The sequence below is a fragment of the Burkholderia sp. MSMB1072 genome, assembly GCF_001524725.1.
GTDB lineage: Bacteria > Pseudomonadota > Gammaproteobacteria > Burkholderiales > Burkholderiaceae > Burkholderia.
Window position 1 is genome coordinate 1 of record NZ_LOYC01000016.1, and the last position, 55,302, is coordinate 55,302.

A 55,302-nucleotide genomic window follows, 5' to 3' on the forward strand; every position below is an offset into this window, starting at 1 on the left:
CTATCTGATCCGAGGATCAGCTCGCTTTCATCAAGCGCCCACACTTATCGGCTGTTAATTTTTAAAGAGCATTCTGCTAGGGATCCTGAACCCCTCAGCAGCGCTGCGTTTTCAGCAGCAGAGAAGCGAGATTATTAACCGTTTTTTGAAACTCGTCAACAACTTTTTTAACTACTTCGTTGCGACGACTGCGGTTTAATTTCGTATGCGCTGGAGTCGCTACAACCGACTTCAACAGCACCGCTTCCCTTCTTCCCCCGCGCCGCGTTTCCGTTAGCGCGAAAGAGGCGAGATTCTAAGCACCTGCCTCCGTCTCCGCAACCCCCTTCGTGAAATATTTTTGACATGCGGTGCCCGCGGCCGTCGAGCCTCTCGATTGGTCATATATATAAGCGAGCGCGGCAGCAGCAGCCGCGGTCGCCCGCGAACCGCCCCGCCGCATCGAACGCAACCTGCGTCGCTCACCGTCCCACCATCGCCCTCACCACGCCGTCGCGCCGAATCAGTCCGTGATACAGCGCAGCGGCAAAGTGCGCGAGAAACGTCAGGAAGAACAGATACGCCAGCACCCGATGCGCGACCCTGAGCCACGCGAACGCCACCGGATCAGCCGACACCAGCGCCGGGAGCTGTACTCCGCCGCCCAGCGTCACCGGATATCCGCCCGCCGACAGCATCGCCCAGCCGATCAACGGCATCGCGACCATCAGCGCATACAGCACGAGATGCGACCCGTGCGCGGCCACCTTCTGCCACCCCGGCAGATCGTCGGGCAACGCGGGCGGCTTCGACAGAATCCGCACGACGATCCGCACACACACCAGCACCAGCACCGCCACACCCAGCGGCTTGTGAATCGCCACCAGGACCTCGTGCCGCGCGGAAACCGACGCCACCATTCCCACCCCGATGAACAGCATCGCGAGGATCATCGCGGCCATCACCCAATGCAGCACCCGCGCCGGCCAGCTAAACGTCGTCGAAGCCTTCATCATCGTCCCTCCCCACTCAATCGCGCCACGCCTGCCACGCCGGTCTCTTCACTCGTGCGACGCAGATACGAATCCGCATACGCGGCCGAGCGCGCCGCCAGCAACGGATCGCCCGACACCTGGATCCCCTGCGGCAGCACCGTCGGGTCGTAATTCACGTCGCGGCACGGGCCGCTGTCCTGCGCCTCCACGCGATCGAGCACGAGCGTGCCGGCGTCGATCGTCGTGCGCTGCGCGGGCCAGATCTTCGTCGCGTCGTCCACCGGATCGCCGGGCTCGGCCAGCGTGACCAGCAGCTTCCACTTCTGCGCACCGGCCGCGATGCGCTGCGTCACGTCCTGTTGCAGCACGTTCGGATCGGCGGCCGTCGCGACGTCGCCGGCACCCGCCGTCTGCTCCGGCACGACGCGCCACCGCACCGCCTGGCGCTTGCCGGCCGCATCGACGAAGTAAAACGCGTTCAACCCGTAATAGCTTTCGGTGACGTAACTCGCGCTCGGTTTCGCACGCTTCACCCATTGCAGGAAGGCGCCCGCCTCCGGATGCGCGCCGAAAAACGCCTTCACCTTCGCCGGGTCCGGCTTGCCCGTCTTCGGATCGGGACGGGTCGCGAGCGTCTGCTCGTAGAACGCCTGCGGCGTCGCCACCGGAAACACCGGCATCGCGTTCATCCCGGTCCGCCATTGCTCGCCGTCCGGTGCGGTGAGCTTCAGCGCGAGGCTGCGGATCGGCACGCTGCTGTCGGGCGCGTACGGGTTGCCGCCCGGCAACGCGAAGCGCCCGACTACCGGCGTGCGCACCGCCTTGAAGAACGGCGCGACCGAATACGCGCTCGCGGCGCCGTTGCCTTCGAAGTAGCCGGTCACGCACACGCCCTTCGCGTGATTGCGCCGAAAGCCCGGGTGGACGCCGCTGTTGGTCTGCAGCGCGTCGACGAGCCGGTGCGGGGTCAGGCGCGCCGGCGCGAGCCACCCGCCGGCATACCCGAACGCCGCGGCCACGCCGGCCACCGCGCCGCCGATCACGGCCCAGCGCCACCACCCGCGCCCGGGCTCGCGCTGCGGCGAAGAAGACGAAGATTGCTTCATGAATGCACTCCCGATCGTCAGATCATTGTCGAACGCGCGTAGGACGCCGCCCGCGCCGCTTTATTCCACGAAAAGTTTTTTCGTATGCTGGAGGGAATAATCGGTGCCGACCGGCGTCCTACGCGGCATCCACGACCCTTTCGGCAACCGGCCCGGCCATGCCCTCCACCGCCCTCGACGACGACGCGTTGCGCGAACTCATCCCCCGGCTGCGGCGCTTCGCGCTGTGGCTGGCGCGCGACGTCCATGCGGCCGACGATCTCGTCCAGTCGACGCTCGAGCGCGCGCTGTCGCGCTGGACGAGCCGTCGCGACGACGCGTCGCTGCGCAGTTGGCTCTTCACGATCCTGTACCGGCAGTTTCTCGACGGCAAACGCAGCGCGAAGCGCTACGCGTGGCTGCTCGGCCGCATCCGCGACGACGACGAAGCGCACTGGCCGTCCGCCGAACGCGAATTCGCGGCGCGCGCGACGCTCGAGGCGTTCGGCCAGCTCTCCGACGAACAGCGCAGCCTGCTGCTGCTCGTCGCGGTCGAAGGTTTCACCTATCAGGAAGTCGCCGACCTGCTCGACGTGCCGATCGGCACCGTGATGTCGCGGCTCTCGCGCGCGCGCCAGGCGCTGCGCCAGCTCAGCGACGGCGAACTGCCTGCTCCCTCCTTGCGGTTGATGAAGAAATGAACACGCCTCCGAACGAACATGACCTTCAGGCCTATGTCGACGGCCAGCTCGACGACGATGCGCGCGCCGCGGTCGAACGCTATCTCGCGCTGCATCCGGAGCGCGCGGAACAAGTGAAGCAATGGCAGCAGGACGCGCAGCGGTTGCGGGCCGCGCTGGAGAGCGTGCGGATGCCGGCGGACAATCCCGCGCTCGATCCGGCGGCGATTCGCGGCCGGCGGGCGGAGCGCACGCGGATGCGGTTCGCGATGGCGGCTTCGTTCGTGTTTTGCGCCGGGCTCGGGACGTTCGGCGGATGGCAGGCGCGCGGCTGGAACGCGCCGCCGCCCATCGCGCCGATGAGCGATGCGGTCAAGGCTTACCGGATGATGGTCGTCGATCAGGCGGCGAAGGTCGATTACCGGCCGACCGGTGCGGGCGATTTGCAGAGGTGGCTCACCAGGCGCGTCGGTGCGTCGGCGAAGCTGCCGGATTTGAGCGCGGCGGGGTTCACACCAGTCGGCGGACGGTTGTTCACGACGGACAGCGGGGCCACGGCCGCGATGGTGCTCTATCAGGATGATGCGGGGCAAACGCTGAGCTTCTATCTCCGGCCGGCGGAATCGGAACATCGGCTGCTGCCGGCCGGGCAACGCGTGGATGGCGCACTGCTGGCGCGGTATGGATCGGTGAACGGCCTCAACTATGCGGTGGTTGGGCCGGCCGGAAGCGTCGGGGAGAAAGCGGTCGTGCGGGCGCTCGATCAGCAGACTTGAAGTGATACGATGCGCGCCCGGATGGCGGTCGGTGGTGGCTGCCGGCGCCTTTTCCGGTGCGGCTCGGCGGGCTTGAACCGGCTCACGCTCACCGCTCGAATGCACAGCGTTTCGACTGACTTTCATCGGCTGTTATTCACATCCAGTCCGCGCCGGCGCCCTCGCCTTTAAAATCACAGGGTTTCGAGTCGCCGCGGAACAGGATATCCACATCGATCATGACGGTGCCGCATGCCGACTTCGATGGGTTCGCTCACCTTTGGTATGCACAGCGTTTCGGGTTGTTTTGGGCGCCGATATCCACAACCCAGGTGTTTGACCAAGCGTCTTCGCCAGATTCGACTGCGCTCACCCGTTGAATGCACAGGATTTCGAGTGGCTTCGAGTCAACGATATCCACAAGACATTCGACTTCCGGAAGTCGCACGCGATTTGTTCGCTGCCCTCTTTCATTGTCGGCAAAGCCTTGTCGGGCAAGACATTCGGGCCAACGAGCCCATCGAAACCGGAATGCTCACCGGTCGGATGCACAGGGTTTCAACTGGATCGTGCGCCGGTTATCCACACACTGCCGCTCGCGCTTCGGGTCACTTCGTTTCGACTATCCCGAGAACCGCGCCGGTTTCCGGCGCGATGAGGTAGCGGATCGGCTCCGGATCGTCATCGAGCCACGTATTCGCCGCATGTCCATACGCGTTCGCAAATCGCGCGAACCCCTCGCGCTTGCGCGTCCAGTGCGACAAGCTCGTCACACGTTGAAGCAGCCAGAAAATCTTGCGCCGAGTGGCGTCGTCCGTCATGTCGTGCTGTTCGATCGTGTCCGCCACGATGGCTCTGCTACGCTCATGTCGGCGTGTCGTCGTTGCACAGGCCGCTACGTTCCAACACCGCCCGCAGGCATACCGGACACACGAGCTCACCGGCGTCCCACAGCTGCACGAACATTGCCCGATCGTCGATGCGGAACGTCGAATCGACGATGTCGATACCCGGCCCGAGCACCTTGCGCAGGAACGTTTCGTCGAACCAATGCGTGGCGCCATGCTTCACGCTGGCATCGGTTACCCGCACGACGGGACAATCGCGGATCACGTCGATCGACAAGATCGCGGCCTCGATATCCGGTGACGTCCGCGTCGGCCGGATCAAGCCGTGCAACTCGCAGCGCGCGACGCCGCGCGGCCAATTCGCATTCGCCGCGACGACGGACGTGTCGAACGCCTGTTCCTTCGTCGTCGGTTTATAGGGCACCTCGCCGGAGCGCACGAGCAGTTCGTCCAGGCATGCCGAACACAGATGCGCACGCAAACGCTCCAGCGCCGCAATCTTCGGAAACGCCTTCACGTGCGCAACGTTGTCGACGAAAGTTGCATCGACCTCGTGTTCTTCGAGTTCGGCACGCAGCATCCACATTTCGCGGCTGTACTTCGGCCGGTCGAGCGAAACCTTCACGAGTTCGCCGGACGAAAACTGTCCGCGCTGCCGAATGCACACGGCAACGCCCGTCGATGTCGCGATCCCGTTATCGCGTCCGTGCCGACGGCACATGATCGGTCCCATTACCGGCTCCGGTGGCGGGCAGTACTGGTATCGCCGCGGTCTTGCTTCGATTTCATCTTATCGCTCGTCGTCATCGATGCGTCGTCCGTCGCGACGAGAAATACTCGGTGATCGTCGCGATCACGACCTGGTGCGTGGTGGTATCGACCGCTTCGCCCGGTGTCGTCTGCCGTGATCACCCTGCCTCCTTCCCGAGCCATCCGACGATCGCCGCGATATCTGCGTCGGAAAGCTGCCCGACACGCTCGACGGAAACACCGTAGTCGAGATCGAACTTCACGTTGAATCGCTCGCCCTTGTAGCGGCAACACAGGAGCTTCCGGTATCGACACGCGTTGCTCGAACATGATGTCGCCCGGATGTCGCTGCATCCGGTGTACGACTGCGTCGATATCGAGCGCGTGGAGGCGGGTCATCGAAGAATCGGTCACGTGCCGTGAGCTTGTCCGTCGGGCTTTGCATCCTGGATGCCGGCGATTCTACAGACATGAAGGCTTACGCATCGATCGATGCGCTTCACAGCGTTCCGCTTCGTTCATCCAGTCGCTGCACTCAGTGCATATCCCGAGCGGATCACAGTCGACGGACTGTGCTTATCCAAAGGTGTTAACAGCATTCGTATATATACGTAGTGGTAGTTAACAAACCCTGTGCGTCACAGTGGATAACCACCGTAACGCACTGAATTCTCGGCGCGAAGCGAAATGCATAACCCTGGGTGCGCGACGTGAACAGCGCTCGGCAGCACAGAACAACTTTTCGTCGATTCACAACCGCGCCGACATATCCTCAATCGTTCCACTGTGAATCCAGAGGCTTGCCGAACGGTTATCCAAAGGGGAATGTGGATAACACCGTCGCATATCGAAGCGTTTTGCTGTGAGGCGACGGATGAAGCCAACGCTGCCGGCATCGCCAGCCGCGTAACATCGATCGTCAGCCCGCCGTGCGAGCGTTTCAAAAAATTTTCACGAAGGGGCTTGTGCTCCCCTAAAACCCTCTCTATAATTCGCGGCTTCTTAGGCTCGTAGCTCAGTTGGTTAGAGCACCACCTTGACATGGTGGGGGTCGTTGGTTCGAATCCAATCGAGCCTACCAACGAACAAAACGAAGGGGTCCGGCAGCACGACTTGCCTACAGGCAACACGGCTCGCCAAACATACGAACGCCACGCGGCAACTTCGCGTGGCGTTTTTCTTTTCCGGTCCGAAACGATGCGTGACGCCTCGATGCGTCATGTCGTGCGAACCGCGGCATCGCATCCTCCGTTCGACATCCCGACCTGCCACACAACGGCCGCTGCACGGCGCGTAGAATCGTCTGCGCATCGACGTGGCAGCTTCGCCCGTCGCCCGGTTTCCACCGCATCAAAACAACGACGCGCGCTTCGCGCGCCTGAGAGCACACGACATGTCCGAGGTCACGACCGCCGCACCGCGCGCAAGCCACGACGAAATCGCCGCTTACGTCGGCAAGAAGGCCGACTGGTACGAACGAAAGTGGGCGATCGCCGAATCGCGCAAGAGCCGGCAGTCGTGGAACTGGGCCGCGTGCTTCCTCGGCCCGGTCTGGATGGCGTATCGATGCATGTACTGGCAGGCGACCGCCGTGCTCGCCGGCACGCTGGGCATCACGCTGATCGAGTTGCTGTACTTCCCGGGATACTTCGAATCGAGCATGCTCGACCCGGCCACGATCGCGATCGCGGTGTCGCTCGGCTGGTACGGGAACGGCCTCTACAAGACGCACATCGCACGCAGGATCGAAAACCTGCGCCCGCACGCGACGTCCCGCGAATCGTTTCTCGCGCTGCTCGACGCGCAAGGCGGCACGAACTGGCTGGCGGCGGCCGGTTTCGCCGTCGCGACGCCGCTGCTCGGCGTACTGCTGTACATGGTCGGCAACGCCGGAGGCGGGATGTACTGATCGCGGCAGCCGGCGAACGGAACGCAGGGCGGAAAGAAGCGGGCGGGTGGCGCCGGCGGCATGCACGCGCATGACACACGGCGCATGCTCGCGCCACCATCCTCAATGCAGATGCTTCAATTTGTCAGGATTGCGCACGACATAGATCGCGACGATCTTCCCGTCGTCGATCTCGAGCGCAGTCGTCTGCAGCTCGCCATCGGCTTCCAGCGTGACGAAACCCGGCAGCCCGTTGATGAACCCGGCCCGGATGAGCTTCGACGCTTGCGTCGCGAACAGCTCGGCGAGGTACGCATGCACCCGCATCACGAGTTCGAAGCCGAACACCGGCTTGCCGGCCGCGGTACGCTTGCCGCCGCCGTCCGAATGCAGGCTCACGTCCTCGGCGAGCATCGCGCCGAGCGCGCGCATGTCGCCGCTGCGTGACGCCGCGAAGAATGCTTCGGCCAGTTCGATCCCGCGCTGCTTGTCGACATGAAAACGCGGCCGCGCCTCGCGCACGTGCGTGCGTGCCCGTGCGGCGAGCTGCCGGCACGCGGCCGGGTCGCGCTGGATCGTCGTGGCGACTTCGTCGAATTCGAGGCCGAACACGTCGTGCAGCAGGAACGCCGCGCGTTCGAGCGGCGAGAGCCGTTCGAGCGCGAGCAGCAGCGGCAGCGTGATGTCGTCCTGTTGATCTTCCTCGACGACCGGCTCGGGCAGCCACGGGCCGATATAGGTTTCGCGCTGGTGCCGCGCGGACTTCAACTGATCGAGGCACATGCGCATCACCATGCGGCGCAGGAACGCCTCCGGCACGCGTACGTCGGTGCGGTCGACGTCCATCCAGCGGATGAACGCCTCCTGCACCATGTCCTCGGCATCCGCAACGGAACCGAGCATCCGGTACGCGACGCGGATCAGCGTGCGGCGCAGCGGATCGAAGCTCGCCGCCGCGTCGGCCCGTTCGTCGGCGCCGCCGTTGGCCGGGTCGAGGTTCGGCATCAGGCCACCATCTTCGCGGCGGCGGCCTTCGCGTCGGCCGGGTCGACCCACAGCCCGAAGCCGACGGCGAGCCGGTTCCAGCCGTTGATCACGTTGATCATCACCGTGAGTTTCACCTGTTCCTCCTCGCTGAAATGGTCGTTCAGCGCCGCATAGGCCGCTTCGTGCGCAGCGTGGCCCTCCGACAGCCGCGTGAGCGCGTCGGTCCAGCCGAGCGCCGCGCGTTCGCGGTCGGTGTAGCAGGGCGCTTCGCGCCACGCGGACAGCAGGTAGATGCGCTGCTCGGTCTCGCCTTGTTCGCGGGCCTCGGCGGTGTGCATGTTAATGCAGTTCGCGCACGCGTTGATCTGCGACGCGCGGATCTTGACCAACTCGATCAGCGTCGGCTCGAGGCTGCCGGCGGCGGCGACCGACACGGTCATCCAGTGCTTCATCAGCGCGGGGGCGGCGGCAAACGGATTGAGTTTCGCAGTCATGGTGGCTTCTCCTTTCGTGTGGGTTCCGCCGATATGACGAGCGAGCCCCCCGCGGGTGTGACATCGATGCAAAAAATTTTCGGAACCGTCGAAGCGCGCAGCGGCAAGCGAAGGGCGAAGCCGTCGAGCAGGGCGCCACAGGACGCGATATCGACGGACGAATGGGGCGCATCGCGCCGTTCCGCCGACGAACGCGCGCCATCGACCTTTCATGCATGCCGTGCGGTTGTCACCGGACGTCAGCAGTGTGCAGTCGCGGGCACGTGCATTGCGTCCGTCGGCTCGAACCCGGCCGCGACGGCCACCGACGGTTCGTCACGCGTGCGACGCCCTCATCGAAAATGCTTTCATTTTTCTTTCTGCTTCGTTTCATCGGAAATCCGATTCGCGACGTTCACATTTCTGGACCATACTGTTCTGCACGGGCAGACGAAGTGACGCCGCATCCGCGGCCCGGCGCGCGCGCCGGCTGCCCGACGACGCAGCAGCAGGTTGCACGTCAGCCGCGCGCACGCCAGCGCAAGGCTTTCCCTTTTCCGGCAACGCAACGCAGCGAATCGCGACGTGGACGGTAAACCGATGAGCCTCCTTGCATCACAGCTTCAGCGCCGTTACCAGGACGTGCGCGCCCATAGCGTCGCGCTGACCGCGACGCTGTCCGCCGAAGACCAGGCCGTGCAGTCGATGCCCGACGCGAGCCCGACGAAATGGCACCTCGCGCATACGACCTGGTTCTTCGAAACCGTCGTGCTGATGCGCCGCGTGCCCGGCTACGCGCCGTTCGACGACGCATTCCAGTTCCTCTTCAATTCCTATTACGAAGCGCTCGGCCCGCGCCATCCGCGACCGCAGCGCGGGCTGCTCACGCGTCCGTCGCTGGACGACGTGCATGCGTACCGGCAATACGTCGACGACGCGATGCTGCGCGCGCTGGCCGACGCCGACGCGGCGCAGCTCGAGGCGATCGCGCCCGAGCTGGTGCTCGGCCTGCATCACGAGCAGCAGCATCAGGAACTGATCGTCACCGACATGCTGCATGCGTTCTCGTGCAACCCGTTGCGGCCGGCGTTCCGGCCGCGCACCGGCGCCGATGCGCAACGCGCGCTGGCCGCGGGCGACGCCGGCCCGTTGCGCTGGCTGCGTCAGCCGGGCGGGCTCGTCGAGATCGGCCACGATGGCGATGCGTTCTCGTTCGACAACGAGCGGCCGCGTCATACGGCGCTCGTGCGGCCGTACGAGATCGCGAATCGCCTCGTGACGAACGCGGAATTCGCGGCGTTCGTCGCGGACGGCGGCTATACGCGCCCCGAATTCTGGCTGTCCGACGGCTGGGCCACGGTGCAGCGGGAAGGGTGGCAAGGGCCCGCGTACTGGATGCCGGACGACGACGACGCGGCCGCCACGCGCGTGCGGCGCACCTTCGGCCTGCACGGCGTCGAACCGCTCGCGCCCGACGCGCCGGTGTGTCACGTGAGCTTCTACGAGGCGGCCGCGTATGCGGAATGGGCCGGCGCGCGGCTGCCGACCGAATTCGAATGGGAAACCGCGTTCGCGGCCGACGGCATCCGGCAGATGCTCGGGCATGTATGGCAGTGGACGCGTTCGTCCTACGAGCCGTATCCGGGCTTTCGGCCGCTCGCGGGTGTGGCGGCCGAATACAACGGCAAGTTCATGGTCGGCCAGCAGGTTCTGCGCGGCAGCAGCATCGCGACGCCGCCCGGGCACGAACGGCCGACGTACCGCAATTTCTTTCCGCCGGCGGCACGCTGGCAATTCACGGGAGTGCGACTTGCGCGAGACGTCTGACCTGACGGCCACGAGCGGTGGCCTGCAACCCGCCCGCGATGCGCGGCCGAGCGCGTTCGAGCGCGACCTGATCGACGGACTGTCGCGCACGCCGCGCAGCATTTCGCCGAAATACTTCTACGATGCGGCCGGCTCCGCGCTGTTCGACCGCATCTGCGAACTGCCGGAGTATTACCCGACGCGCACCGAGCTCGGCATACTGCGCGAGCGCGCGGCCGAGATCGCGCAGCGTGTCGGCCCGCATGCGGACATCGTCGAATTCGGCGCGGGCTCGCTCGAGAAGATCCGCATCCTGCTCGACGCGTTCGCGAACAACTACGCGAACGCGCCGGCGCGCTACGTGCCGATCGACATCTCGGCCGACCATCTGCACGGCGCGGCCACACGCCTGCGCGCCGCGTATCCGTGGCTCGACGTCGCGCCGCTCGCGGCCGACTACACGAAGGCCGAGCAACTGGCCGAGCTGACCGAAACGCCGCGGCGGCGCATCGGCTTCTTTCCCGGGTCGACGATCGGCAACTTCTCGCCGGAAGAGGCCGACACGTTCCTGCGCGATGCGGCGCGGCTGCTGCGCGGCGGCGGCCTGCTGGTCGGCGCGGATCTCGTGAAGGACGAGCGCACGCTGCACGACGCGTACAACGACGCGCAGGGCGTGACCGCGCAGTTCAACCTGAACCTCCTGGCGCGCGCGAACGCCGAACTCGGCGCGGATTTCGACGTCGATGCGTTCTCGCACTGCGCGTTCTACGACCGCGAGCGGCAACGCATCGAGATGCATCTCGTCAGCGACGTCGCGCAGACCGTACACGTGCGCGGCCACGCGTTCAGCTTCGAAGCCGGCGAGCGCATCCACACGGAGAACTCGCACAAGTTCACGATCGACGGCTTCCATGCGATCGCGCGCCGCGCCGGGTTCGAACCCGATACCGTGTGGACCGACGCGGACAAGCTGTTCAGCGTGCACTGGTTGCGCAGTGTCGACGATATCCGCGCGTAATGCGCGCTGCGGCGAACCGCTCGCGCCGCAAGGCCACGGCGGTTCGCTCCCCGTGCCCCGGCGTGTTCGATCCGATCGCCGGTTTCGTACCGAAAATTCCCTTTTTACCGACCCGATGCATCGCCGCAACGATGTCCGGCATGCCGCCTCCCCCATGCTCCATCAGGCTTTCCGGGCACCCGTAAACGTCCGTTACTGCTCTCGCAGACCCGTTTCACCTGTGTCGGCGTCCGGTGCCTAGACTCCGAACCGTAGTCACACGACGCACGACACGTGCAGGGAGTCGCGAAATGAGCAAGAAACTTATTCTCGGTGCAGTTCTCGGTGTAGCGGCGCTGGCAGCCTCGGGCGTCGCATCGGCCCACGTCGACCTGTCGGTCGGCATCGGCGTGCCGGGCGTCTATGCGGCGCCGGCGCCCGTCTACGTGGCGCCGCCTCCGCCCGTGATGTACGCGCCGGTCGGCTATCGCGACGACGGTTGGCGCGGCGACGGCTGGCGTCAGCGCGAATGGCGCGAACACGAGTGGCGCCGCCGGGAATGGCGCGAGCACGAGTGGCGCGAGCGCGGCGGCTGGCGTGGCGGCCGCTGGGACTAAGCGGCTCGATCGATCATTCGAGAGGAGAGTGAAAACACGATGCCCGTTCGATACATCGGACTACGTGCCGCCGCCGCTGTCGTTGCGCTCGCAACGATCGGCAGCGCGCACGCGGCGGGCTGCATGAAGGGTGCGGTGGTCGGCGGTGTGGCCGGTCACTATGCGGGGCACCACGCGGTGGTCGGCGCCGTGGGCGGCTGTATCGTCGGCCATCACATGGCGAAGCAGCACGCGCAAGAGCAGGCCGCGCAACACAAGGCCGCCGCGCAGGGCATGCAGCCGCCGCAGTAAGCACCTCGTCACCTGGGCGACGTCGCGGCATCGCCCAGGTGCTTCGCCCCCGCGTTCATGCGTGCCCGCAATTGATCCGACGAATGCGTGCCGCACGCGTCGTTACGATCATTTACAACGTCGTGCTGCGCGAATTTCTCGCATTCATAAAATGCAGTCACGCAAACGCGCTCAAGGGAGCACCAAATGAAACAGCAACGATATCTGTCCGTCCTGGCGGCCGCGCTGCTCGCGCTCGGCTCGGTGTCTGCCCATGCGGCGGCCGGCGGCAACGGCGGGGGCAATGGCGGCGGTCATGGCGCAGGCGGCTCGGGCGGCAACGCAGGCGGCATGTCGGGCGGCCACATGAGCGGCCAGGCGCTGAGCAACTCGAACGGCATGCACGCCGGCGACCGGGACAAGGGCCTGTCGCGCGCGGCCGACCGTTCCGACACGATCGCCGATCGCGCCGGCACGCAGCCGGGCCGCGGTCACTCGCACGCGCATGGCCATACCGCGCATGCGTCGACGTCCACGCATCATTCGCATCGCAACGCATTCGGCCGTACGCTGTAAGCGCAGCCTGCGGATGCACGGGAAGGGCGCTTCGGCGCCCTTTTTTCATGGCGAAAACGTAACGTGTCGGGCGAGCGAAAACATCGTGTCGACCCGATTTGCAACCAGCCGTAACGGCGTCGCCCGCACGCGAGTAATGCGATTGCTTTCATGCGGATGACGGAACGGGCGATGCGCGGGTACCCGGCACGATCGATAACGGCCGGGCCATGCCGATAAAAAGGGCGGCTCGTCGCCGCCCTTCGTGTCACCGTCCCGCGCCCGCCGGCGGCGCCGCAGGTTCGAACAGCGCATCCGGCTGCCCGACGCGCACGAAGCGCGCCGCGCCGTCGCCATCGGTCAGCGCACGGAAATGCGCTTCGCCGCACGCGAGCTTCGCGCGCTCGTGCTCGCTCGGCACGTGGCCGTCGGCATTCGGCGTATCGACGACGAAGTACAGCCGCTCGCCGCCGTCCTGTTCCGCGAGCACAGCCCAGTCCGGATGGTAGCTGCCGAGCGGCGTCTGCACACGGAACCACGCCGGCAGCTTCGCGTAGAGCTTCACGCCGTCGTGCGCTTCGAGCGCATCGGCGAACGCGCGCTCGGCGTCCGTCTCGCATACGACCGCTTCGTGGATCGACTTGCGCGCGTCCAGCCGCAGATTGCGCAGGTAACCGGTCAGCGCTTCGCTCTCGAACGATTCGAGCGCATGCACGTGGCGCTCGCCGAGCTTGCGGTACGCAATGCCCGCGACGAGCGCGAGCCGCTTGCAGCGGTTGATCGCGTCGGCCGCCACCGCAATGAACTGCTGCGGATTCACGCGGAAATCGTCGAGCCGGCCGCTGTCGGCGAGGATCGTCGCGAGCGAACGGCGCGTGAGCTGCGTCCGGTCCTGCAACTCGGTGAGCAGGTCGGGCAGCGGCAACTCGCCTTCGTCGAGCAGCACCGTGCCGGCGCCGGCCACCTCGATCGCCTCGATGCCGGCCTTGCCGATGTCGATCTCGGCCTTGCGCCACTGCAGCCGCGCCCGCGCGATGTCCGGCGCGGCGCGCAACGCGGCCGTGCAGTCGCGCACCAGCTTCGCGTTGTCGAACTCGACGCGGTACACGGTGCGATGGCGGATGCGATCCCACAGCGCACGGAAATCCGCGCCGAACACGACGGCCTTGCCCGACGCATCGCGCCGCAACGCGATCGCGCGGCGCTCGTCGGCGTTGCGCACCGCGAAGCGGCCCGACAGCTTGCGCAGCGTCGCGACGATCGGCGCACGCAGCCGCTCGAACGCGTCCGGCAGCACGAGCGCGCTCTGGCGCAGCGCATCCTTCAGCCGGTCGAGCACCTTGCCCTGCGCGTCGACGTAGCCCTGTTCGTGCAGATGGTTCCACAGCACGCGCGACAGCTCGACGCCGAGCGCATGCGCGGGGCCGCCGTCTTCCTGCACCGGCAGCGCCGCGAACTGGTGCTCCTCGACGATCCCGAAACGAATGCCGGTATCGGCCTCGATTTCCTTCTGCAGGTTCTCCGCGAACGACTCGTAGCGCTCGGTCGCGATCACGGTGAGCGTGTTCACGCCCGGGTCGCGCACGCGCTCGCCGTCCTGGTCGACGGCGAGGCGCAGCCCGCGGCCGAGCGTCTGGCGGCGTTCGCGCTCGGTCTGGATGTCGCGCAGCGTGCAGATCTGGAACACGTTCGGGTTGTCCCAGCCTTCCTTGAGCGCCGAGTGCGAGAAGATGAACTTCAGCGGCGTGTCGAACGACAGCAGCGCTTCCTTCTCGCGCATGATGAGGCCGTACGCGCGCTCCGCGTTCTCGCGGGCCGCCGCGCTGCTCTCGCTCGTGTCGGTCCAGCCGCCCTTGCGGTCGATCGAGAAGTAGCCGTTGTGCGCACGCTCGACTTCGACGGCCACGTCGACGCCGTCGAACAGCGCACGGTAAGCCGGCACGCGCGCCGCGCGCGCATATTCCTCTTCGAAGATCAGCGCGTAGTCGCCCTTCACGGGCATCCCGTTCTCGTCGTAGCGGCGATAGCGCTCGACCGAATCGACGAAGAACAGCGACAGCACCTTCACGCCGCGCTCGGCGAGGCGCAGCTCCTTGTCGAGATGCTCGCGGATCGTGCGGCGGATCATCTCGCGCTGCACGGCGAGCGTGTCGATGTCGCCGAACGCCTCGCCGAGCGACAGGAACGCCTCGCCTTCCGGATGACGCAGCTCGACGTACTCGGCGCCCTTGACCGCATGCACTTCGCCGATCCGCAGCCCCGCGTACAGCGCGCGCCTGGTCAGGCGCTCGAGATCGTCGCCATCGGTGGCCGACACGATCTGGCGTTTCACGCCGGCGGCCGTCGCGACGTCGAGCTCGAGGCGCGCGCTGATCGCGCCGCGCCGGTTCGACACGCCGACGAGCCGCACGTACGGCTTGTTGTGCGCATCCTCGACGATCGCCGACGCGATCTCGATCTGCTTGACGAGCTTGCGCTCGTACGCGTCGACCGCGTCGAGCCGGTACACCATGTGGTGGCGGTCGACGTGCGTGGCCGAATAGCGCAGCGTGCAGAGCGGCGCCATCGCGGCGAGCGCTTCGCGGCCGCGCCCCTCGAGGCCGCCGTCGACGCTTTGCGGTTCGTCGACGATCACGATCGGCCGCGTCGCGCGGATCAGGTCGATCGGTTTCTCGCCGCCGGTCTTCTCGCTGTCCTTGTAGAGGTTGTTGATCTCTTTCTTGTTGATCGCGGCGACCGTCATCACCATGATCTGGATCGCCGCGCTCGCCGCGAAGTGGCGCACCTGGCCGAGCTTCGCGGAGTCGTACAGGAAGTAGTCGTACGGCACGCCCGCGTACAGCGCGCGGAAGTGATCCTCGGTGATCGACAAAGTCTTGTGCACGCCTTCCTTGATCGCGATCGACGGCACGACGATCACGAATTTCGTGAAGCCGTAGCGGCGGTTCAGCTCGAAGATCGTGCGCAGGTACACGTAGGTCTTGCCGGTGCCCGTCTCCATCTCGACGGTGAAGTCGCGCGAGCCGGGCAGGCCGGACGGCGGCAGCCCGCCGCGCAACTGCACCTCGGCGAGATTGCGCGCGAGCGCGTCGTCGGTCAGCGACAGCCGGTTGCCGACGCCTTGCTCCGATACGGCGAAGCCGAGCGAACCTTGAGCTGCGGCCGTCGTGCCGGGCGCGGCGTTCGCGAGCACGCTGAAGTCGCCGCGATACGATTCCTGCCCGCGAAACAGGTCGCAGACGGCGTCGATCGCCTCGCGCTGGTAGTCGAGATCCGCCTCGAAATGCAGCCGCATCACAGGCTCCGCACGCGCTTCACGCCGTGCTGTTCGAGCAGCGCGGCGAGATTGAGCTTCGCGACGTCGTCGACGAAGCCGCTGTCGCGGAACAGGCACGTGACGTCGCGCGACGCGCCGGTCGCATCGAGCAGGTCGACGATGCCGTCGGCGAGCGGGCCTGCGTCGTCGCGCGAGATGCGCGCGTCGAAGCACGCGACGATCGCGCGGCCGATCAGGTGCACCGTCTTGCCGGCCACCGGGTGATGCTCGACCGGCGTGCACAGGTCGAGGCCGAGCTTCAGCGTCAGCTCGGCGAGCAGGTCGTCCTCGGTGCGGCCGGTCTTCACGTGCTCGACGGACGCGAACAGCGCATGGTCGAAGTCGTCGCGGCGCGGGTCCCACTCGATCACGTTGGTCGTGTCGAGCCGATACACGCGAAAGCCGAGGTCGCCATAGCTTTCCGGATAGTCGCGCGCGACCTGCTGCGCGGCGCGGCGCAGGCGTTCCTTCGTGATTTCCGCGAGCGTGAGCGGCTTCTTCAGCTTCGCGCAGAAATCGGCGGCCGCGGCTTGCGTCTTGTCGCGGCGGTCGAGCGCCTCGGGCAGTTGCACGAGGATGTAGCGGCGCGCGCCGCCGTCGGTCGCATTCACCTGCATCACCGCGTGGCCGGTCGAGCCGGAGCCGGCGAAACAGTCGAGCACGATGTCGTCGCCGCGCGTGCACCAGCCGATCACGGCCGCCGCGAAGTCGACCGGCTTCGGCAGGTCGAACGGGATGCCGAGCGACTTCAGCAGCGCGTCGTCGGAGCCCGCGAAAGGCAGCACCGACGGCACGTTCTCGTACATGTTCTCGTCGAGGTAGTAGATCCGCTGCGGCTGCGTGGTTTCATCCGGGCCGAATTCGATCTGGCCGCGCTCGAGCAACGCCTGCATCGTCGCGGGCGGGTTGCGCCAGCCGCGCGCCGGCATCGCGCACGGCTTGCCGGTGACCGGGTGGATCAGCGGCGTGAAATATTCGTCCGGTGCCTTCTTCTTGTTCGGCCACGCCATCGACACGAGGCGGTATACGCGGCCTTCCGCCGACAGCCGGTCGTACATCACCTCGCCGCCGGACAGGTTGGTCTGCGCCTTCAGCCACGCGCGGTATGCCTTCTGCGCGTCCTTCGGGTTGCCGCTTCGGTACACCGCGTCATGCGCGGCGTCGAGCATGCGCTGCGCGTTGCGCTTCGGGCGCTTGAGCGGCGCCCGTTCGAGCAGCGTCTCGGCGTTGCGCGCGAACAGCACCAGCGATTCGTGCTGGTACGCGATGCCGCGCGCGTCGCCCTTCGGGTTGCGCTTGTCCCACACGGCCACGCCGAGCTCGTTTTCCTCGCCGAAGATCTCGCGCAGCATCAGCACCAGCGCATGCACTTCGTGCTCGTCGATGTGCACGGCGATCAGCCCTTCGTCGGACAGCAGCGCATGCGCGAGCTTCAGGCGCGGATACATCATGTTCAGCCAGTCGGTGTGGAACCGGCCGTTCGCCTCGGTATTGGTGCTGCGCTTCACGCCGCCGTCGGTCTGGCCGGTCATCGCCAGGTAGTGGCGGATGCTGTCGCTGAAGTCGTCCGGATAGACGAAATCGCTGCCGGTGTTGTACGGCGGGTCGATGTAGACGAGCTTCACCTTGCCCGCGTAGCTCTTGTGCAGCAGCTTCATCACGTCGAGGTTGTCGCCCTCGATCACGAGATGGCGCGTGTCGTCCCATGCGACGCTGTCGTCGGGGCAGGGGCGCAGCGTGCCCGTCGACGGCGTGAGCGCGGCCTGGCGCGCGCTGCGCTTGCCGTGCCAGTGGAAGCCGTAGCGCTCGTCGGCGTCGCCGACCGTGCGTTCGCCGACCAGCGCCTTCAGCACGTCGACGTCGACCGACGCGCCCTCCGGGCCTTCGGTCACGAGTTCGGGGAACAGCGCCTTCAGGCGCGCGACGTTGTCCGCGGTGAAATCCGTCGACATCGCCTGCGGGCTGGCCGCATCGAGTTTCTGCATCGTCTTTTCCATCGGAGCCCGGCCGCGCGCGCCAGGACGTCGGGCGCGCTCACGGCACCGGCGGCAATGGCCGCCCGGGCAAACCCGAAACGCTAGCGAGTCGGTCGGCGCAGGTCAAGCGCCGATATGGGTCGAGCGTGCGCCCATCGGCCGCGATCGCCCGCCGGACGGGCCGCGGGCGGGTTCGGGCCGGTTGCCGCCCGGCCGGCCGACGGCCGTTGCGCAGGCGTCCGGCGGCCGTCCGGCAAGAAGGAAAAAAGGGCACGGTCGGCGCAAAGCGCCGGCGTGTTCGGTAGCCGGCCGGTTCTGGCGCTTGCCGCTTGCCGCTATCCCATTGGGTGCGCCGCCACCATTCCGGCCGAGTCGTCTCCCGGCGACTGAAGTCCGCGCAGCCCGTCAGCGCCAGCCGATCAGCACGCGCCCCATCGCATCGAGCCCCATGTCGAACAGGTGCGACACGAACGGCACGAGGTTGGGCACCATCAGTTGCACGAGCAACAGCCCGACGAGCATCGTCACCGGAAAGCCGACCTGGAACACGCCGATCTGCGGCGCCGCGCGGTTCAGGATGCCGAGCGCGAGGTTCGCGATCAGCAGCGCCGCGACCACCGGCAGCGCGAGCAGCAGCCCCATCTCGACCACGGTCGCGCCGAACGCGGCAAGCGTGCGCCAGCCCGGCGCGTGCAGCAGGTCGCCCGACACCGGCAGCGACTGGAACGACGCGGCGAGCGCGGCGAACACCTGCAGGTGGCCGTCCACCGCGAGGAACGCGAGCATCACGACCGCGTTCAGGAAGCGGCCCATCGCCGGTGTCGCGCCGCTCGTGTGCGGATCGAAGAAGGTCGCGAAGCCGAGGCCCATCGACAGCCCGATGAAGTCGCCGGCCGCCTCGACGGCCGCGAACACGAGCTGCATCGTGAAGCCCATCGCGACGCCGATCAGGAATTGCGTGACGAGGATCCAGATGCCCGGCGCGGAGAACACGGTGACGTCCGGCATCGCGCCGAGCGTCGGCGCGACGACCAGCGCCATGAACGCGGCCAGGCCGATCTTCGCGCGCACCGGCACCGCCGCGTGGCCGACGACGGGCGCCGTCGCGACGAGCGCGAGCATCCGCACGAACGGCCACAGGAACGCGGTGAGCCAGCCGTTGAGCTGCGCGTAGGTAACCGAGAACATCGCCGCCGGCGCTGTGCGCGGCTCAGCCGGCGCCGAGCGTCGCGACGTGCAGCAGCGTCTGCCGCAGGTAGTCGAGCATCGTCGTCAGCATCCACGGGCCGGCGATCACGAGTGTCGCGGCGACCGCGAGCAGCTTCGGGATGAACGACAGCGTCGCTTCGTTGATCTGCGTCGCGGCCTGGAACAGGCTCACGACGAGGCCGACCGCCAGCGCGACCAGCAGCAGCGGGGCCGCGAGCAGCAGGCCGACCATCATCGCCTGGTGCGCGAGCGTCATCACTTGTTCGGGTGTCATCGCGCGTGTTCCTCCGCTTAACTGAAGCTCTGCGCGAGCGAGCCGATCAGCAGTTGCCAGCCGTCGACCAGCACGAACAGCATCAGCTTGAACGGCAGCGACACGGTGGACGGCGACACCATCATCATCCCCATCGACATCAGCACGCTCGCGACGACCATGTCGATGATCAGGAACGGGATGAACACCGTGAAGCCGATCTGGAAGCCGGTCTTCAGCTCGCTCGTGACGAACGCGGGCACCAGCAGCGACAGCGGCACGTCCTCGGGGCCCTGCATCGGCGCGGCCTTCGAGATCTTCGCGAACAGCGCGAGATCGGTCTCGCGGGTCTGCTTCAGCATGAAGGTCTTGAACGGCGCGACGCCGCGCTGCACGGCCTGCTCCATCGGCATCGAGCCGTCGGAGAACGGCTTGTAGCCGTCGTTGTACGCCCGGTCGAGCACCGGCGACATCACGAAGAAGGTGAGGAACATCGCGAGGCCGACGAGCACCTGGTTCGGCGGCGTGGTCGCGGTGCCGAGCGCCTGGCGCAGCAGCGACAGCACGATGATGATGCGCGTGAAGCTCGTCATCATCAGCAGCATCGCCGGCAGGAACGACAGCATCGTGAGCAGCAGCATCGTCTGCACGCTCAGCGAATAGGTGGTGCCGCCGTGCGGGCCCGGGCTCGCGTTGAACGCGGGCAGGCCGTTCGCCTGCGCGCAGGCAAGCGCGGGCGCGAGACAGAGGATCAGCACGGGCGCGACGCGCGCCGCGCGCCGCAAGAATGCGTGTTTCATCGGAATGCGAGGTCGGAAAGAGGGCGCGGCGCCATGTCAGCGGTCCTTGCCGCGACCGAGGCGTTTCGCGGCTTCGCCCGCGAGCGCGTCGCGAAACCGCGAGCCGAACGTGCCGGGCAGGCCGGCGTCGGCCGCATCGCCGCCCGCGGCCGCGCCGGCCGGGGCCGAACCCGCGGTCGCGGCGGCCGCCGTCGAACCGGCCGGCAGCGTATGCAGCAGGCGCACGTTGCCCGGCGCGACGCCGAGCACGAGCCAGGTGTCGCCGATCTCGACGATCGTCGCGCTTTCCTTCGCGCCGAGCCCGACGCTCGACACGACCTTCAGCGGGCCGCCGCGCCGTGCGGGCTGGAAGCCGAAGCGGCGGGCAAGCCATGCGCACGCGAACACGAGGCCGATCACGACCGCGAGCCCGACGAGCGTCTGCAGCACCGCGCCGATGCCGAGCGACGGCGCGGCCGAACCGACCGTCACGCTCGACGCGATCGAACCGGCGTGGTTCACCGCGTTCATGTCGGCGGCGCCGGCCGGCGCGCACGCAAGCGCCGCGACGGCGGCCAGCGCCGGCGCCGCGATCGCGCCGCATGCGCGCTGGCCGGGCATCGCGACGTTCATCGATTCAGCTTCCGGATGCGTTCGGCCGGCGTGATGATGTCGGTCAGGCGGATGCCGAACTTGTCGTTGACGACCACGACCTCGCCCTGCGCGATCAGGCAGCCGTTCACGAGCACGTCCATCGGCTCGCCGGCCATGCCGTCGAGCTCGACGACCGAGCCCTGCGCGAGCTGCAGCAGGTTGCGGATCGCGATCTTCGTGCGGCCGAGCTCCACGGTCATCTTGACCGGGATGTCGAGGATCATCTCGATGTCGTTGTGCGTCGAGTTCGCCGCGGCCTTCGACAGCGGCTGGAACACGCCGGCGCCCGTCGCCCCCGCCTGCACCGGCTGCTGGTTCTGCTCGGCAAGCGCGGCCGCCCAGTCGTCCATGCCCGGATCCTCGTCGGCCGCGGCCGGCGCCTGCGCGTCGGCGGCCGACGCCGCGAGGGCCGCATCGGCCATCGCCTGCATGTCGTCGTCGGGCGTCTGGTTCAGCTCACTCATATCCACCTTCCTTCATCGAATCGCTCGCGCCGATCATCTTCTGCACGCGCAACGCATATTGACCATTGAAAATTCCGTAGCCGCATTCCATCACCGGCACGCCGTCGACCTTCGCGGTGATCGTGTCCTCGATCTCCAGCGGCAGCACGTCGCCCGCGCGCAGATTCAGGATCTTCTCGAACGTCGACGGGATCTCGGCCAGATTGGCGGTCAGCTCGACCTCGGCGGCCTGCACCTGCTGCGACAGCACGCGCACCCAGCGGCGGTCGACTTCGAGCGCCTCGCCCTGGATCGGCGAGCTGAGCACGTCGCGGATCGGCTCGATCATCGAGTACGGCATGCAGATGTGCAGCGTGCCGCCCGTCGGCCCGAATTCGATCGAGAACTGCGTGACGATCACGATCTCGTTCGGCGTCGCGACGTTCGCGAACTGCGTGTGCATTTCCGAGCGCACGAATTCGAACTGCAGCGGCCGCACGCTTTTCCATGCGGTCGTGTAGTGCTCGAACACGAGGTTCAGCAGCTTGCCGATGATCCGCTGCTCGGTGGCCGTGAAATCGCGGCCCTCGACGCGCGTGTGGAAGCGCCCGTCGCCGCCGAACAGGTTGTCGACGACGAAGAACACGAGGTTCGGGTCGAACACGAACAGCGACGTGCCGCGCAGCGGCTTCACGTGCACCAGGTTCAGGTTCGTCGGAATCGGCAGGTTGCGGGTGAATTCGCTGTACTTCTGCACCTTCACCTGGCTGACGGAGATTTCCGCCGTGCGCCGCATGAAGTTGAAGATGCCGATCCGCAACAGGCGCGCGAAACGGTCGTTGATGATCTCGAGGCCGGGCATCCGGCCGCGGACGATGCGCTCCTGCGTCGCGATGTTGTAGGGGCGGACGCCCGACGTGTCGCGCTGCTCGTCGACCGCATCGGTTTCGCCCGTGACGCCCTTGAGGAGGGCATCGACCTCCTCCTGGGACATGAACTCCTGGTGACCCATACGCGCTCCTTTCGCGGCCGCGTTACTGGACGACGAACTCGGTGAACAGGACGTCGTCGACCTTCGCGCGCTGGTTGCCCGGCTGCGTCGGCTGCTCGATCAGATCCCGCAGCTCGTTCGCGAGCGAACGTTTGCCGTCCGGCGTCGCGAGTTCCTCGGGATGCTTGTTCGACAGTGCGAGCAGGATCCGGCTGCGGATTTCCGGCATCCGCGCGGTCAGTTGTTCCTGCGCCTTCGGGTCGGTGAGCTTCAGCGACAGGCCGACGCGCAGGTAGTGCTGTGCGCCGTCGTCGGACTGCAGGTTCACGGTCAGCGGGTCGAGCGCGAAAAACGTCGGCGCGGCGAGCGGCGCCGGCTCGGCGGGCGCGCTCGCATGGCCGACGCCTGCCTTGCTCAGGAACACGTACATGCCGCCGGCGGCGGCGGCAGCCGCGCCCAGCGCGATGACGGCGATGAGCGCGATGCGCTTGATCTTGCCGGACGAAGCCGGCTTGTCGGCGGTCGGGGTTGCGGTCGTGGCCATGTGAATGCGTGCGTGATGTCTCGTAGCATGCATTGTTCGGCATCCGGGCCGAGGCCGATGGGCGGAAAAGAGGGGGGAATTGCGGCTATCTCAGCCGATTGTCCCGACGGTCGGCCGGGTGTCGGCTCGACGCCGGGCAGCAACGGCGGGAAAACGAGCAACGGGGCGAGGGTAGAGTGCGGCGGGCGGGAACCGGGCACGCCGGACGGAGCGAGCGGGCGCGACGGCAAGGCGGGCGGCGGCGCCCGCCCGTGCATCGTCAGATCGGCAGCAGCGTGAGCAGCGGCGCGATCAGCACCATCGCGACGCCCGCGATCATCATCGTCAGGCTCGACACGACGCCTTCCTCGCTGCCGATCTCGCGCGCCTTCGCGGTGCCCACGCCGTGGGCGGCCGCGCCGAACAGCGCGCCGCGCGCGAGCCGGGTGCGCATCGGCACGAGCGCCAGTACCAGTTCGCCGAGCAGCATCCCGCAGATGCCGGTCGCGATCACGAAGAGGGCGGTGAGATCCTTCGGCGCGTGGATCTTGTCCGACACGGCGAGCGCGAACGGCGTCGACACCGAGCGCGTCATCAGCGAGCGCTGCAGCTCGGGCGACAGGTGCAGCAGCTTCGCGAGCAGCAGCGACCCGCATACGCCCGCGGCGATCCCGACCGCGACGCCGACCGACAGCGACAGCCAGTGGCGGCGGATCAGCTCGCGATACTCGTAGATCGGCACCGCGAACGCGATCGTCGCCGGGCCGAGCAGCCACATCAGCCAGCGCGTGTCGCGAAAATAGACCGAATACGGGATGCCGGTCAGCAGCACGAGCAGCACCAGCACGCCCGGCACGAACACGAGCGGCGAGAACAGCAGCGTCTTCTTGTACGCATAGAGCCGCTTCGACGCGAAATACAGCACGACCGTCAGCACGAAGCAGCCGACGGAGATCGCGGTATTCACGCGATCGGCGGGCAGGTTCGACAGCGCGGCGAGCATGGGCGGCTCCGGCTCAGTGCGCGACGGCGCTCAGGCGCGTACGGCGGCGCTCGGCGAATACGCGCTGCGCGGCGAGCCGGCGTTCGAGCTTCGCGGCGAGATCGACCGCCACGGCCACCGCGACCATCACGAACGCGGTGCCGGCGAGCATCACCAGCGCGATGCGCCAGCCGTCCTCGCGGAACAGCCCGCCGTACTGCACCGCCGCGACGGCGGCCGGCACGAAGAACAGCAGCATGTCGGACAGCAGCCAGTTCGCGCCGTCCTTCACCCACGCCGGTGCGACGCGGCCCGAGAACAGCAGCACGAGCAGCACCGCGAGGCCGATCACGCCGGACGGAATCGGCAGCCCGACCTTGCGCACGGCCCAGTCGACCGCCATCCACAGCACGCCGAGCGCGGCGGCTTGCAGCACGATCCGGCCCGTGTGCGCGAGGCTGCCCGAAGCGGCGGGGCGGGCGGCAGCAGTGGCGGTCGGCTTGTTCATGACGGGCTCCATACGGATGTTTCTGTCGATGGCGTCAGTATAGGGTTTCCCCTAACCATAAATAAAATGACTTGTCTCTATCCTTATCATTCCAATTCGGAATTCGTTTTGATGTTGCCGCACCAATCTGGGGAGTGATCGATGGAATTGCGCGCGCTGCGGTACTTCGTCGAGGTGGTTCGCCAGCAGAGCTTCACCGCGGCGGCCGACAAGCTGTTCGTCACGCAGCCGACCATCAGCAAGATGGTGAAGGCGCTGGAAGACGAGATCGGTTCGCCGCTCCTGCTGCGCGACGGCCGGCAGATGGTGCTGACCGACGCCGGGCGGATCGTGTTCCAGCGCGGCCAGGACGTGCTCGCCGCGCAGGCGCAGCTGCAATCGGAGCTGAACGATCTCGGCACGCTCGGACGCGGCGAGCTGACCATCGGCATTCCGCCGCTCGGCGGTTCGCTGTTCACGCCGATCATCGCCGCATACAAGCAGCGCTATCCGAACATCGAGCTGAAGCTGTTCGAGCAAGGCGCGCGGATGATCGAAGCCGCGCTGACGTCGGGCGAGCTGGAACTCGGCGGGCTGCTCGAGCCGGTCGATCCCGGCACGTTCGAGCGGCTGCCGATGGTGCGCGCGCCGCTGTGGCTCGTCGCGCCGCGCGAATCGCGCTGGGAGGAGCACGCGGCCGTGCCGCTCGCCGATCTCGCACGCGAATCGTTCGTGTTCTATGCGGAAAGCCTCGCGCTGCACGATGCGGTGCTCGATGCGTGCCGGCAGGCCGGCTTCACGCCGTCGATCGTGAGCCGCAGCGGCCACTGGGATTTCATGGCCGCGCTCGTGCATGCGGGCGTCGGTATCGCGCTGCTGCCCGAGCCGTATTGCCGGCGGCTCGACGCGGGCCAGTTCACGTGCCGGCCGATCGTCGAGCCGGAAATCACGTGGGCGATCGCGCTCGGCTGGCTGAAGAAAGGCTACCTGTCGCACGCGGCGCGGGCATGGCTCGACGTCGCGCGGGCGACGCTGCCGCTCGCGGCGGGCGACGATCTGGCGTTCGGGGGGCTGCGGGCGAGGGATTGAGGGTCGCGCTCAGGCTCGGCGCGATCAGACGTGCCGAATCGGGCCCGGATACCGGGCAAGCGTATGGTCGTGCGTGAGCAACGTGACGCCTTCCGAAATCGCCTGAGCAATCAGGACCCGATCAAACGGATCACGATGCACTGCCGGCAGTTGTTCCACGGCGAGAACATGCTCGCTCGTGATCGGCAATTCGACGTAGCCGGCGTCGAGCAGATTGCGACGCAGCACGTGCGGATCGACTTGAAAATCATTGCGGTCGAGCCTGCGCTTGATCACGATCTCCCACAGACTTGCGACGCTGAACAACAGGGTATAGGCGGGATCCTCGATGAGCGTGCGGGCACGATCCGGCAATTCGGTCGCGTCCGCCGCCGCCCAAAGGATCAGGTGTGTATCGAGCAACAGTTTCACGCGTCGCCCTCGAACAGCTTCCGGATGGCCTCGTCGCCCATCGTGTCGAAGTCGGGCGGCACGACGATCTGCCCCTTCATGAAGCCGATCCGCGCCGGCTGGGGCGCCTCGGGCGCATCGATCGGCACGACCTTGACGAGCGGCTTGCCGGCCTTCGCGATCACGAATGGTTCACCCGCATGAACTGCCTCGTCAATCAGACGCGACAGGTTCGTCTTCGCGTCATGCATGTTGTAGGTCTGCATGGCATCCCTCAAATAAACTAAGTTCAATTGATATGTTAGCTTAGTTTATATGGAGTCTGCCCGCAAGACCGCGGTCGCCTGCATACAGGACTGGCCGTCAATGCCCCATCGCCGGCCCCGCGCCCTTCTTCGGCTTCGTGATCCACACGAGTGCCGCGAGCGCGATGAACATCACCGCCGACAGATGGAAGAAGTCGTTGGTCGCCATCATGAAGCCCTGCTGCGTGACGAGCTGGTTGAGCTGCGCATTGGCCGTCTGCCCGACGATGCCGAGCTGCGCGAGCGCGCCCTGGTAGTCGGTCGTGTTCTGCGCATAGACGCTCACCGATTCCGACAGCCGCGCATGATGGTAGATCGCGTCGTTCTCCCAGAACGTCGAGCTGGCCGCGGTGCCGATCGCGCCGGACAGCGTGCGCAGGAAGTTCGACAGCCCCGACGCGCTCGCGAGCCGTTCGTCGGAGATGCTCGACAGCGTGATCGTCGTCATCGGCACGAAGAAACACGCGACGCCGATACCCTGCACGAGCCGCGGCAGGATCACGTGGTTGAACGGCACGTCGAGCGTGAACGTCGCGTTCCACATCGACACGCCCGCGAACACGATGAACGCGAAGCTCGCGACCATCCGCAGGTCGAGCCGGTGCATGTTGCGGCCGATCAGCGGCGACAGCACGAGCGCGAGCAGCCCGACCGGCGCGGTCGCGAGGCCGGCCTTGCCGGCCGTGTAGCCCATCACCGTCTGCAGCCACAGCGGGAAGATCACGACCGAGCCGAAGAACGCCATGAAGCCGAACGAGATGATCAGCGCGCCGAGCGCGAAGTTGCGGTCCTTGAAGAGCGTGAGGTCGACCACCGGCTCCTTCTCGGTCGCCTCCCACACGAGCATGAACGCGAGCGACACGACCGCGATCAGCGCGAGCGCGACGATGAACGACGAGTTGAACCAGTCGCGGTCCTTGCCGAGGTCGAGCATCATCTGCAGGCACGACACGCCGATCACGAGCAGCGCGAGGCCGATCGCGTCGATCCGCTGCTTCGACGTCTTCGTTTCGCGGCCGCGCAGCAGGAAGTACGCGCAGGTCGCCGAGAACACGCCGATCGGCAGGTTGATGTAGAAGATCCACGGCCACGTGTAGTTGTCACTGATCCAGCCGCCCAACAACGGGCCGAAGATCGGCGCGACGATCACCGTCATCGCCCATAGCCCGAGCGCGAGCCCGCGTTTCGCGGGCGGGTAGCTGCGCATCAGGATCGTCTGCGACAGCGGCACCATCGGCCCCGACACGAGGCCCTGCACCAGCCGGAACGCGATCAGCGTCTCGAAGTTGGTCGCGAGGCCGCACAGCGCCGACGCGATCGTGAACGCGAGCACGGACAGCGTGAACAGCCGCACTTCGCCGACCCGCCGCGCGAGCCAGCCGGTGAGCGGCACCGCGATCGCGGACGCGACCGAGTACGACGAAATCACCCACGTGCCCTCGCTCGTCGCGACGCCGAGGCTGCCCGAGATGGTCGGCACCGCGACGTTCGCGATCGACGTGTCGAGCACTTCCATGAAGGTGCCGAGCGCGAGCCCGACGGTCAGCAGCGCGAGCGCGCCGCCGGTCAGCGGTGCCGGTTCGGCAGCGGGGGAGGGGGCGGATGCCGTGGTGGCGGACATCGGAATCTCCTAGACGCGGCGCGCGCGACGCGCCGGCACAACGCACGGACGCGCGACGCAGCGCGGCCCGGCCGGGTGGAATGAAAAAGGGGAAAAGCGGAGCGCGTGCCTCGTCATCTTCTGCCCAGACAGAGAAATAAGCGAACGTTTAACTGAGACATGAGAGGCTCCGCGCGCATCAGCAGTCGGCTTCGTCAGGCTTCGGGCAGCCGGTCGAGCCGAGCCCGTTGGCGATGAAGCGCTGCAGCAGGCCGGTGAGCGTCGCGAGTTCGTCGGCCGAGAAGCCTTCGAGCTGCGCGTTGAGCACGGTCGCGACCAGCGACGGCAGCGCGCGGGCGGCTTCGATGCCGCGCTCGGTCAGCGTCAGCTCGATCATCCGGCGATCCTGCTCGCTGCGCGTGCGTGCGATCAACCCCTTGCGTTCGAGCCGGTCGAGCATGCGCGTCATCGACCCGCTGTCGTACGACATCTTGCGCGACAGTTCGAACGGCGTGCGTGCGTAGCCGCGCGACAGCAGCAGGATCACGCCGATCTGCTGCGCGGTGAGGTCGAGCGGCTCGAGCGCACGATCCATCCGCTCGACGAGCGCCTGCTTCGCCTTCGACAGGTAATAGCCGAGGCTCGTTTCCAGCGCGATGTTCTCGGGATCGTAGAGGCCGCCGGTCATACGATTGCGCGCGCAGCAATAGTGCGTTTCGGGTTAAAACGCGTCCAGTATCTTGAAAAATGATTGCTTAGTCAATATTATTTGAGTCAACCAGTTACGACGTGCATGTTGCACTGCCGGAGACTATGTTCTGACCGATTGGCCCGCGCTGCCGGGCACCCGAGGATGTTCGCGATGCTGTTCCTGAAAAATGCCGCCGGCGCGCTGCGCCGCAACCTGACCGATACCGCTCATCATGTGTTTTCCGGGCCGCACCGCGGCTGGAAAATCGCGCTGTACGTGACGATGCTGGTCGTGCCTGGCGGCTCGCTCGCGGCGCTCGGGTTCGCGTGGTTCGATCATCGCCGGCAGCGCAACGCGAAGGGCGGTGCCCGCCGCACGAGCCAGCCGGCCGCGACGGAGCCGTCGACATGGCGGGCCGCCGCCGAACCCGTCCCGGCGCCCGTGCGCTGCCACTGACGCCGCACCGCTTCCGCGCGCCACCTATCCCGCCCGATTCCGGCCTGTCTGATCGCCGGCCGCGTCACGCGCGGCCGGCGTCGTACGCCCGTTTGCCCACCTGCCGTCCCGCAAGCAAGCCGTAATAGCCGGTAACCCGGCCGGCCGCGCCGGTAACACATCCGGGCCGCCGCGCACCGTACCCTTAGGGCTGCGCAGCTTTCTCGCCGTCAGTTACCATTTGTCCGCCAGCGGCATGACGACCGCATCGCGCGGCGCCGCTCGCCGGCCGCCACGCCCAGACAGGAAAACCACCATGCCGTACGCTTCCCTCCCGCGCGCCGTTCGCCCGCTGAGCGCCGCCGTCGCCATTGCGACGGCCGTGCTGCTCGCCGGCTGCGCCGTCGGGCCCGACTATCACCGGCCCGACACGTCGATCCCCGCCGCCTTCAAGGAAGCGCCGGCCGGCTGGAAAGTCGCGCAGCCCGCCGATCGCGCCGACCGCGGCGCGTGGTGGACGGTCTACAACGATCCGCAGCTCGATGCGCTGATCGGCAAGCTCAACGCGTCGAACCAGACCATCGCGCAATCGGCGGCCGCCTACCGGCAGGCGCGCGCGCTCGTCACCGAGGCGCGCGCCGCGTATTTCCCGACCGTCGGGCTGAGCGCATCGGGCTCGCGCGCGCGGACGCCGCGCACGTCGCTGTCGTCGGGCTCCTCGTCGAATTTCGGCAGCGGATCGACGGGGTCGATCAACAACAGCTACAGCATCGGCCTCGACGCCAGCTGGGAACCCGACCTGTGGGGCAAGGTGAGTCGCACCGTCAGCGCGCAGCGCGCCGGCGAAGCGGCCGCCGCGGCCGATCTCGCGAACGCGCGGCTGTCGCAGCAGGCGCTGCTCGCGCAGACCTATTTCCAGTTGCGCACGTCCGACGCGCTGCAAAAGCTGCTCGACGACACCGTGAAGTCGTACGAACGGTCGCTGCAGCTCACGCAGAACCAGTACGCTCAGGGCGTCGCCGCGCGCGCGGACGTGATCCAGGCGCAGACGCAGTTGCAGAGCGCGCAGGCCGCGCAGATCGACAACGGCGTCGCCCGCGCGCAGTACGAGCATGCGATCGCGACGCTGATCGGCGAGCCGGCGTCGACCTTCTCGCTGCCGCCGGCCCCGCTCGCCGCCGAGCCGCCGATCACGCCGGTCGACGTGCCGTCCGCGATCCTCGAGCGCCGGCCCGACGTCGCGGCGGCCGAGCGCCGCGCGGCGGCCGCGAACGAGCAGATCGGCGTCGCGATCGCTGCATTCTTCCCCACCCTGACGCTGTCGGCCAGCGGCGGCTTCCAGAGCTCGGTGTGGTCGCAACTGTTCACGCTGCCGGCGCGCTTCTGGACGGTCGGCCCGCAGCTCGCGGCCACGCTGTTCGACGCGGGCCTGCGCGCCGCGCAGACCGACGCCGCGCGCGCGACCTACGACCAGGACGTCGCCGCCTATCGCCTCGCGGTGCTCACCGCGTTCCAGGACGTCGAGGACAACCTCGCGTCGCAGCGCATCCTCGCGCAGGAAATCGACGTGCAGCGGCAGGCCGTCGACAGCGCCGAGCACGCGCTCGCGATCGTCACGAACCAGTACAAGGCCGGCACGGTCGCGTACCTGAACGTGCTGACCGCGCAGACCACCGCGTTTACCGCGCAGCAAAAGCTCGCGACGATCGCCGGGCAGCGGATGGTGTCGTCGGTCGGGCTCGTGAAGGCGCTCGGCGGCGGCTGGAACGTAGCGGAGATGGCGCGCGAGAACGGCGACATGGCGGCGCCGGCGCCTTTGCCGGCGTCCGGTGCGGCCGCGCCCGCGGCCACCGCACCGTCGGCGGCCGCGCCGCTCGCGCAGAAGTAGGAAGGGAAGCGGCTGACGCGCGCGTTCAGCGCTGCGCGTCGCCGAAGATCAGCGACACCTGGTTGTTGCCGATCGGATGCCCGAGCAGGTTCAGCAGCCCGGCGAGGTTCGCCTGCTGCTCGGGCGCCGCATGCGCGGTCCCGCGGAACGATCCCTGACCGGGGCCGAAGCTGCCGTGCCCGTCGAGGAACAGCGGGCCCTGCGTCGTCGACAGATCGAGATCGGCGCCCGCACCCTTCGCCTGCAATACCGCCCGGTACGAACCGAGCGGCTTCACGCGCGACACGCGCGAACTCATCGAATCGATCGTCACCGTCAATTGGCCGAACGCGTTGTTGCCGATGAGCCGCCAGTCGCTCCAGCCGAGCCGCACGTCGCCCTGCAGGTCGAGCGTGTTGAACGGCGTGCCGAGCCCCGCGAGCAGCGACGCGGGCACGGCCATCGTGCCCGCCGACAGCACCGCGCCGCGCCACGTCGCATCGAGCGTGACCGCATCGGGCATCGCTTCCGTCTGCCGCATGCGCATCTGCACGCGCCCGGTCAGCAGCGGCCAGAAGCGCGTGGTCCATTCGACCCGGCCCGGCAGCAGCGTCGCCGCGCTCTGATCGGCGCCCGGCGCGAGCATCAGCGTGCCCGAGCCATGCCACAGCGATCCGTCCGGATCGACGAGATTCACGTGGCCGCCGGTCGCACGCGCGAACTGCGGCGCGATCCACGCGGCCGGCGCGAGCGCGACGAGCGTCACCGCCGTCGCCAGGCCGCCCGCCAGCACCCACGGCAACACGGCGACGAGCCACCTTGCCCACGGCCGCATCGGCCGGCCTTCGTTTGCCTCATCCACTGCCGTCATCTACTTCTGGACGGAAGGTTGCATCACGGCCGTCAGGTCCACCTGGCCGTCTTCCTTCAGCGCCGTCGCGTGCGCTTCGCCGACCTGCACCTTGAACTGCCGGCGCGCATCGTCGAGCCACTGGGTCCATGCCGGGAACGACACGTTCTTCATCTGGATCTGCACGCCGTTGCCGACGATCTGCACCTGCGCGCCCTGCAACCCGTGATCGGACAGCGACGCGGTCAGCGCGTCCTTCAGCGCGAGGCCGGTCGGCGCGACGCCCTGCGCGGCGGCCGTCAGCGACTTCGCTTCGTTCGCCTGCGCGGTCATCTGCGCGAGTTCGCGACGCATCGTCGGCAGTTCGCGCTGGATCCGCGCGCGGCCTTCCTGCGCGGGCGACCACAGCACCGAATACGCGATCGCGACCGCCAGCACGGCGCCGCCCCAGCCGAGCAGCATCTTCTCGCGCGGCGAGCGCTCGCCCCAGAACTGGGTCAGCGTCTGGTTCAGTTGTTCGGTTTTCATGAGCGGCTCCGGATCGTCCATTTGCCCGTGTTGCTGTCGACTTCGCCGGACAGTCCGTTACGCGCGAGGCGCTGCGTGAAATCGGGATCGACCTTGACCTCCGGCTTGAAGCCGACGTCGAGCCGACGGTCGTGATAGTCGAGCGACGCGATGCCGTTCAGCGGCAGCGCGCCCATCGAGCGCGACAAGCCGCTCGACAGCGCGAGGAAATCGTTCGGCGACAGCTCGCCGGCCGCGAGGCGCAGCTGGTCGAGCTGACGCTGCATCTGCGCGGGCGGATCGAGCACGGTGGTCGTCTTCGGGAACGCGGACAGCAGCGTCTCGGTGATCTGCGCGGACAGCGCATCGCGCTCGCGCGACAGCTTCCACCAGTGCAGGTTCATCCCGATCACCGCGACGCCGAGCGTCGCCGCGGCGAGCGCGATCGGCACGCGCAGGCGCTTGAGCGTCGCGCGGTCGAAGCGCCACGGCTGCGATTCGAATTCGAACTGGCACAGATCGAATGGCTCGGTCAGCGCCCGGCGCGCGAACGTGTCGAACGACAGCGGCGCGGCGCCCGGCAGCAGCGGGCCGTCGGTGCGGCCGACCGATGCGAGCCGCGGCTCCGCGCCCGGTTCGCCGAGTTCGTACAGTTCGATGTCGCCGCCGCCGGCGAGCGCGGCCAGCGTGCCGGCCGCGCGCGACGCGGGCGCCGCGAAGCCTTCGCCGAGCGCGCCGCGCGCGACGGCCAGTTCGAGGCGCGGCGCACCGGCCGCCGCCGGCAGCGCGCCGGCTTCGACGAGCGCCGGTTCGACCGCCGTCGCGAGCCCGAGCACCGCGGCGACCGTCGTCGGGCGGGCAGGTGGCTCGGCCGCGGCGAGCGGAGCGGTGTCGATGGCCTCGTCGTCGGCCGCCGGCGCGACGGATGCCGCTTCGGCCGGCGCGCGCGGCGCCGGCAGGCAGCGGGTCGCGGGCACCGCGCTCAGGTGCCGGTGGCCGGCCGCCGTGAACGCATCGCAGATCGTGCGGAACCACGCGCGATCGACGACGGCCAGCACGCGGCGCCCGTCCGGCAGCGCGGCCGGGTCGAGCGCGATGTGGCAGCCGAGCGGATCCTGGATCAGCTGATCCTCGACGATGTTGGGCAGCGCCTGGCGCAGCTTCGGCCCCTTCAGCGGCGGCACGGTCGCGGCCAGCAGCAGCACGTCGCGCGCGGCGACGATCAGCACCGTCGCGTTCGCCCGCGGCAGCAGCGCCAGCGCGGCGCGGCCGGCGCGCTGCACCTGGCCGGCCTTGTCGACGAGCATGAACGGCAGCTCGGGCCACTGCCATTCCTGCAACGGCACGGCAGGCTCGCGCGGCGGCAAAGAAACAATCAACGTGCTCACAAGAGCTCCTCTCCCGATTGGCGTCGTTATAGCTGGTCGCGGATGCGCACGACCCGCGTCGAGTGCGTGGTCGGATCACGATACACGAGCGAGGTGCGGTCGACCTCCGCGCGTTCGTGCTGGATCCGTCCGTGCACGATGAAATAGCTCGAATTGACGTCGACGAGGCTCGAGTCGATCGTCACGTTCGGCGGCGCGCCGGCGCCGCGCAGCGCGAGCTGCACGTCGCCGACGTTCCGGAAAAACACCGTCTCGCGGCGCGACACGAGCGCCTGCGCGGACGACACGCTCATGCCCGGCATCAGCGCCGCGATCACTTCGGCCGGCGCGGTGTTCATGTTCACGGGCGTCGTGGTCGGCAGCACGGTGACGAACGGGCGCAGCCGCGCGACCATCTCGGGCGTCACGCCGTCGACGTCGAGCAGGCTGTCCACGCGCGTCATCATCAGCGGCGCGGGCCCGCGGTCCCCGCCGGCCATCCCGGGATCGTCGGTGAAGCCGCTGCCCTGCATGTCGCCGCTCGTCACCGGTGCGGTCGCGGCATTCGCGGCGGTCGCGCCGCCGCCGGGCAGGTTCGGCATCTGGAACCGCGTGGCCGAATGCAGCAGGCCCGCGCGCACCTGGAGCGCGATGCGCTTCGCGAACGCGCTGTCGTAGCCGAGCGTCGTCAGCAGGCGCTGGAACGCCTGCATCTGCGTGACGTTCAACTGCAGCACGCCGGGCGCCGGCGACGACACGAGGTTGCGCAGGTTGAACTTCGCCTGCGCGTCCTCGATCGAGCCGGAGATATAGGTGTCTTCGCCGCCGCCATCGTTGGGCGAGCCGATCCGGCCGAGGAAATCCGACAGTTTCGTTTTCGCGATCGGCACGCCCCAGATCCCGCCGAGATACGTGATGCCGGGCGCCGTATCGCCTTCGGAGCGCAGGATCATCCGGGTCCAGTCGAGCGCGCCGCGCGCGACCCACTGCGCCTGCGCGATCGTGCGCTGGTTCTCGATGCGGCGGATCTGCACCTGCTGGCGCCACAGCATCCCCGACACGAGGATCGCCGACAGCGCGACCACGAGCAGCGCGGTGATGATCGCGGCGCCGCGCTGGCGGCGGGCGGGCATTCGGCGGGCAGGGCGCGCACGCATCGTCATTCCCCGACGAGGAAGATGCGCGTGACCGGCACGCGCAGCGACGTCGCGCCGATGCTGACCTGCAGCCCGGTCACCGCACGCGCGGGCGGTGCGTTGCCGATCTGCGGCACCTTGAGCGCGTCGTTGTTCTGCGCGAGCGCTTCGTCGGCCGTCTGCAGGTTGGTGGTCCAGCCCACGCGCGGCACGTACAGCTTCGCGTCGATCGCGCCGACGCCGCCCATCAGCGCGACCCAGCTCCAGCCTTCGACGCTGCTGTCCTTCAGCAGGGTGCGCAACCGGTTCGTGTCGTCGATCGGCGGCGATGCATAGCGCACGACCCGGCCGCCGGCGATCCGGTAGCGGACCACCTGCAGCCGCGGCGCGACGCCCGGCACGTCGAGTTCGCGCACGATCTGCAGCGTATTGCCGGCGACGCCGATCGCCGGCTGGCCAGCCTCGTCGTCGGTGGCGGCGAGCCGTGCGTCGATGCGCATCTGGTCGAACATCTGCGCAAACACGCGCTCGTCTTCCATCGCGGACGCGACCTTGTCGCGGCCGCGCATGATCTGGTCGAGCCCGCGCCACGCGAGGATCGCGACCACCGCGAGAATCGCGATCGCGATCATCAGCTCGATCAGCGTGAAGCCGCGGGCGGGCCGGGCCGGGGGAGCGGACAGGCGGCGCATCGGCGCGTCAGAGCGGACGGCTGGTTTCATTCGCGACCACCGTCACCATCTGCGCGAGCACGCCGGCACGGCCGGGCATGCTCACCGAAATCCGCACGCGCCGGAACACCGGGTTCGGCGTGGTGCTCACGCGCTGCGTGCAGACGAGCTGCACGTTGCCTTGCGAGCAGTCGAAACTCTGTTCGCCGACCTCCGGCCACGCATGCGTGAGCCGCAACTGCGCGAGCGCGTTGTCGGCGCTCCAGCCGGCGAGCAGCCGGCGATGCAGGTCGGACGCGTTGGTCGCCATCGTGCCGACCGCGCGGATCGACGCGGCGAGCGCGACCGCGATGATCGCGAGCGCGACCAGCACCTCGATCATCGTGAAGCCGCGGGATGAAGCAACGGGAGAGGGCAGGCGACGACGCATCGTCATTGCACCTCGTAGCGGCCGTTGCCGGTGCCGACGATCGTCGCGCTGCCGGCGGCCGAATGCAGCGTCACGCGCACCGGCGTGTCGATGCTCTCGGTGCCGAACACGACGCGATTCGCGTGCGTGTCCGAGCCCGGGTAATCGATGTCGGCGCCGGTGACGCCGCCGTCCCAGTCGCGCGGGCGCAGCAGGTCGTCGCGCAGCGTGCGCCAGCCGTCGGGCGAGCTCACGTCGAAACGGAAACCGTGCGCGGTCGGCTGCCACGCGATCGGCCGCGCGCGCACCTGCGCTTCGTCGCCGGCCGTCTCGAACAGCAGCGCGATGCGCTGCGCTTCCTCGCGCAGGTCGGTGCGCGGATTGCGCGTCAGCGACAGCGACGCGAGCGACACGAGCAGCCCCGCGATCACGAGCACGACCAGCATTTCGAGCAGCGTGAAGCCGCGCGCGCGACGCCGCGCCGCGCGGCGCTTCGTCAAGCCGCCATCGGCACCTGCCGGTACGGACGGCACCGCACCGCGACGCACACGGCGATCGCGGCCGCAGCGGGAGGTCGTGCGAATGGCGAGCATGAAGAGCGGGAATGAAACGTCGGGTCGATCAGCGCCGGCTTATTGCCACGAGCCGATGTCGGAGTCGTTGCTCTCTCCGCCTTCCTTGCCGTCGGCGCCGTAGCTGAACACGTCGATCTCGCCGTGCACGCCCGGGTTCAGGTATTTGTACCCGTTGCCCCACGGATCGTTCGGCAGGCGCTCGAGATAGCCGCCGTCCTTCCAGTTGTTCGGGATCGGATCGGTGGTCGGCTTCTGGATCAGCGCGTTCAGGCCCTGCTCCTGGGTCGGATAGCGGCCGTTGTCCAGACGGTACAGCTTGAGCGCCTGCATGATCGTGCCGATGTCCTGCTTCGCGGCGATGCGGCGTGCCTCGTCCGGGCGGCTCATGATCTTCGGCACGATCAGCGCCGCCAGGATCCCGAGGATCGCGACCACCACCATGATCTCGATCAGCGTGAAACCGCGCTGACGACGCACGGCCGCGTTGCGGCGAGTGATCCACGTTTGCATGACTGACTACCTCTTTCCAAAAAATGTCGTCGATTGAGTGACGCACCCGGCGCCCCGGACGGTCGCCTGACAGCAACCTTCCGGACCGGCGGGCGCGGAGCACGCATTGTAAGGCGCGCATCGCCGAGGGCTTTCACCCAACGCAAATTTCATATACATCCGTACAATAGCGCGCATGAACGCGCTCTCGATCCGGATCCTATCCCTCGCCCTCTTCGCGGGTTTGTGCGCGACGGCCACCTACTGGGTCGTCACGCTGTCGGCCCGCGAAGCGCCGCTGCCCGCCGCCGCCGCGCGGCTGCCGATCCGCACCGAGGACGCCGCCGCGCTCTTCGGCGGTCAGCTCGACAAGAATCCCGTCCAGGACATCCACCTGTTCGGCATTCTCGCGCTCGATCACGGCGGCGCGGCGATCGTCGGCATTGGCGGCGAACCGCCGCGCGCCGTGTCGCTCGGCGCGGAAGTCACGCCCGGCGCGAAGCTCGCCGAAGTGCGCCCGCGCTCGATCGTCGTCGACCGCAACGGCGCCCGCGCCGAAATCCAGCTCCCGGCCAACACGCCGTCCCCCGCGATCTACATGCGCTGAACGGCGGCGGCCCGGCAAGCGGGCCGCCGCGTCACTGCACCATGTTGTTCAGCTCGATGATCGGCAGCATCACGGCCAGCACGATCACGAGCACGATGCCGCCCATCGCGAGGATCAACAGCGGCTCCAGCAGGCTCGTCAGGAACATCGTGCGGCGCTCCAGCTCGCGCGCTTCGCCTTCGGCCGCGCGATCCAGCATCGTCGTCACGTCGCCCGTCGCTTCGCCCGAACGAATCAGGTGCACGAGCACCGGCGGAAACGTCTTCACGTTGTTCAGCGCGCGCGACAGCGCGGAGCCTTCGCGCACGCGCACGATCGCGTCGTCGATGTTCGCGCGCATCGCGCGGTTCGACAGCGTCTCGCCGGCCGCCTGCAACGCGCGCAGGATCGGCACGCCGGCCGCGGTGAGAATGCCGAGCGTGCTCGCGAAGCGCACCGTGTTGTAGCCGCGCACGAGCTTGCCCGCGAGCGGCGCGGTCAGCACCCAGCGATCGAATGCGAGCCGGGGCCCGGCGCGTGACAGCGTCGCCTTCACGAACCACACGACGAGCGCGACCGCGATCAGGATCGCCCACCACCAGTGCCGCACGAATTCCGACAGCGCCATCATCACGACCGTGAGGATCGGCAGCTGCTGCTTCGTGCTCGCGAACACGTTGACGACCTGCGGCACGACGTAGCTCAGCAGGAACGTGACGATGCCGAACGCGATCAGCGTGACGATGCCCGGATACGTGAACGCCAGCAGGATCTTCTGCTTCAGCGCATTGCTCTGCTCGATGTAGTCGGCAAGGCGCGACAGCACGATGCCGAGCTTGCCGGTGTGCTCGCCGGCCGCGACCAGCGCGCGATAGATTTCCGGAAAATCGCGCGGATGCTGACCCAGCGCATTCGCGAGCGAATGGCCGCCGAGCACTTCCGCGCGGATCGCGGCCATCAGTTCGCGGATGTAGTCGCGCTCGGCCTGCTCGGTCAGCACGCCGAGCGCTTCGTCGAGCGGCAGCCCCGCAATCAGCAGGCTCGCGAGCTGGCGCGTGAGGATCGCCTGTTCGCGCTGCGACAGCTTGCGGCCGAACGCGAGCCGCTGCGAGCGCGCGCCGCGCGTCGCGCTCGCGGCCGGCTCGACGACGAGCGGGGTGAGCCCCTGCGTGCGCAACTGGCCGCGCGCGCTGCGCGCACTGTCGGCATCGATGACGCCTTTCTGCGCGCGTCCCGCTGCATCGATCGCTTCGAAACGGAATGCCGGCATCGCGCTATGCGCCTCCCGTCACGCGCAGCACTTCCTCGAGCGACGTCGCGCCGGCCGCGAGCCAGCGCTCCGCGTCGTCGCGCAGCGTGCGCATGCCCTGCGCGCGGCCGGCGGCCAGGATCTCGGCATCGGCCGCGTTGCGGTGAATCAGCGTGCGGATCGACTCGTCGACCAGCAGCAGTTCGTAGACGCCGCGCCGGCCCGCGTAGCCCGAATGCCCGCACTTGTCGCAGCCGACCGGATGCCACACGGTGCGGCCGTCCTCGTGCCGCTCCTCCTTGCAGACCGGGCAGAGCTGGCGCACGAGGCGCTGCGCGAGCACGCCGAGCAGCGACGACGCGAGCAGGTACGGCTCGACGCCCATGTCGGTCAGGCGCGTGACGGCGGACGCCGCATCGTTCGTGTGCAGCGTCGCGAGCACGAGGTGGCCCGTCAGCGACGCCTGCACCGCGATCTGCGCGGTTTCGAGGTCGCGGATTTCGCCGATCATGATCACGTCCGGGTCCTGGCGCAGGATCGAGCGCAGCGCGCGGGCAAAGGTCATCCCGATCCGCTCGTTCACCTGCGTCTGGCCGATGCCGGACAGGTCGTATTCGATCGGGTCCTCGACGGTCATGATGTTGGTCGTCGCGGTTTCGAGCCGCGACATCGACGCATACAGCGTGGTCGTCTTGCCCGAACCGGTCGGGCCGGTGACGAGCACGATGCCGTGCGGGCGCGCGATCAGCTTGTCGAACTGCACGAGCGTGTCGCGGCCCATCCCGAGCGCTTCGAGGTTCAGGCGCTGCGCATCCTTTTCCAGCAGACGCAGCACCGCGCGCTCGCCGTGCCCGGTCGGCAGCGTCGACACGCGCACGTCGACCGGCCGGCCGCCGACGCGCAGCGTGATGCGGCCGTCCTGCGGCAGGCGCTTCTCCGCGATGTCGAGCTGCGCCATGATCTTGATCCGCGAGATCAGCGCGCCGTGCAGCGCCTTCTTCGGGCGCACGACGTCGCGCAGCGTGCCGTCGACGCGAAAGCGCACGACCGACGCGTTCTCGAACGGCTCGATGTGAATGTCCGACGCCTGTTCGCGCGCCGCTTGCGTGAGCAGCGCGTTGATCATCCGGATGATCGGCGCGTCGTCTTCCGATTCGAGCAGATCCTCGACCTCGGGGATGTCCTGCATCAGCCGCGACAGGTCGACTTCGCCTTCGACCTCGCCGACCACCTGCGCGGCGCTGCCGTCCTGGCGCGCATAGGCCTGGTTGATCGCCTGCGCGAGCTCGTCGGCCGGCACGCGATGCACGGCGATCGAGCCGAAGTTGCGCGCGATTTCCGCGAGCGCGGCGTCGCTCGTGCGTTCGCTGATCCACACCTCGAGCGTATCGTCGAGCTGATGCGCGATCAGCACCTGGCCGCTCTTCGCGAAGCCGTACGGCAGCAGGCGCGCGGCGAGCGGCGACGGCGGCTGGCGTTCGCCCGGCGCGCCGTCGTGAGTGGAAGACGCGAGCACGTCGCTCACTGCGAGGCTCCCGGCGCGGTGGTCAGCGGCTGTTGCGGCACCGCCTGCTGCGGCACGCTCTGCGGCTGCGCGGGCGTCGCCTCCGGCAACGGCTGGGCCGGCACCGGCGCCACCTGGCGCTGCAACTGCTGGCGACGCATCTTGTCGAGATCGAACAGGTTCCCCGCGGCCGTGCCGCCCTGGCTCGGGCCCAGCGGCATCGGCGGGACGACCGGATCGTCCTTGTCGCGGATCACGTTGTTGTCCGACTTGTACGCGCCCGTCACGCCCTGGATGTAGTCATAACGATTGGCCGTGACTTCCTGCGCTGTGCCGCGATCGGAAATGATCACCGGGCGCAGGAACACCATCAGGTTGGTTTTCGCGCGCACCTTCGATTCCGAACGGAACAACTGGCCGATCCACGGGATGTCGCCAAGCAGCGGCACCTTGCTGTTCGATACCTGGTAGTTGTCCTGCATCAAGCCGCCGAGCACGATGATCTCGCCGTTGTCGGCCAGGATCGTCGACTGGATCGAGCGCTTCGTGAAGGTCGGGCCGGTCTGCGCGTTGGTCGTGCCGGCGACCACCGCCGAATCCTCGGTATACAGCTGCAGCTTCAGGATCCCCCCGTCGGTGATCTGCGGCTTCACGTGCAGCGTCAGGCCGACGTCGCGACGGTCGTAGGTATTGAATGCGTTGCTCGTGGTGCCGCTCGTCAGGTTCGAATACGAGCCGGTCGCGATCGGCACGTTCTGGCCGACCACGATCTTCGCTTCCTCGTTGTCGAGCGTGATCAGGTTCGGCGTCGACAGCACGTTCGCGTCGCTCACGCCCGCAAAGTACTGCAGCAGCGCGCCGAGCCCCTGCACGCCGAACATGTTGTGCAGCCAGCCGATGTTGAGCCCTTGGGACAACTGCCCGAGATTGGAGGCCAGCCCGCCGCCGGTGATCCCGCCGGCCGCGTTGGCCACCCCGCCGGCCGTCAAGTTGATGATGCTGTTGCCCAGGCCCAGCCCGGGGTTCAGGTTCGTACCGCCGAGGAACTGGCCGCTCGCGACCTGCCACTGGATGCCGAGGTTGCCCTGCGTCGTCGAATTCAGCTCGACGATCAGCGCTTCGATATAGACCTGCGCACGCCGTGCGTCGAGCTGGTCGATCACCGAGCGCAGGTTCCGGTAAACCGGATCGGACGCGGTGATGATCAGCGAGTTGGTGGCCGAATCGGCCTGGATCATCCCGCCCGGCTGGTTGTCGTCGCTCTTGTCCTTGTCGCCGCCGAGCAGGCCGCCCGTGCCGAGCCCGCCACCGCCGGACGAGCCGCCGCCGTACGCAGACGAAGACGACGAACCGCCGAGGCCGCCCGACGGCAGCGGCGGGGTGCCCGACGTGCCGGTCGAGAAGTTGCCGCTCGACGACGAGCCGCCGTTCTGGTTGAAGCTGTTCGCATCGTTGGACGAAGCCGACGAGCCGCTGTCGTTGCCGCCCTTGCCGAGCATCCCGCGCAGCGTCTTCGCGAGCTTGACCGCATCGGCGTTGCGCAGCGGCACGACGTGCATGTTGCCGGGCACCGCGCTCGGTGCGTCGAGCTGCTGCACGAGGCGCTTCGCGGCCGCGAGGCGCGACGCGCTCGATGCGCGCAGCATCAGCGAGTTGGTGCGTGGGTCGGCCGTGACCGATACCTTCAGCGTCGCGTCGCTGTTGCCGATCGCGCCCGGGTCGAGCATCTTCTGCAGCTGCGCGGCGAGGTCGATCGCGTTCGCGTTGCGCAGCGGCACGACCTGCACCTGCGCGCCCGCGGCGCTGTCGACGCCCGCGATGATCTGCGCGATGCGGCGCACGTTGTCCGCATAGTCGGTCACGACGATCGTGTTGTTCGCCGGGTAGGCCGTCACCGTGTTGTTCGGCGAGATCAGCGGCCGCAGCACGGGCAGCAGGTTGTTCGCCGATTCGTTGTGCAGCTCGAACACCTGCGTGATCACCTGATCGCCGCGCGCCTGCGGCGCATTGCCGACATAGGTCGGCACGCCCTGCAGCTTCGCGTCGGCTTCCGGCACGACCTTCAGCACGCCGTGATCCTGCACGAGCGCGAAGCCCTGCATGCGCAGCGCGGACTGCAGCGTCTTCAACGCCTGATCTTCCGGCACCGGCCGTTCGGCCACGAGATTGAGCTGCCCCTTCACGCGGGGGTCGACGATGATGGTCTTGCCGGTCGCGGCGCCGATCGCTTTCGCGACCTGGTCGATATCCGCATTCACGAAGTTGAGCGTGACCTGAGCATAGGCGGCCTGCGAGACGATGATGCCGGCCACGAGCAGGGTCGTGGCGATACGCCGCATAACGAAGCGATTTCTTGTCATGGATGAATGGGTCGATGCCGGCTCAGGCCACTTCCGGCGGTAGTGCTGGGATCCAGGTCCGAAAGAGGCGACATTAGCAGTTTTTCATGTCCGAAATATCACATTGATCCGAAGACTGTCTCACATACGACATGTATCCGGCGAACCGTATGCAATATGTAAGGATTGATGTCACACTCCGCATGCCGGCCGTCGCCTCCGCCGTCGCTTCCATTTCGCGATGAACCGACACGGAAATGCGGTATAACCGGCCTGTCGTATTCCTGCCTGTCGCAATCCGGCTGTCTGCCGGTATGATACGGGCGGCGCGTTTCTCGTCGCACGAATAACGGCCACGGGTTTTCCCCGAGCTCCGCGCAATTCCTTTTCGTTTCCGCACGATGGACAAACGGTTCGCTTCGATCGCGTTGATCGCCGCCGGCGCATGGTTCGCCAGCGGCAACGCACGCGCGGATTGTTTCGACGAAGCGGCCAAATACCAGCGGGTCAATCCGCTGATCCTGCGCGCGATCGCGTGGCAGGAGTCGCGCAACCGGCCCGATGCGCTGAACAAGAATACGAACGGCTCGGTCGACTACGGCCTGATGCAGATCAATTCGATCCACCTGCCGACACTGTCGCGCTACGGGATCGGCCGCGACACGCTGATGGAACCGTGCAAGAACGTGTACATCGCCGCGTGGCATCTCAGACAGAAGATGAACCGCTACGGCAACACGTGGCAGGCGGTCGGCGCCTATCATTCGGAAACGCCGTCGCTGCGCGACAAATACGCGCGGCAGATCGCCGGCATCCTGACGCAATGGAAGCTGCTGCCGCCTACGCAGACCGCTCAGGCCACTCAGGCTGCTCCGGCCGCGCAGTGATGCCGCGCGGCATCGCCGGCTGACGCCGCGCCGGCCGGCCGGCGCGCGTTTGATGCACAATGCGGGCTGACGCCGCCGTTTCGTCCGCGTGCGGGCCGATCGCGCCCCGGCAGGGCGCCGCGGCCGCTTTTTCATCTTTTCCGTTGGTGCATATCATCATGAATCCGGCAATGAAACAGCCGTTGCCCGTCACCGTGCTGTCCGGCTTCCTCGGCGCCGGCAAGACCACGCTGCTCAACCACGTCCTCGCGAACCGCGCGGGCCTGAAAGTCGCGGTGATCGTCAACGATCTCGCGGCGGTCAACATCGACGCGTCGCTCGTGCGCGATGCGCAGGCGCTGTCGCACGTCGAGGAACGCCTCGTCGAAATGTCGAACGGCTGCATCTGTTGCACGCTGCGCGACGACCTGCTCGTCGAGATCCGCAACCTCGCGTCCGAAGGCCGCTTCGACGCGATCATGATCGAATCGACCGGTATCGCGGAGCCGATGCCGATCGCCGAAACGTTCACGTTCGTCGACGACGACGGCACGTCGCTGTCGGCCATCGCGCGGCTCGACACGCTCGTCACCGTGGTCGACGCGTACAACTTCCTGCGCGACTACGGCTCCGACGACGCGCTCGCGACGCGCGGCATCGCCGCGTCGGAAGACGACGACCGCACGCTCGTCGAGCTGCTGATCGAGCAGATCGAATTCTGCGACGTGCTGGTGATCAACAAGGCCGACCTGGTCGGCGCGGACGATCTCGCGCGCCTGCAGCACATCCTCGCGCGCCTCAATCCGCGCGCGCACCAGGTCGTGTCGACGTTCGGCAACGTGCCGCTCGACGAAGTGCTGAACACCGGCCGCTTCGATTTCGACGAAGCCGCGAATGCGCCGGGCTGGCTCGCGTCGCTCGACCGCGATCACGCGCATTGCGACGATCCCGACTGCCAGGACGACCATCATGCGCACGTGCACGGCGAAGCCGACGAATTCGGGATCGGCAATTTCGTTTACCGCGCGCGCCGGCCGTTTCACCCGGCACGGCTCTGGGCGCTGCTGCATCAGGAGTGGCCGGGCGTGCTGCGCAGCAAGGGTTTCTTCTGGCTCGCGACGCGCAACGACATCGCGGGTTCGCTGTCGCAGGCGGGCGGCGTATGCCGGCACGGGCCGGCCGGTTCGTGGTGGGCGGCGCAGGATCGCGCGGAATGGCCGGACGACGACGAGCTGCTCGCCGAAATCCGCGCCGAATGGCTGGGCGATCTCGACGATCGCACGGTCGGCGATCGCCGACAGGAACTCGTGCTGATCGGCATCGCACTCGATGCCGACGCGTGGCGCGCGAAACTCGACGCGTGCCTGCTGACCGATGCGGAGTTCGCGCTCGGCGCGACGGGATGGGCGGCGTTCGACGATCCGTTCCCGGCGTGGGACGTCGATTCGCACGACGACGATCACGGCGACACACAAATCGTGCACGCGTGAAGCGCGTGGTAACGGCTCGTAAAAATAACCGTTAATTTTTGCAAGAGCGACGCAGACTGTGGCGAAAATGCCGCGCGCGCCCAACAAAAAACCCGCCTCTCGGCGGGTTTTTTTTGGAACAGGCGCGGGTTTAACGCTTGTTGACGGCGTCCTTGAACGCCTTGCCGGCCGTGAACTTGACCGTCTTGGCTGCCGGGATCTTGATGGTTTCGCCCGTCTTCGGGTTGCGGCCCGTACGTGCTGCGCGCTTGCCCGAACCGAAGCTGCCGAAGCCGATCAGCTGAACCGCATCACCCTTCGACACGGCCTTCTTGATGACTTCGAGCAGCGTGTCCAGCGTTTCGCCGGTTTGAGCCTTGCTGGCGCCCGTTTGGGCGGCGACGGCGTCGATCAGTTCCTGTTTGTTCATTAAGGTTCCTTTATCAGGTTAGGTTGACACGAACAGCGCGAACGCGCCGATTATACGTGCGCGAACCGTGCCGTCGAGAGTCAGACTCCGACGACACAGCGCCGAATCCTGGCCCGCGCGACGCGCCCTCCGGCTTGCCGGCGGCCACCCCGCGGTACGGCGTTGCTATGATAGCGCAGCGCAAACCCAATAACGACAAGGGTTTCAAAGATTTTCATCGGTATTTCGCCGAATGAATCGTCGATTGCCCGTTTTTTGACCTGCGCCAACCGGACAGGATACGCAGCGTGGTCCGCCCGTTCGTCGCCCCGTTGCCCTTTTCCAACGGCCGGTCGGACGGCCTCCCGCAATCCCTTGCCAGGCTTGGCTGCCACGTTTTTTGTTTCGCATGCCCGACCGACTTGTTTACGCCACGCTCGCGCTTCGCGACGACGGCACGCTCGTCTCGCCCGAGTTCGGCGAGCTTCATCGCGGCGCATCCGGCACGCTCGCGCACGCGCATCGCGCATTCGTCGCGGGCAACGGGCTGCCCGCGCGCTGGCGGCGCCGTCGAACGTTCACGATCGTCACGACCGAATTCGGCGCGGGCGCCGGCTTCCTTGCGGCCTGGGCCGCGTGGCGCGACGATCCTGCGCGCTGCGAACGGCTGCATGTCGTCGCGCTCGAGCCGCACCCGTTCTCGCGCGACGACCTGCGTCGCGCGGTTTCGCATATGGTTGCAGACACAACCATATCGGCGGACGCCGATGCATTGATCGATGCATGGCCGATCCTCGTGCCGGGCCTGCACCGGCTCGAATTCGACGAAGGACGCGTGGTGCTCACGCTCGCGTTCGGCGATGCGATCGACCTGTCGAAGAAGCTCGTCGCGCGCGCCGATGCGTTTTTTCTCGACGGCGCCGCGGCATCGGCCGACGGAATCCGCGCACTCGCGAAAATCGCCGGCGAACACGCGACGTTTGCGACCCATGCAAAGTCCGCCGACGTGAAACACGCGCTCGGCGAAACAGGTTTCACGTTCCGCGAAGTCGACGATCGTCTCGTCGGCGAATATGCGCCGCGCTGGCGCGCGCGCCGACACGAGCCGCCGCGTGCACTGCCCGTTGCAGCGCGCCGGGCGATCGTGATCGGTGCGGGCCTCGCCGGCTGCGCAGTGGTCGAACGCCTGGCTGCACGCGGCTGGGACGTCACGCTGATCGAGCGGCACGAACGGATCGCCAGCGAAGCGTCGGGCAACCCGGCCGGGGTTTTTCATCCGTTGATGACGCGCGACGACAACGTCGCGAGCCGGCTCACGCGCGGCGGCTTCCTGCACGCGATCGCACGCTGGCACGCCCTCGAACGCGCAGGGCATGCGTTCGCGCGCAGCACGCACGGGATGATCCATCTCGCCGAATCGGCCGACGATTTCGCGCGGATGCGCGACGCGTTCGATGCGTTCGGCGCGCCGTCGGACTATGCAACCCTGCTCGATGCCGATGCCGCGCGTGCGCACCTGAATCTGCCGGTCGAGCATGGCGGCCTGCTGTTTCCGCACGGCGGCGCCGTCTGGCCGGCCGGGCTGTGCGCCGCGCAATATGCGGCGGCGGGCGAGCGCGTGCGCCTGCTTGCGTCCACCTGCGTCGCGCGGCTAGAACGACGGGGCGACACCTGGCATGCGCTCGACGATACCGGCGCCACGCTGGCCGATGCGCCCGTCGTCGTGCTCGCGAACGCGGGTGACGCCGCGCGTCTTGCCGGGCTGCGGCATGTCGCGCTGCAACCGGTGCGCGGCCAGCTCACGCTGCTGCCACCGGGCACGACGTCGCCGCTGCCGTGCCCGACGATCGGCGACGGTTACGCGGTCCCGCTCGCCGACGGCACGCTGCTGATCGGCGCAACGTTCGAGCCCGACGACACCGATCCCGCGATGCGTACGGCCGGCCACGTCGAAAACCTCGAGCGCGTGCGGCACCTGCTGCCGGGCCTGATCGGCGACCTGCCGGACCCCGCCACGCTGCGCGGGCGCGTGGCGTTGCGCTGGGTGGTCGGCGACCGCCTGCCGCTCCTCGGCCCGCTGGCCGACGAAGCGCAGGCCACCGCGAACGCACGCGCGCTCGGCGGTGCGCAGGCGCGCGACCTGCCGCGCCTGCCCGGCCTCTACGGCGCATTCGGCTTCGGTTCGCGCGGCCTCGTGTGGGCTGCGCTCGGCGCCGAGCTGATCGCCTCGCAACTCGAAGGCGAGCCGTGGCCGCTCGAGCGCGAACTCGCCGACGCGGTCGATCCCGCCCGTTTCCTGATCCGCGCGCTGCGCGCACGCCGCGTCGGTCCGACGAGCTGATCGGCCGCGCCTTTCTCACAGTTTCCCGATTTTCCTGCGCAAGGTTATCCACGCGATGCTGTGGATAACCACGCGGAATCCGCGCGTACTTCGTGTGCAATCACAGTGGACGTAAACTGGGCAACTCCGCACAGCTGTGAAGCGGCCCGAAAGTTGCTCAACTCAAACGTCTGTGCACGAACAGCCTGTGCAACCGGTTATGGTTTCGCCAACGCATTGATCCAACAGCGTAAACCGGAGTTATCCACAGAACTGTGCGTCCTTTGTTAACTTCTACTACGTATATATACAAGTAAACCTTTGAAACCAAAGACCTGTGGTGCCGCACAGCGCCGCAAGTCGATTCGGTCGGTTCCGGAGCGAAAAAGCTGTGGCACAATCGGTTTCCTTCGCGTTCGTTCGGCCAGGCGCCGGACATGCTTCAATGGAACGGTCGGCATGATTTCGAATCTGAACCTTCGAGTCCGCCAGTCCGTTCACACACCAGGCCGACAATCCAGATCGGCAACCTGAACGACGTTCCACCCTGTGGCGGAACAGGCGGATCCCATGTACCGCCGTCGTCGAGCACAACAATCACATTCGGGGCAATACCCAGCCGGCGCGCATCCATTCCTGTCGCTTGACCCGTGTCGCTGGCGGTTGCTTCCAAAGGAGAAGTCACCACGATGAAGTCGGCGTTCTCATTCCTGCCCAACTGGCCGCTCGCGCCGGATGCCGTGTTCTGGGCCGGGCTCGCGCTGTTCGCCGCCGGCCTGTGCGGCGAGCTGTGCTATCGCGCGTGGCGTCTGCCCCGCATCACCGGCTATGCCGTAATCGGCCTGATCGCCGGTTCGTTCGGATTCGGCGTGATCGACGCGAGCACCGACGAAACCTCGCGGCTGCTGATGGACGTCGCGCTCGGCCTGCTGCTGTTCGAACTCGGCAGCCGCCTCGACCTGCGCTGGATTCGGCGCAATCCGTGGCTCGTCGCGTCGAGCCTCGCGGAAGCCACGCTCACGTTCGTGCTCGTACTGTTCGTGATGCTCGCGCTCGGCGTATCGGGGATGGTCGCGCTGGTGCTGTCGGCGATCGCGATCGCGACGTCGCCGTCGATGGTGATCCAGCTCAAGACCGAACTGCGCGCGGAAGGGCAGGTGTCGCAACGCCTCATCACGCTCACCGCGCTGAACAGCGTGTACGCGATCGTGCTGACCAAGCTCGTGACGAGCTGGCTGCACCAGGAAGCGTACGGCAACGTTTTCGCTACGATCCTGCAACCGCTTTACCTGCTCGCCGGTTCTTTCATCGTCGCGTATCTCGTCGCGCGTTCGTGCAATTACCTGTTCCGTCACATGACCGCGACGATGCGCGACGAGCATTCGTTCGTCGCGCTGTTCGGGCTCGTGATGCTCGCGATTGCCGTCGCGCAGGCGTTGAAGCTGTCGACGCTGCTCACGCTGCTGCTCGCCGGCATCATCGTGAAGAACCTCGAAGCGCGGCCGCAGCTGTGGCCCGAGCATTTCGGCACGGCCGGCTGGCTGCTGACGGTGGTGCTGTTCGTGCTGACGCTCACGTCGTTCACGTGGGGCGACATCGCGCTCGGCGGGTTGCTCGCGATCGTGCTGATCGTCACGCGGCTCGCCGCGAAGCTGGCCGGCGTCGTCGCGTTCGCGAAGCCGAGCGGTCTCGGGATGAAGCAGGGCGTCGCACTCGGCATCGCGCTCACGCCGATGTCCGCGCTGTCGTACCTGCTCGTCGACGACACCTACCAGCTCTACCCGAATTTCGACCCGCACCTGCGCGCGATCGTGATGTGCTCGATCGTGATCCTGCAGCTCGTCAGCCCGTTCGTCGTCTACCGCTGCCTGTCGGCGGTCGGCGAACGCAGCGACGGCAACTGATTCCGGAACCTGCCATGGCACTCGAAACCTTCGTCAATTCCGAACCGTTCACGTTCGGCGTCGAACTGGAGATCCAGGTCGTCAATACGCACAATTACGACCTGACCAAAGCGGCATCCGACCTGATGCGCCTGATCCAGGGCGAGACCTTTCCGGGCAACATCACGCCGGAAATCACCGAAAGCATGATCGAGCTGTCGACCGGCATCTGCCATTCGCACGAGCAGGCCGTCAGCGAGCTGCATGCGATCCGCGACGTGCTCGTGAAGGCAGCCGACCAGCTCAACGTCGGGCTGGCCGGCGGCGGCACGCATGCGTTCCAGCAATGGAGCGACCGGCAGATCTACGATGCGCCGCGCTTCCAGTACATCTCCGAGCTGTACGGCTATCTCGCGAAGCAGTTCACCGTGTTCGGCCAGCACGTGCACATCGGTTGCCCCGATCCCGACAGCGCGCTGTTCCTGCTGCACTCGATGTCGCGCTTCATTCCGCACTTCATCGCGCTGTCCGCGTCGTCGCCATTCGTGCAGAACGTCGATACGGGCTTCCATTCGGCACGCCTGAATTCGGTGTTCGCGTTCCCGCTGTCGGGTCGCGCACCGTTCGTGCTGACCTGGGACAGCTTCGAGGAGTACTTCACGAAGATGGTGAACACGGGCGTCGTCAATTCGATGAAGGACTTCTACTGGGATATCCGGCCGAAGCCCGGCTACGGCACGATCGAGGTGCGCGTGATGGACACGCCGCTGTCGGTCGATCGCGCGGCGGCGATCGCCTGCTACATCCAGACGCTTGCACGCTACCTGCTGACCGACCGGCCGCTGAAGCTGTCGGAGGACGATTACCTCGTCTACACGTTCAACCGTTTCGAAGCGTGCCGTTTCGGGCTCGAAGGCACCTGCGTGAATCCTCAGACGGGCGAACGCCGCACGATCGCGGAAGACATCCTCGACACGCTCGACCGAATCGCGCCGCATGCGGCTGCGCTCGGTTCGCGCGCGGCGCTCGACGAGATCGGTGCGCTCGCGAAGGCGCGCGTGAACGACGCATCGTGGTTGAGAACCGTTTTCAAACAGGAAAAATCGCTGAACGAGACGGTCCGGCAGCAGTGCTTACGTTGGCGCGAGTGAAAAAATGTTTTGCAGATTGCGGGATCGACCGCGGCGCGATTCGCTGAATGGCGCTCGCCGCCGCGTCCGGCCGAACGCGTCGCCAGTCGTCCTGAAAATCTGTGGATAACCCGATATTCCACTGCAAAGTCAACGCTCTGCGGGCGGGATAACCCGGTGGATCATCAATGTGCGGCCGGTGGCCGATCCGAACAGGAAAATACCGGCGCGCCCGGCTTCGCGGGCTCGTGACATTGCGCGCACAACGAAAAATTGCGGTTATCCAGCGATTTTCCACAGAGTGCAGGGGATAACTTAGCTGTGCGATTTTCCGCTCTCGCTTAGAATGTCGGCTTTGCGGACACCGGAAACGATGCGTGTCTCTCCGGTCGCCGCGAATGCGACCGCCGCGTGTGCCTCGCGACGGCCGTGCTGACGCACTCGAAAGAGTGCGTCTGTTTTGAGACGGGATTCGATCTCCACACTACGGCCGCTCGGCCAACCGGGCGGCGGCAAAGCGAAAAGACTATGAGCGAAGGCGTTTACGGGAACCAGGCTGCGGGACGTGTGACCCACAGCCTGCTGCGGTTGAGCACGGCCATGCGGAGCGAGGCATGGGATTGGGCGGAAGGCGCTGGCCTCACGCCGACGCAGGGCGAGATTCTCGTGCTGCTGTTGCAGCGCAAGGGCCCGATGCGGCTCGGCGAGATCGCGCGCGAGACGCAGCTCACCGCGGCCACGACGAGCGATGCGGTCAGCACGCTCGAGACGAAGGGGCTCGTCGAGAAGCGCCGTGCGCTGGACGACGGCCGGGCACTGGCCGTGCGCCTGTCGGCGCGTGGCCGCACGGCCGCGAAGAAGGCGCTGCAATGGCCTGAATTCCTGACGAAAGCGGTGGGCAAGCTCGGCGCGGACGAGCAGGGCACACTGTATCGCGCGCTGCTGAAGACGCTGCGCGAGCTGCAGGTGGCCGGCGCGACGCCGCCGCAACGCATGTGCCTCACGTGCACGCATTTCCAGCCGGGCAAGCTGTCGAAGAAGACCGTGCATCACTGCGCGGCGCTCGACATCTCGATGTCCGACAGCGATCTGCGTCTCGACTGCCCGGTCCAGGAAGAAGCCGACGCGGCGACGCAGAAGAAGACCTGGAAGATTTTCGCTGGCTGACGTCCGTCGATCGACCGGGAGGCCGATGATGAACGCTGAAGTCGTGGCGATCCGCCACGTGCATTTCGAGGATCTCGGGAGCTTCGAGCAGGTGCTCGGCGAACGCGGTCGACGGGTGCGCTATGTCGATGTCGGATCGTCGCGGGTCGAGGTGCTCGACGTGCTCGAGCCGTCGCTGCTCGTCGTGCTCGGCGGGCCGCTCAGCGTGTACGACGATGCGCAGTATCCGACGATCGCGCCGCTGCTGGCGCTCGTGCGCCAGCGCATCGACGCGGGGCTGCCGATCCTCGGCATCTGCCTCGGCGCGCAGTTCATCGCGCGGGCGCTCGGGGCGCACGTCTATCCGGCCGCCCGGCACGAACTCGGCTGGGCGCCGCTGACGCTCACCGATGCAGGCCGCGCGTCGCCGTTGCGCCATCTCGACGGCGCGACGACGTCGATGCTGCACTGGCATGGCGATACGTTCGACCTGCCGGGCGGTGCGATCCATCTCGCGTCGACGCCGGCTTGCCGCCACCAGGCATTCGCATGGGGGCAGCACGTGCTGGCGTTGCAATGTCATCCCGAGATCCGTACCGATCGCTTCGAACCGTGGCTGATCGCAAACGCCGGCGAAATCGCCGCGACGCCCGGCGTCGACGCGCGCCAGTTGCGTGCCGATACCGCGCAGCACGGCCCCGCGCTCGAGACGGCTGCACGGCGCATGTTCGCGGAGTGGCTCGGCAGCGTCGGGCTCTGACGTCGCGGGCAGTCCCGTCCGCTGCAACGGTCGGAGCCGGCCTGCATCCGTTGTGGGGCCGGCGCATCGCCGTACACCGCACATTCCGCGCACCGCCGGCATCCCGGCCGGCCGTACCTGACCATCCGCTTACTGTCGTTCGCGCCGTCTGCACGCTTCGGGCGTGCGTGCTACGCTCGTCCGCTCTTTCCCTTTCCTGGCGAGCGGCTTCCATGACTGCGCTGTTTTCCCCGTTCACGCTGCGCGGCGTGACCCTTCCGAACCGGATCGTGATTTCCCCGATGTGCCAGTACTCGGCCGAACGCGGCGAAGCGACCGACTGGCACATGATTCACCTCGGCCATCTCGCGCTGTCGGGCGCGGGGCTGCTGTGCATCGAAGCGACCGCGGTGGAACCCGACGGGCGCATCACGCATGGCGACCTCGGCCTGTGGGACGACGTGACCGAAGCCGCGCTGAAGCCGGTGCTGGCCGCGATCCGCAAGCATTCGCCGGTTCGCGTCGCGATGCAGTTGTCGCATGCGGGGCGCAAGGCGTCGAGCGCGGCGCCGTGGGAAGGCGGCCAGCTCGTGCCGGTCGCCGACGGCGGCTGGTTGCCGCACGGGCCGTCGGCCGTGCCGCACAAGGACGGCGAGACGCCGCCGCTCGCACTCGATGCCGCGGGCCTGAACCGTATCCGGGAAGCCTTCGCGGCGTCGGCCAGGCGGGCTGCTCGGCTCGGCATCGATGCGATCGAAGTGCATGCGGCGCACGGCTACTTGCTGCATCAGTTCCTGTCTCCGCTCGCGAACCGGCGCACCGACGAATACGGCGGCTCGCGCGAAAACCGGATGCGGTTTCCGCTCGAGATCTTCGAGATCGTGCGCGCCGCGTTTCCGGAAGACCGGCCGGTCGGCGTGCGCGTGTCCGCGACCGACTGGGTCGAAGGTGGCTGGGAGCTCGACGATACGATCGCGTTCGCGCACGAACTGAAGCGCCGCGGCTGCGACTGGATCGACGTGTCGTCCGGCGGCGTGTCGCCGCTCCAGAAGATTCCGCTGTCGCCCGGTTACCAGGTGCCGTTCGCGCAGGCCGTGAAGCGGGCGGTCGGCATGCCGACGATCGCGGTCGGCCTGATCAACGAACCCGAGCATGCGGACCGGCTGATCGAGGCCGGCGATGCCGATCTCGTCGCGATGGCGCGTGCGATGCTGTACGACCCGCGCTGGCCGTGGCACGCGGCGGCCGAACTCGGCGCGCAGGTGACGGCGCCGCCGCAATACTGGCGCTCGCAACCGCGCGAGCACAAGGCGCTGTTCGGCGACGTCGCATTCGGCCAGCGCTGAGCCCATCGCGCAATATTGCGCGCGATGTTGAACGAAGCAATCGTGAACGTGTAGGATGCGGGTGATTCGCCGCATGCCCCGACGCGGCACCGACCGGTGCCGCGTTTTCGTTTGGCGCGGCGTCCGGCCGCGTTCGCGGTCGCTTCCATTCAAGTCGTCTTCACAAGGATTCGTTCGATGAGTTCACGCAGGATCGCGGTGCGCCGCTCGGGAGTACACGGCAAGGGCGTGTTCGCCGTGGCGCCGATCAAGGCCGGCGAGCGCGTAGTGGAATACAAGGGCGAGCGAATCTCGTGGAAGGAAGCGCTGCGTCGTCATCCGCACGACCCGAGCGAGCCGAATCATACGTTCTACTTCGCACTCGACGAAGGCGGCGTGATCGACGGCAAGATCGACGGCAACAGCGCGCGCTGGATCAACCATTCGTGCGCGCCGAACTGCGAAGCCGAGGAGGTCAAGGGCCGCGTATTCATCCACGCGCTGCGCGACATCGGCCCGGAAGAGGAACTGTTCTACGACTACGGCCTCGTGATCGACGCGAAGCTGACGAAGAAGCTCAAGCGCGAATACGCGTGCCACTGCGGTGCGGAGTCGTGCCGCGGCACGTTGCTCGCGACGTCCGACGAAAGCGGGAAGAAAAAAAAGAAGAAGGACAAGAAGGACAAGAAGGACAAGAAGGACAAGAAGGACAAGAAGGACGGCAAATCCGCGTCTGGTTCGAAGGACAAGAAGAACCGGAAGTGATGCAGGCGGCAGCGCATTTCGCGCTGCCGCTGTCGTTTCGGCCAACGGGTGGCGCGTCGTAGCGGGCCGTCGTTCGATTTCCTTCTCCGGCGGGCCGCCCGGTCGAAACGGGCCGACGGCCGCCCGCCGCGAATCGCTCAGTGCGTCGGCGCCGCAGCCGGCATTTCGCCGGCCGGCTTCTCCGTGCGCGCGGCGAGCGGCACCCTCACCACGAAGCGCGAGCCGCCTTCCGGTGCATCCTCGTACGACACGGTGCCGCCGTGCATCGCAATGATGTCGTGCACGATCGCGAGCCCCAGCCCGGCGCCCGTTTCGACGCCGTTGCCGCTTTGCGCGTCGCCGCGGAAGAAGCGCTTGAACAGGTCGGCCTGCTGGTTCGCGGGCACGCCGGGGCCGTTGTCCTCGACGACGATCTCGGCGGCAGGCTGGCTGTCCTCGAGCGCGGCGCGCGCGACGTTCACCGTGATCCGCGCGCCGTCCGGCCGCGCGAGCGGCACGTACTTCAGCGCATTGTCGAGCAGGTTCGCGATCACCTCGCGCAGCAGCACGGGGTTGCCGCGCACGATCAGCGTCTCGTCGTCGCCCGCGTCGTCGCTGCGCTGGAAGCCGAGGTCGACATGCGACGCGAGCGCGCGCGGCACCCATTCGGCGCCCGTCTCGAACGCCATCGCCGCGAGATCGACATCGACGAAGCGCGCGGCCTGTTCGCCCGGCTCGGCACGCGCGAGCGACAGCAACTGGTTGGACAGCCGCACCGCGCGATCCGCGGCCGCGCGCAGCTCGCGCACCGCGGCGAAGGTCTGGTGCGGGTCGCGCGCGACGGCCGCCTGCTCGGCATGCAGCTTCACCGCGGTGAGCGGCGTGCGCAACTGGTGGGCGGCATCGGCGATGAA

General features: G+C 67.4%; 54 protein-coding genes, 1 tRNA gene and 1 pseudogene (1 of these 56 only partly in view). 22 read left to right on the top strand and 34 right to left on the bottom strand.

Annotated features, from left to right (window positions below; genetic code table 11):
• Nucleotides 1–461: 461 nt before the first annotated feature.
• Nucleotides 462–995, bottom strand: a complete 534-nt coding sequence (locus tag WS89_RS08115) for a cytochrome b (protein ID WP_059790417.1) — start codon at nucleotides 993–995, stop codon at nucleotides 462–464.
• Nucleotides 992–2,080, bottom strand: coding sequence for a catalase family peroxidase (locus WS89_RS08120; protein WP_059790419.1), 1,089 nt, complete (start codon nucleotides 2,078–2,080; stop codon nucleotides 992–994). The genes WS89_RS08115 and WS89_RS08120 overlap by 4 nt, the downstream gene beginning before the upstream one ends.
• A 158-nt stretch (nucleotides 2,081–2,238) precedes the next feature.
• Between WS89_RS08120 and WS89_RS08125 the strand changes: the two genes are divergently transcribed.
• The gene (locus WS89_RS08125) at nucleotides 2,239–2,760 is read left to right on the top strand and encodes a sigma-70 family RNA polymerase sigma factor (RefSeq protein WP_059790421.1); all 522 of its coding nucleotides are present in this window, start codon (nucleotides 2,239–2,241) and stop codon (nucleotides 2,758–2,760) included.
• Entirely contained in the window at nucleotides 2,757–3,515 is a 759-nt protein-coding gene (locus WS89_RS08130) for an anti-sigma factor family protein (protein ID WP_059790423.1), read from the top strand. Before WS89_RS08125 ends, WS89_RS08130 begins: the two co-directional genes overlap by 4 nt.
• A gap of 650 nt (nucleotides 3,516–4,165) precedes the next feature.
• On the opposite strand, the pseudogene WS89_RS08135 reads toward WS89_RS08130, so the two are convergent.
• Nucleotides 4,166–4,342 (bottom strand): annotated as a pseudogene (locus WS89_RS08135) (Imm72 family immunity protein); the annotation flags it as partial.
• 16 nt (nucleotides 4,343–4,358) lie between these two features.
• Nucleotides 4,359–4,967, bottom strand: a complete 609-nt coding sequence (locus WS89_RS08140) for a hypothetical protein (protein WP_156440524.1) — start codon at nucleotides 4,965–4,967, stop codon at nucleotides 4,359–4,361.
• A 1,129-nt stretch (nucleotides 4,968–6,096) separates the two neighbouring features.
• Here WS89_RS08140 and WS89_RS08150 point away from each other — a divergent pair.
• Both WS89_RS08150 and WS89_RS08155 read left to right on the top strand, forming a co-directional pair.
• Nucleotides 6,097–6,173: transfer RNA gene (locus tag WS89_RS08150), tRNA-Val, on the top strand.
• Nucleotides 6,174–6,485: 312 nt separating this feature from the next.
• Entirely contained in the window at nucleotides 6,486–7,001 is a 516-nt protein-coding gene (locus tag WS89_RS08155; RefSeq protein WP_059790430.1) for a DUF2628 domain-containing protein, read from the top strand.
• A 102-nt stretch (nucleotides 7,002–7,103) separates the two neighbouring features.
• Here WS89_RS08155 and WS89_RS08160 read toward each other — a convergent pair whose 3' ends face one another.
• Nucleotides 7,104–7,985 (bottom strand): sigma-70 family RNA polymerase sigma factor, encoded by an 882-nt coding sequence (locus WS89_RS08160; protein WP_059790471.1) that lies wholly within the window; start codon nucleotides 7,983–7,985, stop codon nucleotides 7,104–7,106.
• Nucleotides 7,985–8,461 carry a carboxymuconolactone decarboxylase family protein gene (locus tag WS89_RS08165; RefSeq protein ID WP_059503076.1) on the bottom strand — a complete coding sequence of 159 codons (477 nt, stop codon included), beginning with the start codon at nucleotides 8,459–8,461 and terminating at the stop codon, nucleotides 7,985–7,987. Before WS89_RS08165 ends, WS89_RS08160 begins: the two co-directional genes overlap by 1 nt.
• A gap of 579 nt (nucleotides 8,462–9,040) precedes the next feature.
• Here WS89_RS08165 and egtB point away from each other — a divergent pair.
• From egtB to WS89_RS08190, 5 genes are all read left to right on the top strand, one after another.
• On the top strand, nucleotides 9,041–10,267 hold the full coding sequence (gene egtB / locus WS89_RS08170) for an ergothioneine biosynthesis protein EgtB (protein WP_059790433.1): 1,227 nt from the start codon (nucleotides 9,041–9,043) through the stop codon (nucleotides 10,265–10,267).
• Complete coding sequence (egtD, locus tag WS89_RS08175; RefSeq protein WP_059790435.1) at nucleotides 10,251–11,264, top strand: L-histidine N(alpha)-methyltransferase; 1,014 nt, start codon at nucleotides 10,251–10,253, stop codon at nucleotides 11,262–11,264. The genes egtB and egtD overlap by 17 nt, the downstream gene beginning before the upstream one ends.
• Nucleotides 11,265–11,554: 290 nt before the next feature.
• On the top strand, nucleotides 11,555–11,860 hold the full coding sequence (locus WS89_RS08180; RefSeq protein ID WP_059503081.1) for a hypothetical protein: 306 nt from the start codon (nucleotides 11,555–11,557) through the stop codon (nucleotides 11,858–11,860).
• A 39-nt stretch (nucleotides 11,861–11,899) separates the two neighbouring features.
• Nucleotides 11,900–12,151, top strand: a complete 252-nt coding sequence (locus WS89_RS08185) for a hypothetical protein (RefSeq protein WP_059790437.1) — start codon at nucleotides 11,900–11,902, stop codon at nucleotides 12,149–12,151.
• 186 nt (nucleotides 12,152–12,337) lie between these two features.
• The gene (locus WS89_RS08190) at nucleotides 12,338–12,706 is read left to right on the top strand and encodes a hypothetical protein (protein WP_059503085.1); all 369 of its coding nucleotides are present in this window, start codon (nucleotides 12,338–12,340) and stop codon (nucleotides 12,704–12,706) included.
• Nucleotides 12,707–12,953: 247 nt separating this feature from the next.
• On the opposite strand, the gene WS89_RS08195 is transcribed toward WS89_RS08190, so the two are convergent.
• The 11 genes from WS89_RS08195 to WS89_RS08245 all read right to left on the bottom strand — a co-directional run bounded on the left by WS89_RS08195 (nucleotide 12,954) and on the right by WS89_RS08245 (nucleotide 24,319).
• A complete protein-coding gene (locus WS89_RS08195; protein WP_059790439.1) occupies nucleotides 12,954–15,980 on the bottom strand; it encodes a type III restriction-modification system endonuclease in 3,027 nt (1,008 codons plus the stop codon).
• Nucleotides 15,980–17,998, bottom strand: coding sequence for a site-specific DNA-methyltransferase (locus WS89_RS08200; RefSeq protein WP_059790441.1), 2,019 nt, complete (start codon nucleotides 17,996–17,998; stop codon nucleotides 15,980–15,982). Before WS89_RS08200 ends, WS89_RS08195 begins: the two co-directional genes overlap by 1 nt.
• 384 nt (nucleotides 17,999–18,382) lie before the next feature.
• Nucleotides 18,383–19,165, bottom strand: coding sequence for a flagellar biosynthetic protein FliR (fliR, locus tag WS89_RS08205; protein ID WP_059790442.1), 783 nt, complete (start codon nucleotides 19,163–19,165; stop codon nucleotides 18,383–18,385).
• A 22-nt stretch (nucleotides 19,166–19,187) separates the two neighbouring features.
• Entirely contained in the window at nucleotides 19,188–19,460 is a 273-nt protein-coding gene (gene fliQ / locus WS89_RS08210; RefSeq protein WP_006401718.1) for a flagellar biosynthesis protein FliQ, read from the bottom strand.
• Between the two features lie 17 nt (nucleotides 19,461–19,477).
• Nucleotides 19,478–20,239, bottom strand: a complete 762-nt coding sequence (fliP, locus tag WS89_RS08215) for a flagellar type III secretion system pore protein FliP (protein ID WP_059503093.1) — start codon at nucleotides 20,237–20,239, stop codon at nucleotides 19,478–19,480.
• 36 nt (nucleotides 20,240–20,275) lie between these two features.
• Nucleotides 20,276–20,851 (bottom strand): flagellar biosynthetic protein FliO, encoded by a 576-nt coding sequence (fliO, locus tag WS89_RS08220; protein WP_059790445.1) that lies wholly within the window; start codon nucleotides 20,849–20,851, stop codon nucleotides 20,276–20,278.
• A complete protein-coding gene (gene fliN, locus WS89_RS08225; protein ID WP_034209688.1) occupies nucleotides 20,848–21,336 on the bottom strand; it encodes a flagellar motor switch protein FliN in 489 nt (162 codons plus the stop codon). The genes fliO and fliN overlap by 4 nt, the downstream gene beginning before the upstream one ends.
• Entirely contained in the window at nucleotides 21,329–22,327 is a 999-nt protein-coding gene (gene fliM / locus WS89_RS08230; RefSeq protein ID WP_034209687.1) for a flagellar motor switch protein FliM, read from the bottom strand. The genes fliN and fliM overlap by 8 nt, the downstream gene beginning before the upstream one ends.
• Before the next feature lie 22 nt (nucleotides 22,328–22,349).
• The gene (fliL, locus tag WS89_RS08235) at nucleotides 22,350–22,850 is read right to left on the bottom strand and encodes a flagellar basal body-associated protein FliL (RefSeq protein ID WP_095211793.1); all 501 of its coding nucleotides are present in this window, start codon (nucleotides 22,848–22,850) and stop codon (nucleotides 22,350–22,352) included.
• A gap of 259 nt (nucleotides 22,851–23,109) precedes the next feature.
• Complete coding sequence (locus WS89_RS08240) at nucleotides 23,110–23,832, bottom strand: LrgB family protein (protein WP_059503099.1); 723 nt, start codon at nucleotides 23,830–23,832, stop codon at nucleotides 23,110–23,112.
• A gap of 13 nt (nucleotides 23,833–23,845) precedes the next feature.
• Complete coding sequence (locus WS89_RS08245; RefSeq protein ID WP_059503374.1) at nucleotides 23,846–24,319, bottom strand: CidA/LrgA family protein; 474 nt, start codon at nucleotides 24,317–24,319, stop codon at nucleotides 23,846–23,848.
• Nucleotides 24,320–24,460: 141 nt separating this feature from the next.
• On the opposite strand from WS89_RS08245, the gene WS89_RS08250 reads away from it, so the two are divergent.
• Nucleotides 24,461–25,387, top strand: a complete 927-nt coding sequence (locus WS89_RS08250) for a LysR family transcriptional regulator (RefSeq protein ID WP_059503101.1) — start codon at nucleotides 24,461–24,463, stop codon at nucleotides 25,385–25,387.
• A 24-nt stretch (nucleotides 25,388–25,411) separates the two neighbouring features.
• Here WS89_RS08250 and WS89_RS08255 read toward each other — a convergent pair whose 3' ends face one another.
• From WS89_RS08255 to WS89_RS08270, 4 genes are all read right to left on the bottom strand, one after another.
• Nucleotides 25,412–25,798 carry a type II toxin-antitoxin system VapC family toxin gene (locus WS89_RS08255; RefSeq protein ID WP_059790447.1) on the bottom strand — a complete coding sequence of 129 codons (387 nt, stop codon included), beginning with the start codon at nucleotides 25,796–25,798 and terminating at the stop codon, nucleotides 25,412–25,414.
• Nucleotides 25,795–26,043: a type II toxin-antitoxin system Phd/YefM family antitoxin gene (locus tag WS89_RS08260; RefSeq protein WP_059503105.1), complete on the bottom strand. Its 249-nt coding sequence runs from the start codon at nucleotides 26,041–26,043 to the stop codon at nucleotides 25,795–25,797. Before WS89_RS08260 ends, WS89_RS08255 begins: the two co-directional genes overlap by 4 nt.
• A gap of 97 nt (nucleotides 26,044–26,140) precedes the next feature.
• Nucleotides 26,141–27,703, bottom strand: a complete 1,563-nt coding sequence (locus WS89_RS08265; RefSeq protein ID WP_059503107.1) for a DHA2 family efflux MFS transporter permease subunit — start codon at nucleotides 27,701–27,703, stop codon at nucleotides 26,141–26,143.
• A gap of 178 nt (nucleotides 27,704–27,881) precedes the next feature.
• The gene (locus WS89_RS08270) at nucleotides 27,882–28,370 is read right to left on the bottom strand and encodes a MarR family winged helix-turn-helix transcriptional regulator (RefSeq protein ID WP_059503109.1); all 489 of its coding nucleotides are present in this window, start codon (nucleotides 28,368–28,370) and stop codon (nucleotides 27,882–27,884) included.
• Between the two features lie 174 nt (nucleotides 28,371–28,544).
• On the opposite strand from WS89_RS08270, the gene WS89_RS08275 reads away from it, so the two are divergent.
• Both WS89_RS08275 and WS89_RS08280 read left to right on the top strand, forming a co-directional pair.
• Nucleotides 28,545–28,829, top strand: coding sequence for a multidrug ABC transporter ATPase (locus tag WS89_RS08275; protein ID WP_082725042.1), 285 nt, complete (start codon nucleotides 28,545–28,547; stop codon nucleotides 28,827–28,829).
• 295 nt (nucleotides 28,830–29,124) lie between these two features.
• Nucleotides 29,125–30,696, top strand: a complete 1,572-nt coding sequence (locus WS89_RS08280; protein WP_059503113.1) for an efflux transporter outer membrane subunit — start codon at nucleotides 29,125–29,127, stop codon at nucleotides 30,694–30,696.
• 25 nt (nucleotides 30,697–30,721) lie between these two features.
• On the opposite strand, the gene WS89_RS08285 is transcribed toward WS89_RS08280, so the two are convergent.
• Genes WS89_RS08285 through gspG form a run of 8 tightly spaced genes read right to left on the bottom strand, consistent with a single transcriptional unit; the run spans nucleotide 30,722 to nucleotide 36,700 of the window.
• Nucleotides 30,722–31,510 (bottom strand): type II secretion system protein N, encoded by a 789-nt coding sequence (locus WS89_RS08285; RefSeq protein WP_059503375.1) that lies wholly within the window; start codon nucleotides 31,508–31,510, stop codon nucleotides 30,722–30,724.
• Between the two features lie 36 nt (nucleotides 31,511–31,546).
• A complete protein-coding gene (gene gspM, locus WS89_RS08290; RefSeq protein ID WP_059503378.1) occupies nucleotides 31,547–32,053 on the bottom strand; it encodes a type II secretion system protein GspM in 507 nt (168 codons plus the stop codon).
• On the bottom strand, nucleotides 32,050–33,420 hold the full coding sequence (gene gspL / locus WS89_RS08295) for a type II secretion system protein GspL (RefSeq protein ID WP_059503114.1): 1,371 nt from the start codon (nucleotides 33,418–33,420) through the stop codon (nucleotides 32,050–32,052). Before gspL ends, gspM begins: the two co-directional genes overlap by 4 nt.
• A gap of 26 nt (nucleotides 33,421–33,446) precedes the next feature.
• Nucleotides 33,447–34,556: a type II secretion system minor pseudopilin GspK gene (gene gspK / locus WS89_RS08300; RefSeq protein WP_059503380.1), complete on the bottom strand. Its 1,110-nt coding sequence runs from the start codon at nucleotides 34,554–34,556 to the stop codon at nucleotides 33,447–33,449.
• A 2-nt stretch (nucleotides 34,557–34,558) separates the two neighbouring features.
• Nucleotides 34,559–35,257, bottom strand: a complete 699-nt coding sequence (locus WS89_RS08305; RefSeq protein ID WP_095211794.1) for a PulJ/GspJ family protein — start codon at nucleotides 35,255–35,257, stop codon at nucleotides 34,559–34,561.
• Complete coding sequence (gene gspI, locus WS89_RS08310; protein WP_082741823.1) at nucleotides 35,235–35,642, bottom strand: type II secretion system minor pseudopilin GspI; 408 nt, start codon at nucleotides 35,640–35,642, stop codon at nucleotides 35,235–35,237. The genes WS89_RS08305 and gspI overlap by 23 nt, the downstream gene beginning before the upstream one ends.
• Nucleotides 35,639–36,208 carry a GspH/FimT family pseudopilin gene (locus tag WS89_RS08315; RefSeq protein WP_034209672.1) on the bottom strand — a complete coding sequence of 190 codons (570 nt, stop codon included), beginning with the start codon at nucleotides 36,206–36,208 and terminating at the stop codon, nucleotides 35,639–35,641. The genes gspI and WS89_RS08315 overlap by 4 nt, the downstream gene beginning before the upstream one ends.
• 39 nt (nucleotides 36,209–36,247) lie before the next feature.
• Nucleotides 36,248–36,700 (bottom strand): type II secretion system major pseudopilin GspG, encoded by a 453-nt coding sequence (gene gspG / locus WS89_RS08320; protein WP_027783126.1) that lies wholly within the window; start codon nucleotides 36,698–36,700, stop codon nucleotides 36,248–36,250.
• A gap of 175 nt (nucleotides 36,701–36,875) precedes the next feature.
• Here gspG and WS89_RS08325 point away from each other — a divergent pair, with 175 nt between their 5' ends.
• The gene (locus tag WS89_RS08325) at nucleotides 36,876–37,286 is read left to right on the top strand and encodes a type II secretion system protein N (protein WP_034209671.1); all 411 of its coding nucleotides are present in this window, start codon (nucleotides 36,876–36,878) and stop codon (nucleotides 37,284–37,286) included.
• A gap of 31 nt (nucleotides 37,287–37,317) precedes the next feature.
• On the opposite strand, the gene gspF is transcribed toward WS89_RS08325, so the two are convergent.
• From gspF to gspD, 3 genes are read right to left on the bottom strand one after another with little or no spacing between them, the layout of a single operon-like run.
• Nucleotides 37,318–38,535 (bottom strand): type II secretion system inner membrane protein GspF, encoded by a 1,218-nt coding sequence (gspF, locus tag WS89_RS08330; protein WP_034209670.1) that lies wholly within the window; start codon nucleotides 38,533–38,535, stop codon nucleotides 37,318–37,320.
• 4 nt (nucleotides 38,536–38,539) lie between these two features.
• A complete protein-coding gene (gspE, locus tag WS89_RS08335; protein WP_306453340.1) occupies nucleotides 38,540–40,030 on the bottom strand; it encodes a type II secretion system ATPase GspE in 1,491 nt (496 codons plus the stop codon).
• A 5-nt stretch (nucleotides 40,031–40,035) separates the two neighbouring features.
• Nucleotides 40,036–42,378, bottom strand: a complete 2,343-nt coding sequence (gspD, locus tag WS89_RS08340; protein WP_059790449.1) for a type II secretion system secretin GspD — start codon at nucleotides 42,376–42,378, stop codon at nucleotides 40,036–40,038.
• 380 nt (nucleotides 42,379–42,758) lie between these two features.
• Between gspD and WS89_RS08345 the strand changes: the two genes are divergently transcribed.
• Complete coding sequence (locus WS89_RS08345; protein WP_059790450.1) at nucleotides 42,759–43,244, top strand: lytic transglycosylase domain-containing protein; 486 nt, start codon at nucleotides 42,759–42,761, stop codon at nucleotides 43,242–43,244.
• 158 nt (nucleotides 43,245–43,402) lie between these two features.
• Nucleotides 43,403–44,713: a GTP-binding protein gene (locus tag WS89_RS08350; protein ID WP_059503385.1), complete on the top strand. Its 1,311-nt coding sequence runs from the start codon at nucleotides 43,403–43,405 to the stop codon at nucleotides 44,711–44,713.
• A gap of 130 nt (nucleotides 44,714–44,843) precedes the next feature.
• Here the strand turns inward: WS89_RS08350 and WS89_RS08355 are convergent, their stop codons facing one another.
• Entirely contained in the window at nucleotides 44,844–45,122 is a 279-nt protein-coding gene (locus WS89_RS08355; protein ID WP_006401505.1) for an HU family DNA-binding protein, read from the bottom strand.
• Nucleotides 45,123–45,510: 388 nt separating this feature from the next.
• On the opposite strand from WS89_RS08355, the gene mnmC reads away from it, so the two are divergent.
• The 7 genes from mnmC to WS89_RS08390 all read left to right on the top strand — a co-directional run bounded on the left by mnmC (nucleotide 45,511) and on the right by WS89_RS08390 (nucleotide 54,409).
• Nucleotides 45,511–47,442: a bifunctional tRNA (5-methylaminomethyl-2-thiouridine)(34)-methyltransferase MnmD/FAD-dependent 5-carboxymethylaminomethyl-2-thiouridine(34) oxidoreductase MnmC gene (gene mnmC / locus WS89_RS08360; protein ID WP_059790452.1), complete on the top strand. Its 1,932-nt coding sequence runs from the start codon at nucleotides 45,511–45,513 to the stop codon at nucleotides 47,440–47,442.
• A 668-nt stretch (nucleotides 47,443–48,110) separates the two neighbouring features.
• Nucleotides 48,111–49,325 (top strand): cation:proton antiporter, encoded by a 1,215-nt coding sequence (locus tag WS89_RS08365; RefSeq protein WP_034209665.1) that lies wholly within the window; start codon nucleotides 48,111–48,113, stop codon nucleotides 49,323–49,325.
• A 14-nt stretch (nucleotides 49,326–49,339) separates the two neighbouring features.
• Nucleotides 49,340–50,455, top strand: a complete 1,116-nt coding sequence (locus WS89_RS08370) for a YbdK family carboxylate-amine ligase (protein WP_006490006.1) — start codon at nucleotides 49,340–49,342, stop codon at nucleotides 50,453–50,455.
• A 507-nt stretch (nucleotides 50,456–50,962) separates the two neighbouring features.
• Complete coding sequence (locus tag WS89_RS08375; protein WP_059503130.1) at nucleotides 50,963–51,601, top strand: MarR family winged helix-turn-helix transcriptional regulator; 639 nt, start codon at nucleotides 50,963–50,965, stop codon at nucleotides 51,599–51,601.
• Nucleotides 51,602–51,629: 28 nt separating this feature from the next.
• Nucleotides 51,630–52,340 (top strand): glutamine amidotransferase, encoded by a 711-nt coding sequence (locus WS89_RS08380; RefSeq protein ID WP_059503387.1) that lies wholly within the window; start codon nucleotides 51,630–51,632, stop codon nucleotides 52,338–52,340.
• A 212-nt stretch (nucleotides 52,341–52,552) separates the two neighbouring features.
• The gene (locus WS89_RS08385) at nucleotides 52,553–53,665 is read left to right on the top strand and encodes an NADH:flavin oxidoreductase/NADH oxidase (RefSeq protein ID WP_059790454.1); all 1,113 of its coding nucleotides are present in this window, start codon (nucleotides 52,553–52,555) and stop codon (nucleotides 53,663–53,665) included.
• A 177-nt stretch (nucleotides 53,666–53,842) separates the two neighbouring features.
• Nucleotides 53,843–54,409: an SET domain-containing protein gene (locus tag WS89_RS08390; protein ID WP_059790455.1), complete on the top strand. Its 567-nt coding sequence runs from the start codon at nucleotides 53,843–53,845 to the stop codon at nucleotides 54,407–54,409.
• A gap of 137 nt (nucleotides 54,410–54,546) precedes the next feature.
• On the opposite strand, the gene WS89_RS08395 is transcribed toward WS89_RS08390, so the two are convergent.
• Nucleotides 54,547–55,302: the 3' portion of a sensor histidine kinase gene (locus WS89_RS08395; RefSeq protein WP_059503136.1), read on the bottom strand. It continues 729 nt past the right edge of the window; the window shows 756 of its 1,485 coding nt (coding positions 730–1,485); the start codon falls outside the window, past its right edge; the stop codon is at nucleotides 54,547–54,549.

Coding starts and splice junctions, on each gene's coding strand:
- WS89_RS08285 (WP_059503375.1), bottom strand. CDS start 31,510: ATGCGGCCGTGGGCAAGGTGGCTCGTCGCCGTGTTGCCGTGGGTGCTG.
- gspD (WP_059790449.1), bottom strand. CDS start 42,378: ATGACAAGAAATCGCTTCGTTATGCGGCGTATCGCCACGACCCTGCTC.
- gspM (WP_059503378.1), bottom strand. CDS start 32,053: ATGAAAACCGAACAACTGAACCAGACGCTGACCCAGTTCTGGGGCGAG.
- WS89_RS08250 (WP_059503101.1), top strand. CDS start 24,461: ATGGAATTGCGCGCGCTGCGGTACTTCGTCGAGGTGGTTCGCCAGCAG.
- WS89_RS08185 (WP_059790437.1), top strand. CDS start 11,900: ATGCCCGTTCGATACATCGGACTACGTGCCGCCGCCGCTGTCGTTGCG.
- WS89_RS08195 (WP_059790439.1), bottom strand. CDS start 15,980: ATGCGGCTGCATTTCGAGGCGGATCTCGACTACCAGCGCGAGGCGATC.
- WS89_RS08375 (WP_059503130.1), top strand. CDS start 50,963: ATGAGCGAAGGCGTTTACGGGAACCAGGCTGCGGGACGTGTGACCCAC.
- fliM (WP_034209687.1), bottom strand. CDS start 22,327: ATGGGTCACCAGGAGTTCATGTCCCAGGAGGAGGTCGATGCCCTCCTC.
- WS89_RS08160 (WP_059790471.1), bottom strand. CDS start 7,985: ATGCCGAACCTCGACCCGGCCAACGGCGGCGCCGACGAACGGGCCGAC.
- WS89_RS08280 (WP_059503113.1), top strand. CDS start 29,125: ATGCCGTACGCTTCCCTCCCGCGCGCCGTTCGCCCGCTGAGCGCCGCC.
- WS89_RS08155 (WP_059790430.1), top strand. CDS start 6,486: ATGTCCGAGGTCACGACCGCCGCACCGCGCGCAAGCCACGACGAAATC.
- WS89_RS08190 (WP_059503085.1), top strand. CDS start 12,338: ATGAAACAGCAACGATATCTGTCCGTCCTGGCGGCCGCGCTGCTCGCG.
- WS89_RS08355 (WP_006401505.1), bottom strand. CDS start 45,122: ATGAACAAACAGGAACTGATCGACGCCGTCGCCGCCCAAACGGGCGCC.
- gspI (WP_082741823.1), bottom strand. CDS start 35,642: ATGACGATGCGTCGTCGCCTGCCCTCTCCCGTTGCTTCATCCCGCGGC.
- WS89_RS08265 (WP_059503107.1), bottom strand. CDS start 27,703: ATGTCCGCCACCACGGCATCCGCCCCCTCCCCCGCTGCCGAACCGGCA.
- mnmC (WP_059790452.1), top strand. CDS start 45,511: ATGCCCGACCGACTTGTTTACGCCACGCTCGCGCTTCGCGACGACGGC.
- gspF (WP_034209670.1), bottom strand. CDS start 38,535: ATGCCGGCATTCCGTTTCGAAGCGATCGATGCAGCGGGACGCGCGCAG.
- WS89_RS08270 (WP_059503109.1), bottom strand. CDS start 28,370: ATGACCGGCGGCCTCTACGATCCCGAGAACATCGCGCTGGAAACGAGC.
- WS89_RS08350 (WP_059503385.1), top strand. CDS start 43,403: ATGAATCCGGCAATGAAACAGCCGTTGCCCGTCACCGTGCTGTCCGGC.
- WS89_RS08240 (WP_059503099.1), bottom strand. CDS start 23,832: ATGCTCGCCGCGCTGTCGAACCTGCCCGCCGATCGCGTGAATACCGCG.
- WS89_RS08305 (WP_095211794.1), bottom strand. CDS start 35,257: ATGAAACCAGCCGTCCGCTCTGACGCGCCGATGCGCCGCCTGTCCGCT.
- WS89_RS08245 (WP_059503374.1), bottom strand. CDS start 24,319: ATGAACAAGCCGACCGCCACTGCTGCCGCCCGCCCCGCCGCTTCGGGC.
- fliR (WP_059790442.1), bottom strand. CDS start 19,165: ATGTTCTCGGTTACCTACGCGCAGCTCAACGGCTGGCTCACCGCGTTC.
- WS89_RS08180 (WP_059503081.1), top strand. CDS start 11,555: ATGAGCAAGAAACTTATTCTCGGTGCAGTTCTCGGTGTAGCGGCGCTG.
- WS89_RS08115 (WP_059790417.1), bottom strand. CDS start 995: ATGATGAAGGCTTCGACGACGTTTAGCTGGCCGGCGCGGGTGCTGCAT.
- fliO (WP_059790445.1), bottom strand. CDS start 20,851: ATGAACGTCGCGATGCCCGGCCAGCGCGCATGCGGCGCGATCGCGGCG.
- WS89_RS08370 (WP_006490006.1), top strand. CDS start 49,340: ATGGCACTCGAAACCTTCGTCAATTCCGAACCGTTCACGTTCGGCGTC.
- fliN (WP_034209688.1), bottom strand. CDS start 21,336: ATGAGTGAGCTGAACCAGACGCCCGACGACGACATGCAGGCGATGGCC.
- WS89_RS08165 (WP_059503076.1), bottom strand. CDS start 8,461: ATGACTGCGAAACTCAATCCGTTTGCCGCCGCCCCCGCGCTGATGAAG.
- WS89_RS08275 (WP_082725042.1), top strand. CDS start 28,545: ATGCTGTTCCTGAAAAATGCCGCCGGCGCGCTGCGCCGCAACCTGACC.
- WS89_RS08390 (WP_059790455.1), top strand. CDS start 53,843: ATGAGTTCACGCAGGATCGCGGTGCGCCGCTCGGGAGTACACGGCAAG.
- WS89_RS08125 (WP_059790421.1), top strand. CDS start 2,239: ATGCCCTCCACCGCCCTCGACGACGACGCGTTGCGCGAACTCATCCCC.
- fliP (WP_059503093.1), bottom strand. CDS start 20,239: ATGAAACACGCATTCTTGCGGCGCGCGGCGCGCGTCGCGCCCGTGCTG.
- WS89_RS08260 (WP_059503105.1), bottom strand. CDS start 26,043: ATGCAGACCTACAACATGCATGACGCGAAGACGAACCTGTCGCGTCTG.
- fliQ (WP_006401718.1), bottom strand. CDS start 19,460: ATGACACCCGAACAAGTGATGACGCTCGCGCACCAGGCGATGATGGTC.
- egtB (WP_059790433.1), top strand. CDS start 9,041: ATGAGCCTCCTTGCATCACAGCTTCAGCGCCGTTACCAGGACGTGCGC.
- WS89_RS08365 (WP_034209665.1), top strand. CDS start 48,111: ATGAAGTCGGCGTTCTCATTCCTGCCCAACTGGCCGCTCGCGCCGGAT.
- WS89_RS08380 (WP_059503387.1), top strand. CDS start 51,630: ATGAACGCTGAAGTCGTGGCGATCCGCCACGTGCATTTCGAGGATCTC.
- WS89_RS08345 (WP_059790450.1), top strand. CDS start 42,759: ATGGACAAACGGTTCGCTTCGATCGCGTTGATCGCCGCCGGCGCATGG.
- WS89_RS08130 (WP_059790423.1), top strand. CDS start 2,757: ATGAACACGCCTCCGAACGAACATGACCTTCAGGCCTATGTCGACGGC.
- gspG (WP_027783126.1), bottom strand. CDS start 36,700: ATGCAAACGTGGATCACTCGCCGCAACGCGGCCGTGCGTCGTCAGCGC.
- WS89_RS08315 (WP_034209672.1), bottom strand. CDS start 36,208: ATGCTCGCCATTCGCACGACCTCCCGCTGCGGCCGCGATCGCCGTGTG.
- WS89_RS08385 (WP_059790454.1), top strand. CDS start 52,553: ATGACTGCGCTGTTTTCCCCGTTCACGCTGCGCGGCGTGACCCTTCCG.
- WS89_RS08200 (WP_059790441.1), bottom strand. CDS start 17,998: ATGGAAAAGACGATGCAGAAACTCGATGCGGCCAGCCCGCAGGCGATG.
- fliL (WP_095211793.1), bottom strand. CDS start 22,850: ATGGCCACGACCGCAACCCCGACCGCCGACAAGCCGGCTTCGTCCGGC.
- WS89_RS08325 (WP_034209671.1), top strand. CDS start 36,876: ATGAACGCGCTCTCGATCCGGATCCTATCCCTCGCCCTCTTCGCGGGT.
- WS89_RS08120 (WP_059790419.1), bottom strand. CDS start 2,080: ATGAAGCAATCTTCGTCTTCTTCGCCGCAGCGCGAGCCCGGGCGCGGG.
- gspK (WP_059503380.1), bottom strand. CDS start 34,556: ATGCGTGCGCGCCCTGCCCGCCGAATGCCCGCCCGCCGCCAGCGCGGC.